52 protein-coding genes, 2 tRNA genes, 1 rRNA gene and 1 other annotated feature are annotated in these 57,671 nt (G+C 45.2%); of the genes, 39 read left to right on the top strand and 16 right to left on the bottom strand.

From position 1 onward, the window contains the following. The first annotated feature begins 395 nt into the window (after positions 1–395). The 13 genes from ABUA31_RS04490 to sstT all read left to right on the top strand — a co-directional run bounded on the left by ABUA31_RS04490 (position 396) and on the right by sstT (position 18,509). Complete coding sequence (locus ABUA31_RS04490; protein WP_349818823.1) at positions 396–1,775, top strand: MATE family efflux transporter; 1,380 nt, start codon at positions 396–398, stop codon at positions 1,773–1,775. A 166-nt stretch (positions 1,776–1,941) separates the two neighbouring features. Further along, positions 1,942–3,432 (top strand): helix-turn-helix domain-containing protein, encoded by a 1,491-nt coding sequence (locus tag ABUA31_RS04485; protein WP_349818822.1) that lies wholly within the window; start codon positions 1,942–1,944, stop codon positions 3,430–3,432. A gap of 225 nt (positions 3,433–3,657) precedes the next feature. Further along, positions 3,658–5,559, top strand: a complete 1,902-nt coding sequence (locus ABUA31_RS04480) for a fibronectin type III domain-containing protein (RefSeq protein WP_349818821.1) — start codon at positions 3,658–3,660, stop codon at positions 5,557–5,559. A 178-nt stretch (positions 5,560–5,737) separates the two neighbouring features. Further along, the gene (locus tag ABUA31_RS04475) at positions 5,738–7,108 is read left to right on the top strand and encodes a glycerate kinase (protein ID WP_349818820.1); all 1,371 of its coding nucleotides are present in this window, start codon (positions 5,738–5,740) and stop codon (positions 7,106–7,108) included. 117 nt (positions 7,109–7,225) lie between these two features. Next, positions 7,226–7,771, top strand: coding sequence for a hypothetical protein (locus ABUA31_RS04470; RefSeq protein ID WP_015533455.1), 546 nt, complete (start codon positions 7,226–7,228; stop codon positions 7,769–7,771). Then, positions 7,768–8,907 (top strand): SLC13 family permease, encoded by a 1,140-nt coding sequence (locus ABUA31_RS04465; RefSeq protein ID WP_349818819.1) that lies wholly within the window; start codon positions 7,768–7,770, stop codon positions 8,905–8,907. Before ABUA31_RS04470 ends, ABUA31_RS04465 begins: the two co-directional genes overlap by 4 nt. A gap of 136 nt (positions 8,908–9,043) precedes the next feature. Next, positions 9,044–9,598, top strand: a complete 555-nt coding sequence (locus ABUA31_RS04460) for a flavin reductase family protein (RefSeq protein WP_015533453.1) — start codon at positions 9,044–9,046, stop codon at positions 9,596–9,598. 185 nt (positions 9,599–9,783) lie between these two features. Continuing rightward, a complete protein-coding gene (locus ABUA31_RS04455; RefSeq protein ID WP_004853734.1) occupies positions 9,784–10,809 on the top strand; it encodes a branched-chain amino acid aminotransferase in 1,026 nt (341 codons plus the stop codon). Positions 10,810–11,077: 268 nt separating this feature from the next. Next, complete coding sequence (locus tag ABUA31_RS04450; protein WP_349818818.1) at positions 11,078–11,284, top strand: ferrous iron transport protein A; 207 nt, start codon at positions 11,078–11,080, stop codon at positions 11,282–11,284. A gap of 439 nt (positions 11,285–11,723) precedes the next feature. Further along, complete coding sequence (locus tag ABUA31_RS04445; RefSeq protein ID WP_349818817.1) at positions 11,724–13,916, top strand: ABC transporter ATP-binding protein; 2,193 nt, start codon at positions 11,724–11,726, stop codon at positions 13,914–13,916. Between the two features lie 3 nt (positions 13,917–13,919). Beyond that, positions 13,920–15,764, top strand: a complete 1,845-nt coding sequence (locus tag ABUA31_RS04440) for an ABC transporter ATP-binding protein (protein WP_349818816.1) — start codon at positions 13,920–13,922, stop codon at positions 15,762–15,764. Between the two features lie 131 nt (positions 15,765–15,895). Continuing rightward, positions 15,896–17,011: a 5-methyltetrahydropteroyltriglutamate--homocysteine S-methyltransferase gene (locus ABUA31_RS04435; RefSeq protein ID WP_349818815.1), complete on the top strand. Its 1,116-nt coding sequence runs from the start codon at positions 15,896–15,898 to the stop codon at positions 17,009–17,011. A 247-nt stretch (positions 17,012–17,258) separates the two neighbouring features. Beyond that, positions 17,259–18,509, top strand: a complete 1,251-nt coding sequence (sstT, locus tag ABUA31_RS04430) for a serine/threonine transporter SstT (protein ID WP_055280086.1) — start codon at positions 17,259–17,261, stop codon at positions 18,507–18,509. Positions 18,510–18,573: 64 nt separating this feature from the next. On the opposite strand, the gene ABUA31_RS04425 is transcribed toward sstT, so the two are convergent. Further along, a complete protein-coding gene (locus tag ABUA31_RS04425) occupies positions 18,574–18,804 on the bottom strand; it encodes a hypothetical protein (protein WP_055224268.1) in 231 nt (76 codons plus the stop codon). A 230-nt stretch (positions 18,805–19,034) separates the two neighbouring features. Here ABUA31_RS04425 and ABUA31_RS04420 point away from each other — a divergent pair, with 230 nt between their 5' ends. The 3 genes from ABUA31_RS04420 (at position 19,035) to ABUA31_RS04410 (ending at position 21,383) form a co-directional block, all read left to right on the top strand. Next, a complete protein-coding gene (locus tag ABUA31_RS04420) occupies positions 19,035–19,976 on the top strand; it encodes a hypothetical protein (protein ID WP_349818853.1) in 942 nt (313 codons plus the stop codon). Between the two features lie 139 nt (positions 19,977–20,115). Beyond that, a complete protein-coding gene (locus ABUA31_RS04415) occupies positions 20,116–20,883 on the top strand; it encodes a hypothetical protein (RefSeq protein WP_349818814.1) in 768 nt (255 codons plus the stop codon). Between the two features lie 71 nt (positions 20,884–20,954). Further along, positions 20,955–21,383, top strand: a complete 429-nt coding sequence (locus ABUA31_RS04410; RefSeq protein WP_004853714.1) for a hypothetical protein — start codon at positions 20,955–20,957, stop codon at positions 21,381–21,383. A 125-nt stretch (positions 21,384–21,508) separates the two neighbouring features. Here the strand turns inward: ABUA31_RS04410 and ABUA31_RS04405 are convergent. Beyond that, positions 21,509–21,582, bottom strand: a tRNA-Arg gene (locus tag ABUA31_RS04405). A gap of 129 nt (positions 21,583–21,711) precedes the next feature. Then, the gene (locus ABUA31_RS04400) at positions 21,712–22,431 is read right to left on the bottom strand and encodes a GTP pyrophosphokinase (RefSeq protein WP_349818813.1); all 720 of its coding nucleotides are present in this window, start codon (positions 22,429–22,431) and stop codon (positions 21,712–21,714) included. A gap of 181 nt (positions 22,432–22,612) precedes the next feature. Between ABUA31_RS04400 and ABUA31_RS04395 the strand changes: the two genes are divergently transcribed. The 7 genes from ABUA31_RS04395 (at position 22,613) to ABUA31_RS04365 (ending at position 30,547) form a co-directional block, all read left to right on the top strand. Continuing rightward, positions 22,613–23,554 carry a hypothetical protein gene (locus tag ABUA31_RS04395; RefSeq protein ID WP_349818812.1) on the top strand — a complete coding sequence of 314 codons (942 nt, stop codon included), beginning with the start codon at positions 22,613–22,615 and terminating at the stop codon, positions 23,552–23,554. Between the two features lie 89 nt (positions 23,555–23,643). Beyond that, entirely contained in the window at positions 23,644–24,162 is a 519-nt protein-coding gene (locus tag ABUA31_RS04390) for an RNA polymerase sigma factor (RefSeq protein ID WP_015533439.1), read from the top strand. Further along, positions 24,159–24,869, top strand: coding sequence for an SH3 domain-containing protein (locus tag ABUA31_RS04385; protein WP_055274038.1), 711 nt, complete (start codon positions 24,159–24,161; stop codon positions 24,867–24,869). The genes ABUA31_RS04390 and ABUA31_RS04385 overlap by 4 nt, the downstream gene beginning before the upstream one ends. A 119-nt stretch (positions 24,870–24,988) precedes the next feature. Then, positions 24,989–26,827, top strand: a complete 1,839-nt coding sequence (locus ABUA31_RS04380) for a vWA domain-containing protein (RefSeq protein WP_349818811.1) — start codon at positions 24,989–24,991, stop codon at positions 26,825–26,827. Between the two features lie 175 nt (positions 26,828–27,002). Beyond that, positions 27,003–28,745 carry an indolepyruvate ferredoxin oxidoreductase subunit alpha gene (gene iorA, locus ABUA31_RS04375; protein WP_055147951.1) on the top strand — a complete coding sequence of 581 codons (1,743 nt, stop codon included), beginning with the start codon at positions 27,003–27,005 and terminating at the stop codon, positions 28,743–28,745. A gap of 2 nt (positions 28,746–28,747) precedes the next feature. After that, on the top strand, positions 28,748–29,320 hold the full coding sequence (locus ABUA31_RS04370) for an indolepyruvate oxidoreductase subunit beta (RefSeq protein ID WP_015533435.1): 573 nt from the start codon (positions 28,748–28,750) through the stop codon (positions 29,318–29,320). 129 nt (positions 29,321–29,449) lie between these two features. Then, positions 29,450–30,547: a GGDEF domain-containing protein gene (locus ABUA31_RS04365; RefSeq protein ID WP_117875354.1), complete on the top strand. Its 1,098-nt coding sequence runs from the start codon at positions 29,450–29,452 to the stop codon at positions 30,545–30,547. A 74-nt stretch (positions 30,548–30,621) separates the two neighbouring features. Here the strand turns inward: ABUA31_RS04365 and ABUA31_RS04360 are convergent, their stop codons facing one another. Continuing rightward, on the bottom strand, positions 30,622–31,362 hold the full coding sequence (locus tag ABUA31_RS04360) for an N-acetylmuramoyl-L-alanine amidase family protein (protein ID WP_349818810.1): 741 nt from the start codon (positions 31,360–31,362) through the stop codon (positions 30,622–30,624). A gap of 143 nt (positions 31,363–31,505) precedes the next feature. Here ABUA31_RS04360 and ABUA31_RS04355 point away from each other — a divergent pair, with 143 nt between their 5' ends. Then, a complete protein-coding gene (locus ABUA31_RS04355) occupies positions 31,506–32,357 on the top strand; it encodes an amidohydrolase family protein (protein ID WP_349818809.1) in 852 nt (283 codons plus the stop codon). 219 nt (positions 32,358–32,576) lie between these two features. On the opposite strand, the gene ABUA31_RS04350 is transcribed toward ABUA31_RS04355, so the two are convergent. Further along, positions 32,577–32,649 (bottom strand) — tRNA-Gln (locus tag ABUA31_RS04350). Positions 32,650–32,795: 146 nt separating this feature from the next. On the opposite strand from ABUA31_RS04350, the gene ABUA31_RS04345 reads away from it, so the two are divergent. Genes ABUA31_RS04345 through ABUA31_RS04330 form a run of 4 tightly spaced genes read left to right on the top strand, consistent with a single transcriptional unit; the run spans position 32,796 to position 35,978 of the window. Next, on the top strand, positions 32,796–33,515 hold the full coding sequence (locus ABUA31_RS04345; protein WP_015533431.1) for an acyl-[acyl-carrier-protein] thioesterase: 720 nt from the start codon (positions 32,796–32,798) through the stop codon (positions 33,513–33,515). A 35-nt stretch (positions 33,516–33,550) separates the two neighbouring features. Next, the gene (locus ABUA31_RS04340) at positions 33,551–34,600 is read left to right on the top strand and encodes a CvfB family protein (RefSeq protein ID WP_308936789.1); all 1,050 of its coding nucleotides are present in this window, start codon (positions 33,551–33,553) and stop codon (positions 34,598–34,600) included. A 42-nt stretch (positions 34,601–34,642) separates the two neighbouring features. Then, positions 34,643–35,023 (top strand): RidA family protein, encoded by a 381-nt coding sequence (locus tag ABUA31_RS04335; protein ID WP_015533429.1) that lies wholly within the window; start codon positions 34,643–34,645, stop codon positions 35,021–35,023. Between the two features lie 4 nt (positions 35,024–35,027). Continuing rightward, positions 35,028–35,978: a CPBP family intramembrane glutamic endopeptidase gene (locus tag ABUA31_RS04330; RefSeq protein ID WP_015533428.1), complete on the top strand. Its 951-nt coding sequence runs from the start codon at positions 35,028–35,030 to the stop codon at positions 35,976–35,978. 55 nt (positions 35,979–36,033) lie between these two features. Here ABUA31_RS04330 and ABUA31_RS04325 read toward each other — a convergent pair whose 3' ends face one another. Next, positions 36,034–36,231, bottom strand: a complete 198-nt coding sequence (locus ABUA31_RS04325; protein WP_015533427.1) for a DUF378 domain-containing protein — start codon at positions 36,229–36,231, stop codon at positions 36,034–36,036. 191 nt (positions 36,232–36,422) lie between these two features. On the opposite strand from ABUA31_RS04325, the gene ABUA31_RS04320 reads away from it, so the two are divergent. Together ABUA31_RS04320 and ABUA31_RS04315 are read left to right on the top strand one after the other, a co-directional pair. Next, entirely contained in the window at positions 36,423–36,743 is a 321-nt protein-coding gene (locus ABUA31_RS04320; protein ID WP_015533426.1) for an ArsR/SmtB family transcription factor, read from the top strand. A 19-nt stretch (positions 36,744–36,762) separates the two neighbouring features. Then, positions 36,763–37,389, top strand: a complete 627-nt coding sequence (locus ABUA31_RS04315) for an HAD family hydrolase (protein ID WP_055224256.1) — start codon at positions 36,763–36,765, stop codon at positions 37,387–37,389. Positions 37,390–37,481: 92 nt separating this feature from the next. On the opposite strand, the gene pyrG is transcribed toward ABUA31_RS04315, so the two are convergent. Beyond that, positions 37,482–39,098, bottom strand: coding sequence for a CTP synthase (gene pyrG / locus ABUA31_RS04310; protein ID WP_015533424.1), 1,617 nt, complete (start codon positions 39,096–39,098; stop codon positions 37,482–37,484). Between the two features lie 353 nt (positions 39,099–39,451). Between pyrG and ABUA31_RS04305 the strand changes: the two genes are divergently transcribed. Continuing rightward, a complete protein-coding gene (locus tag ABUA31_RS04305) occupies positions 39,452–41,290 on the top strand; it encodes a metallophosphoesterase family protein (protein WP_349818808.1) in 1,839 nt (612 codons plus the stop codon). On the opposite strand, the gene ABUA31_RS04300 is transcribed toward ABUA31_RS04305, so the two are convergent. From ABUA31_RS04300 to ABUA31_RS04280, 5 genes are all read right to left on the bottom strand, one after another. Continuing rightward, a complete protein-coding gene (locus tag ABUA31_RS04300; protein WP_349818807.1) occupies positions 41,285–42,232 on the bottom strand; it encodes a DMT family transporter in 948 nt (315 codons plus the stop codon). The genes ABUA31_RS04305 and ABUA31_RS04300 overlap by 6 nt on opposite strands. A 58-nt stretch (positions 42,233–42,290) precedes the next feature. Next, on the bottom strand, positions 42,291–42,914 hold the full coding sequence (locus ABUA31_RS04295) for a manganese catalase family protein (protein ID WP_015533421.1): 624 nt from the start codon (positions 42,912–42,914) through the stop codon (positions 42,291–42,293). Continuing rightward, positions 42,914–43,177, bottom strand: coding sequence for a spore coat protein CotJB (locus tag ABUA31_RS04290; protein WP_022216733.1), 264 nt, complete (start codon positions 43,175–43,177; stop codon positions 42,914–42,916). The genes ABUA31_RS04295 and ABUA31_RS04290 overlap by 1 nt, the downstream gene beginning before the upstream one ends. Before the next feature lie 2 nt (positions 43,178–43,179). After that, positions 43,180–43,449 (bottom strand): spore coat associated protein CotJA, encoded by a 270-nt coding sequence (locus ABUA31_RS04285; protein ID WP_022216734.1) that lies wholly within the window; start codon positions 43,447–43,449, stop codon positions 43,180–43,182. Between the two features lie 79 nt (positions 43,450–43,528). Further along, positions 43,529–45,673: a Tex family protein gene (locus ABUA31_RS04280; RefSeq protein ID WP_238050900.1), complete on the bottom strand. Its 2,145-nt coding sequence runs from the start codon at positions 45,671–45,673 to the stop codon at positions 43,529–43,531. Positions 45,674–45,840: 167 nt separating this feature from the next. On the opposite strand from ABUA31_RS04280, the gene ABUA31_RS04275 reads away from it, so the two are divergent. Next, the gene (locus ABUA31_RS04275; RefSeq protein ID WP_349818806.1) at positions 45,841–46,464 is read left to right on the top strand and encodes an HD domain-containing protein; all 624 of its coding nucleotides are present in this window, start codon (positions 45,841–45,843) and stop codon (positions 46,462–46,464) included. Between the two features lie 54 nt (positions 46,465–46,518). Here the strand turns inward: ABUA31_RS04275 and ABUA31_RS04270 are convergent, their stop codons facing one another. Continuing rightward, positions 46,519–47,127 (bottom strand): histidine phosphatase family protein, encoded by a 609-nt coding sequence (locus ABUA31_RS04270; RefSeq protein WP_349818805.1) that lies wholly within the window; start codon positions 47,125–47,127, stop codon positions 46,519–46,521. Between the two features lie 18 nt (positions 47,128–47,145). Then, a complete protein-coding gene (locus ABUA31_RS04265; protein ID WP_015533416.1) occupies positions 47,146–47,820 on the bottom strand; it encodes a uracil-DNA glycosylase in 675 nt (224 codons plus the stop codon). Positions 47,821–47,995: 175 nt separating this feature from the next. Here ABUA31_RS04265 and ABUA31_RS04260 point away from each other — a divergent pair, with 175 nt between their 5' ends. Together ABUA31_RS04260 and ABUA31_RS04255 are read left to right on the top strand one after the other, a co-directional pair. Next, positions 47,996–48,145 (top strand): hypothetical protein, encoded by a 150-nt coding sequence (locus tag ABUA31_RS04260; protein WP_015533415.1) that lies wholly within the window; start codon positions 47,996–47,998, stop codon positions 48,143–48,145. A gap of 73 nt (positions 48,146–48,218) precedes the next feature. Further along, positions 48,219–48,489 (top strand) — a binding site (T-box leader). A gap of 49 nt (positions 48,490–48,538) precedes the next feature. Beyond that, the gene (locus ABUA31_RS04255; protein ID WP_015533414.1) at positions 48,539–50,203 is read left to right on the top strand and encodes a 2-isopropylmalate synthase; all 1,665 of its coding nucleotides are present in this window, start codon (positions 48,539–48,541) and stop codon (positions 50,201–50,203) included. 84 nt (positions 50,204–50,287) lie between these two features. On the opposite strand, the gene ABUA31_RS04250 is transcribed toward ABUA31_RS04255, so the two are convergent. Further along, entirely contained in the window at positions 50,288–50,701 is a 414-nt protein-coding gene (locus tag ABUA31_RS04250; RefSeq protein ID WP_015533413.1) for a CBS domain-containing protein, read from the bottom strand. A gap of 295 nt (positions 50,702–50,996) precedes the next feature. Between ABUA31_RS04250 and ABUA31_RS04245 the strand changes: the two genes are divergently transcribed. Continuing rightward, positions 50,997–52,109, top strand: coding sequence for a hypothetical protein (locus ABUA31_RS04245; protein ID WP_173796425.1), 1,113 nt, complete (start codon positions 50,997–50,999; stop codon positions 52,107–52,109). Here the strand turns inward: ABUA31_RS04245 and yyaC are convergent, their stop codons facing one another. Then, positions 52,110–52,661, bottom strand: coding sequence for a spore protease YyaC (gene yyaC, locus ABUA31_RS04240; RefSeq protein WP_349818804.1), 552 nt, complete (start codon positions 52,659–52,661; stop codon positions 52,110–52,112). Positions 52,662–52,910: 249 nt separating this feature from the next. On the opposite strand from yyaC, the gene ABUA31_RS04235 reads away from it, so the two are divergent. The 4 genes from ABUA31_RS04235 to ABUA31_RS04220 all read left to right on the top strand — a co-directional run. After that, positions 52,911–54,209: a LysM peptidoglycan-binding domain-containing protein gene (locus ABUA31_RS04235; protein ID WP_349818803.1), complete on the top strand. Its 1,299-nt coding sequence runs from the start codon at positions 52,911–52,913 to the stop codon at positions 54,207–54,209. 57 nt (positions 54,210–54,266) lie between these two features. Continuing rightward, entirely contained in the window at positions 54,267–55,556 is a 1,290-nt protein-coding gene (locus ABUA31_RS04230) for a DUF5711 family protein (protein WP_349818802.1), read from the top strand. An 18-nt stretch (positions 55,557–55,574) separates the two neighbouring features. Then, positions 55,575–56,270: a CvpA family protein gene (locus tag ABUA31_RS04225; protein ID WP_055224240.1), complete on the top strand. Its 696-nt coding sequence runs from the start codon at positions 55,575–55,577 to the stop codon at positions 56,268–56,270. 418 nt (positions 56,271–56,688) lie between these two features. Beyond that, positions 56,689–57,671, top strand: a 16S ribosomal RNA gene (locus ABUA31_RS04220); the annotation flags it as partial.

The following is a 57,671-nucleotide window of genomic DNA, read 5'->3' as shown; positions in this document are numbered from 1 at the left end:
GGTACTTGTGGAATATAAAAGAGAATTGGTGTACGCTTTTTTGGACACTTGACAAGATAAGATAGAGCCATATTAAGGAGCTTGATAGAGGCTTGAAGCTTGGAAGATAAAGTGTACAGGAGGCGTGATCATGATAAAAGGATATTTTGTTTCGGAAGGGTATATGGGATATGTGGACGGAGAGTACCAGCTTTTCGCTGATGAAAGAGATTATGTTGAGTATATAGAAGATTAGCCATTTAGCTTCTTGACCTTAGCATAACTTATGTTATGATGAGGCATATGGGTTAATACACAGGGATTACAATACGGATGGTGCTGCTATGAAAATCTGCAAGGTGATTCATGAGCTTGTATATCATGGATAATCTAAATATATACAAGGAGCAAACATAGTGGAAAAGGTATTGAACAAAAAAGAATATGTTATGGATATGACAGAGGGAAGCAGTATGAAACTGATCATGAAGTTCTCAGTTCCGCTACTTATAGGCAATCTATTTCAGCAGGTATACAGCCTGGTTGATTCGATAGTGGTTGGTCGTCATCTAGGGGCAAATGCGCTTGGCGGTGTGGGATCAGTTGGAATGATCAGTTTCCTGTTTTTTTCTTTGTGCAATGGAATGGCATCTGGAATAGGTGTTGTCATATCAAGATATTTTGGAGCGAAGAAAGAAGAGCAGGTAAAAAAAGCCATAGCAAATGCATTGTTTGTTATATTGGCGGTTGGTGCACTCATGAGTATACTGGGATATTGTTTTGCGGGGCCTATTATAAGGCTCATGAAGACCCCTGCAGAGACATTTGACTACGCATATACATACATGAGGATCACCTGTGGATTTACGATAGCGGTGGCTATTTATAACGGAATTTCTGCTGTGCTAAGGGCACTTGGGGATTCAAAGACCCCACTTATATTTCTCATGATTGCTTCTGCCATAAATGTTGTGCTTGATATAGTGTTTGTCATATACATGGATATGGGCGTTGCCGGTGCCGCATATGCAACGGTTCTCAGTCAGATCCTGTCTAGCGTTGGCTCTATATGTTATGCGGTGAAAACCAATCCCTATTTCAGACTGAAGAGAGGCCATTTCAAGTTTGACAGAGATATAATGAAGGAAGATTTCAGTATCGGTATACCAATGGCGGTTCAGACTTCCATGATATCAATATCCTGCTCAATACTGCAGACCCTTATAAATGGATATGGTTCGGAGGTCATGGCTGCATATACTGCAACAGGAAAGGTTGAGGGAATCATATTCCAGCCGTTTAGTTCTCTGGGACTTGCATTGTCTACATTTGCAGGACAGAACTGTGGCGCACGCAAGTACGAAAGGGTGCGCAGAGCGGTATGGCAGACAGAGCTCATCACGCTGGCTCTTGGTGCAGCATTGTTCTGTCTGGTAGCAGTTTTCAGGGAAAATGTTGTGGGATTTTTCGTGACGGAGGAGAATGTCATAAGGCTTGGCGCAAAGGGACTTGTGATATCCGGAAGTATGTATATTGCACTTGGAACGATATATACCATGAGAGGCGCATTAAATGGAATGGGGGATGTGGTGTTCTCCATGCTGAATGGTGCTCTTGAGGTGGGAGGAAGGATAGTATTTGCACTGATACTGATGTATGTGTTAAAGATGGGATTCTGGGGAGTGTGGTATACGAATATATTTACATGGATTGTGATAGCACTCACCGCATCTGTGAGATTTTCTGTGTATATAAGAAAGTGTCAGAGAGAAGATGACGGTACGGAAAATGCATAGATAATAATTAATATAGCAAGGACGCCTTTTGGGGGGCGTCCTTCTTCGATTCAATCACATTGATACTCCAAGGGGTATAGGTGTTATGAATTAGCATACTTTATATTTTGACAAAAATTCAGCACTATATTATCTTTAATACAGAATAAACAGGAGATGACCATATATGTCAGGGGAAAGATCAGTGGATGTTGAAAAAATAAATAATAATGAAAAAGGCTTTGAACCGGCGCATATCAGAAGTGTGATCTCGCTGGCTCTGTTCAGCTTTGTATTTCTGGGTATGGAATTCTTCTTCGACAGCAGGGCTGCGGAGTTTGTGGATGCCAGAAGTGTTCTGTTGTATCAGAGTGTGATACTGCTGGCCAGTGCGGTGGGACTATTCATATATGCACTGATTGAGAGATATGTCGGCAGCAAAATCAAACAGATAATAATTATTACTTTGAATATAGTGGAGGTTGCCGCGCTCGCAGCGATAATACTGTGTTCCGGCAAATTGATACTGTTATATGGAATTATATTCTTTATTGTGTGTGGTGTTATGGGAGGACGCGTGTATCACGATGTGAGCCGCGATTATACGGATAGAAAGCATCTTACGGTAATTGTGGGAATTTCATATGCACTTGGACTGCTTCTGCAGTATATCAATTATAATCTTATAGACAATGTGATCCTGCGTATGGTTATGTTCTCGCTGGCCATAGTGGCACTTGCAGTGATACTTTTTCTGGCCAGAGATGAATACGCAGAAGCGGAAGTGGACACATACATGGTAGATGAGCGGAACAAAAAGGATTGCAAAGAAAAATGTGACGAAACAACTCCTGATAGCGGATCGGTGGCTGTGGCGCTTGTGATGGTTGTTCTTCTTATGACGTTTATATTTTCCGCACTGGATAATGTTGTGACCGTTGTCCACGCTGAGGGCGGGGCAGATGTGGGGCAATGGCCAAGGTTGTTTCTCGCATTAAGCGGAGTTGCAGCAGGCTTCTTGTTTGATATAAAAGATCAGCGCTTTATGAATCAGATGATGTACTGCGTTACAGTGTTGTCCGTTATAGCCATGCTTATCATAGAGTTTGGAGGGGCATTTATCATAGGTCTGATTGTATTCTATCTTGCAGCCGGATTCTTCGTAGTGTATTTCACGACAGGATTCATAAATGTATCCTATGGAATGCGTTGGTCAGCGCTTTGGTCTGGTGCCGGAAGGGCAGTCAACAACATTGGTGCGGGTATTGTGGGAATAATATCATATATGCTGATAGATTCCCCCGGAATCATGGTTATGAGTGTAGTGGTCATATTGTTGCTCGTACTTATAAGCATTGCGGTATTTGTGCTTGAAAATCTACAGAAGGGACAATATAGACGATATGATGAAGAAAAAGTGACGAAATCGGCGGAGAATTCTAACGCAAGAGTTGAGGTTGATTTTGAATGCTTTGCAGATGCTCATCACCTCACTGGACGTGAGCGGGAGGTGTTGCAGAAGCTGCTTGTATCTGATGGCAGTGTACAGGATATAGCGGATGAGCTGTACATATCAAGGGCATCCCTATATAGGCATATATCTTCCATGAATGAGAAGACTGGAACGAAGACCAGAGTAGGCCTTATTCAGTATTATTATGGATGGCATGAGGAATGATGATTGCGTGAGAGTTGATTGCTATGGAAGTATAAGTGTGCCAGATTGAAAATACACATATGGATTAGATAAAAGTGATGAATAAATGTAAAATTGAATATATAGCACATATTGAGACATATGTAACGTTATGAAAACGACAGCAGATGACTATAATCTATGACATAAAACAACAGGTGAGTTACTTACCTGTAGACGAAGAATATCATAGAAGGGGGAATGACTATGAAGCATTTCAGGAGATTGACATTTCTGCTGTCGTTTATTTTTATTCTGACGGTAGGCGGTGTCGCGGCGATGGCCGCAAACAATGGCCCGTGTGAGGATGAGGAGTGGAGCTTTGCATATGTTGAGTTCTACAATCCGGATAATAACGAAGAGATATATGTGTACAGCTTCAGGACTCCGCAGGCAGGAACAACTACCAGTGCCAAAGGTGCGGTGTATGACAAGAGTACGAACACTTTGACACTCACCAATTGTAATTTGCCGGATTACAGGGTCGTTACCAATATGATGGGCGATGATTTTAAGATCAAGCTCGTGGGAACGAGTCATGTAAGTGCATTGTATGCATGGGGAGATGGATATGGCGGTTCTGTGGAAATCGTTGGTGACGGTAAATTGTATGTCAACGAGAAGCAGAAGTCAACTGACGCAATAGTTTTACAGCCGGAGGGAACAAGATCATACTTCAAGATAAGCGGAAATGCTGAGGTACACGCATTTGCGGGAAAGACGGACGGCAACCTTGTTCTGGCCATGAACACAACGGTTGCAGATTGTTTTGCTGTAAATGGTTTGACCGGTCTTCAGAAGACACAGGCAACCAGAATGAACTATGAGCAGATACAGAGCATAGAGATTGATCTGAGCGGTGAAGGTGACATTTGTCAGGTGTACAAAAAAGCTGATGATAAGAAATTGTATACCGTGACGGAGGGGGTGCGTACCGAGTATAATCCAGATGGAACGATAAAGGCAGAGAATGTGCGTATATATACAGAGTATGAGCTCATGCCTATACCAGGAAACGATGGAAAGTATTATATGCATGAGCTGAAGACTACAGAGGGTACATTCAACGCTGAGGAGTGTGGATACACCGATACACAAGAATCTGTTGCCGGATATTCTTTAAGATCCTCTTCACCTGCATATGTGTACATTGAGGAGAAGACGGGCGATAAGTGTGTATTTTTATATAATTCAATAGATAATAACTACAAAGATTATGCATATTTCAAATATGACATAGCAGGTGTACTTGGCGATGTGACAGACAAGTATGGAAATGTGTCATCATATTGTATGGTGGAGAAGTCAGAAGACAATGTTTCATTTACAAGAGACCAGTATTACAGCAATGAGTATATGCTGTCACATGGTTACAAGGTATCCGGTGAGCTTGAATATATACAGAACACTTACGTGGTGTATAGTAATGCCGCGTCTGGCGTCCTCACAGCAAAGACGACCGTATGTAAGCACGCCACAAAGGTGAACACTGTGACAACAAAAGCAACAATGTCGAAGGCTGGCGTCATCACCACAACGTGTAGGTCATGCGGCAAAAAGCTTTCGACATCCAGAATATCCAAGGTGTCTACAATTAAGCTTAATGTGGCTTCGTATGTATATAATGGAAAGGTCAGAACACCGGCGGTTACAGTAAAAGATGCCGCTGGGAATATTCTGACAAAGAATAAGGATTACAAGGCCACCTACAGTGCGGGGAGAAAAAATGTAGGAAAATATTCGGTCAAGGTCACATTGTGCGGAAATAAATATAAGGATTCGAAGACAATGTATTTCACCATCAATCCGAAGGGAACCACCATTGCTGCGACTGCGTCCGGCAAGGGCAGCATGACAGTCAGATGGAACAAGCAGATGACACAGACAACGGGTTACCAGTTACAGTATTGTGCAAATAAGAATTTCAGAAGAGGCACAAAGGTAAAGACTGTAAGCAAGAACAAGACGATCAGAACAAGTGTCAAGAAGCTTGCGAGTAGAAAGACATATTATGTACGTGTGAGAACCTACAAGACAGTAAAGATAAATGGAAAGTCAGTGACATTTTACTCTGCGTGGAGCAAGGCGAAATCAGTTAAAGTAAAATAGCTTAATAACATCCTTTTGAACAACGGGGCGTATACAGAACATAACAACAGTTTTGTATACGCCCCACTTTTTGTGTGCAAAAATTGCAGATGGTATTATAATATACAAAGGCGATGTGAAGCTTCAGCCATGTACAAAGATGGATGACTGGTGCTTCAGTATACAGACAGGAGTTATTATGAAGAAGATACTTGTGGCGGTTGACTCTTTCAAGGGAAGCATGACGAGTCTTGAAGCGGGGAATGCCATAAAAAAAGGAATAAAGTCAATATTACCGGATACAGAGGTCAGGGTACGTCCTGTGGCTGATGGCGGAGAGGGCACTACTGATGCTCTTATATATGGAAGAGATGGTGTCAGCAGAGAGCGATGTTATGTGACCGGACCGCTTGGTGATAGGATCACTGCGGAATATACAATATATAATGCCGCAGACGGGCGAACTGCTGTCATGGAGATGGCAGCGGCGGCGGGGCTTCCACTTGTTCCGGAGAACCGGAGAGATCCGATGCACACGACTACATATGGTGTCGGTGAGATGATAAATGATGCCGTTTCAAAGGGATGTGAGCGTTTTATCATCGGGATAGGTGGTAGTGCAACGAATGACGGCGGGATAGGAATGCTTCAGGCTCTTGGATTTTCCTGTCTTGATGCGGATGGGAAGGATGTGCCATATGGAGCGGCGGGGCTTGGCGTCCTGGAGCGTATGATCAGACCTGATGGTATGTTTGGTATTGACAATAAATCTGGCCAGAAAGAAGCTGAAGTTTCTCGTGTGACAGGTGATGGCGAAGTGGAATTTGTATCAAAGTTAATGCACTGTTCATTCCGTATCGCCTGTGATGTGACGAATCCACTTGTAGGTGAGCTCGGATGCAGCCGGGTATTTGCACCACAGAAGGGGGCAAATGCGGAGACTGTTGAGCTCATGGAAGAATACATGAAGCATTATGCTGATATTGTAGAAGAATCTGTAGAAGGTTTGAGCAAATCGGCACAGCTTATTGACTGTGGATATGAAAAAACTGACGTAGATACAGAGCCTGTAGGTGAAAATGAAACAGGAAAATTCGACAGGTATACACTAGGCGCCGGCGCTGCGGGCGGACTTGGATATGCGTTTCTCATGTTCCTAGGTGGAAAACTTATGCCGGGAATAGATATAGTTCTGTCAGAGATAGGGCTTGAGGCGGATGTAGAGTGGGCAGATACTGTCATAACCGGTGAGGGCAGGATAGATGCCCAGACCATGATGGGCAAGACCCCATTGGGAGTCGCAAAGCTTGCAAAGAAACACGGCAAATATGTGATCGCCATAGGAGGATGTCTTGGGGATGGTGCGGAGAACTGTGTCAAAGAAGGATTGTTCAATGAGTGTTACGCAGTGAACAATGTGCTTGGTATAGATGACAGTGATTCGGAGCAGGTGAGAACGGCGATGAAGCCTGAAAATGCTGCGGCGAATTTGACGACGTGTGCCGCAAAGATCACAGAACTTAAGGAACAGATGTCGGCACGTGTGTGCAGACCTGCACTGCTTAGATAGATATGGGATTGAATTTGTTTGAAACAGAATCAGAGGCGTGTGAATTTTTTCTGCAAAAAATGAAGAGATATGCAAGGAAATAAATTTACTACTATATAATACGAGGAGAATAAAAAGATGACAAGAGAAGAAGCGTGGGAATTACTCACAGAGTACAACAAGGATGAGTTTCATCTGGAGCATGCACAGATCGTAGAGGGAACCATGAGGTATTTTGCAAGGGAACTTGGTTATGGCGATGAGGAAGAGTTCTGGGGAATAGTCGGACTGCTTCACGATCTGGACTTTGAACAGTATCCTGAGCAGCATTGCATCAAGTCCCAGGAGATCATGAGAGCGCACGGTGTTGACGAGAGGATCATACATGCGACGGCAAGCCATGGCTATGGTATCACGGTTGACATAAAACCAGAACATGAGATGGAGAAGGTTCTCTATGCTGTGGACGAGCTTACAGGACTTATCGGAGCGGTTACACTTATGAGACCATCAAAGAGTGTTCAAGATCTGGAACTCAAGTCAGTTAAGAAGAAATACAAGAGCAAGGGATTTGCTGCGGGATGCTCCAGGGAGGTCATCGAAAGAGGTGCAGATATGCTTGGTTGGTCACTTGATGAATTGATCACCAAGACTATAGAGGCACTCAGGACATTCAGACCATGATCGGGGGTATAAAGAAAATCGGAGAATTTGTCCGCAAAGAGACAGTGCTCACCGTGGCACTTCTGCTGGCGGTGATATCGGCATTTATCGTGCCTCCGGACAGCGCGTATGTGGACTACATAGATTTCAGGACACTTGCGATACTTTTCTGTCTTATGACAGTGGTCGCGGGATTTTCACAGCAGGGGATGTTTGGCATCATAGCGAAAAGTATGATAAATCGTATGGGTTCGCTCCGGGCGGTGACAATTGTCCTGATATTCATGTGTTTCTTTTTCAGCATGTTTATCACAAATGATGTGTCGCTCATAACATTTGTACCGATGACACTCACGGTCCTTGGTATGGCAGGAGAGGAAGTACTCACCAGATGGATGGTGCCGGCGATAACCCTCCAGACCATAGCTGCGAACCTTGGCAGTATGCTGACACCCATAGGCAATCCGCAGAACCTGTATCTGTACGGACTTGCAGGGATCAGCGCAGGCAGGTTTGTATTGCTCATGCTGCCATATACAGTGGCATCGGCAGTGCTTCTTGTGATATGTGTCATAGTATGCATGAAAGGAAAAAACAGGCAGCTTGAGATCAGACTTTCAGGCGGTGATATACAGGTGAACAGGAAGCTGGTGGGTATATATAGCATACTATTTGTGCTGTCGCTGCTCACCGTGGCGCGGATCGTCCCATACTGGGTGACATTTGTGGTAGTGCTTGTGGTAGTCCTTATATGCCAGAGAAGATTGCTGCTGCAGGTAGACTATTCGCTGATATTCACATTTGTGGGATTCTTCGTGTTTATCGGAAACATGGGAAGAATAGAAGGATTTAGGACATTTGTGGAGAGTGTTCTTGGCGGGCATGAGATGATCACATCAGTACTTGCAAGTCAGGTCATAAGTAATGTGCCAGCGGCGGTGTTATTGTCGGGATTTACAGATAAATACACAGATCTGATAGTCGGTACCAATCTCGGAGGACTCGGAACTTTGATTGCGTCCATGGCAAGTCTGATCTCATTCAAATACGTGGCGAGACAGGACAAGGGCGCCAGAGGAAGATATCTGGCATATTTCACATTTGCAAATGTGCTGTTCCTGGCGGTACTAATATGCATTTGGAATATAATAAAATAAACGTGCCTTACGATGAACAATATTCACTGCTGTCGTACATTGTGTAAGACTATTTTAGCCAAAAAAATATTGCCCTTAGATGGCAGTAGTCATAAAATAGAATGGTAAGTTTCTTCAAATTAAGGAGGCAGATAATATGAGTAAGAATCTTGGTGCAAAACCTATGCTGGTGCCACAGCCGGTCATGATGATCGGAACATACGATGCCGATGGCAATGCAAATGTCATGAATGCGGCATGGGGCGGAATAGTCGGAGCAAATGAGATCATATTTGACCTTGGAAGTCATAAGACTACCGAGAATATAAAGCTGAACAAAGCTTTCACAGTTGCCATTGCTGATGCAGAGCATGTGGCAGCCTGTGACTATGTGGGAATCGTGTCGGCAAATGACGAGCCAGACAAGATGAAGAAGGCTGGTTTTACAACCAGAAAGAGCGAGTTTGTAAATGCTCCAGTCATCAACGAGCTTTCACTGACAATGGAGTGCAAGCTCAAGGAGATCATAGACGGGGACAAGTTCCTCGGCGAGATCGTAAATGTTGTTGCAGATGACCGTATCCTGGGCGATGACGGCGAGATCACATATGAAGAGTTCCATCCGATCGTGTTTGACACCATCGGACATGGATATTTTGCACTCGGCGACAGGGTTGGTGATGCTTTCTCAGAGGGTAATAAGTTGAAGTAGACAAGCTTGTAACTTGGGAAAATCATCAAATTGTACATTGTAACATGAAAAAATTAGCCATTTTTGGAAGAAAAACCTTAATTTTTCAAGCAAATGTTCAATATACATATGGAAAAAGGCGAAATAATGTGATATAACAGACACATACAAAAAAGCACAAGCTAAAGTGAAAGGAAGATGTAGATATGGATAAGAAGAATATCGATTGGGCAAACCTTGGATTTGGCTATGTTCAGACAGATAAGAGATTTGTAGCAAATTATAAGGACGGAGCATGGGATGAGGGTACACTCACAGAGGATCCTAACGTAGTATTAAACGAGTGCGCAGGTGTTCTTCAGTACGCTCAGACAGTTTTCGAGGGAATGAAGGCTTACAGAACAGAGGATGGACGTGTTGTATGTTTCCGTCCTGACCTCAACGCAAGCAGAATGGCAGACTCAGCAAGAAGACTTGAGATGCCACCTTTCCCAGAGGATAGATTTGTACAGGCAATAGTAGATACAGTAAAGGCAAATATTGATTATGTACCACCTTACGGATCAGGTGCTACATTATATATCAGACCATATATGTTCGGTTCAAATCCAGTTATAGGTGTTAAGCCGGCAGACGAGTATCAGTTCAGAATCCTCACAACACCAGTTGGTCCTTACTTCAAGGGCGGCGCAAAGCCTATCACAATCAAGGTTTCAGATTTCGATAGAGCAGCACCTCACGGAACAGGACACATCAAGGCTGGTCTTAACTATGCAATGAGCCTTCATGCAATAGTTACAGCACACAAAGAGGGATTCGATGAGAATATGTATCTCGATGCAGCTACAAGAACAAAGGTTGAGGAGACAGGTGGAGCAAACTTCATCTTTGTTACAAAGGACGGCAAGGTAGTTACACCTAAGTCAAACAGTATCCTCCCATCGATCACAAGACGTTCACTGATGGTAGTTGCAAAGGATATCCTTGGACTTGAGGCTGAGGAGAGAGAAGTATACTTCGATGAGGTTAAGGATTTTGCAGAGTGCGGTCTGTGCGGTACAGCAGCAGTTATCTCACCTGTAGGCAAGATCAACGATCACGGCAAGGAGATCTGTTTCCCAAGCGGTATGGAGAAGATGGGACCAGTTATCCAGAAGCTGTATGATACTCTTACAGGAATCCAGATGGGCAGAATCGAAGGCCCAGAGGGATGGCTTAAGGTAATCGAGTAATTCGGTGTGAGATAATAATTATTGAGAACATTATACCCCACAGATGTCTGATGGTAAGTCGGATGTCGGTGGGGTTTTTGTGTATCCAAGTTAGTTCGGTGTAAGAAAGATTAGCCCCATATACTAACAATTAGAATTGACTTGCACCGACACTGAAGAACTATAATTGTGTAGACAATAGAAGAAACGAAAGATAAATTGTATATCGGATAGTGCGTTGAAACACAATAAAATTCATAAAAACAATTATTTTGAAGGGGTGGTTACTATGATGTCATTATCAGATGCAGTAAACGGTTTCTCAGGAGAGGTAGCCTGGAACTGTGCGGACAGATCACTGTTCGGTGCATGCCAGCTTGAGACCGGAGATCAGGTGCAGGTCGTATCGTCTTACTTTGGTAATGTGATAATCAAGGCAAAGGGAAAAAGACTAGCAATAACAAGGGATGCGGCGGAGCGGATAAAGCTGGCTTAGATTGAAAGTCAGAAGAAACGGGGAAAAAACGGCAGTTGCTGGAGAACAGCGGCTGCCGGTTTTTTGTCATAAAAATTATTAAATCTTTATAGATATTTAATTGACTGAGAATATATGCAATGATAAACTTTCAAAGATATTCAAATAAAGTAAGAATACGCTTGGAAATGTAAAGGGGAAAACAACGTCAGCTAAAGCATGGCATTTTCTCCGTCAGAAGAAAGCGTAGATATCAGATGAATGTATCCCTGCATAATGTACATTAACGTGTACAACATAACATCACCTGTACAGGACATTTGAGACCACCGGTCCTTAGTACCGCTGTAGGCCGAAATGAGCGGGAGCGATCCGGTACAGGTGATGTTATGTTGTGCACATAGAAAGACTAGAGGGGGATACATTCATCTGATCAATAATTGTTCAAGGAGGAAATGACATGCAGATATTCAGAAATCTGAAGCCGTATTGGAAGTCGGTCATTATCATAGCCCTGCTTCTCGTTCTGCAGGCATACTGTGATCTGTCACTTCCGGACTACACCTCAAAGCTCATAGATACCGGTATACAGAACTATGGTATAGAGAACTGCAGTCCGAAACAGATCCCGGAGAAAGCTTACAAAGTGATAGACGGATTTATGGATGACGATGAGAAAGCCGTATGGGAGAAATATTATAAAGATGGTTCGGATGGTTATTATTACCTGACAGAAGACGGCGAGGAACACATAGACGAAGTGGATAGTGCCTGTATGAAGGGGCTTATGATGTATTACTATCCATATCAGATGGTGAACTCTGACGAGGACAATGAGATCAAGGCAGGGCTAGACAAGATGGGAATCACCCTTGACGAGATGCCGGAGGAGATGTGGGCGCAGATCGGTGAACAGATGAAACCTACGGTTGACGGCATGCTCGACAGCATGGGGGAGGATTATATGGAATCCACAGCCATCGCATGTACAAGGATATGCTATGACAGCTTTGGCTACGATTATAAGGCAGGACAGATGTCATATCTGAAGTGGGCAGCGGTGAAGATGCTTGGAATGTCACTTCTCATGGCAGCAGCTGCGGTTCTCATAGGACTTGTGGCGTCAAGGGTTGCGGCAAGCGTTGCCTGCGGACTCAGAGAGAAGGTGTTCAACAAGGTTATCGCATTTTCGGATGCTGAGATCAACAAGTTTTCAACTGCATCTCTTATAACGAGATCTACAAATGATGTCCAGCAGATACAGATGGTTACAGTTATGATGCTCAGAATGGTTCTATATGCACCGATACTTTCTATTGGAGGAATCGTCAAGGTTGTTGAGAACGGAGCCGGAATGGGCTGGGTAATATTCATCGGTATAGCAGCAGTTGTGATCCTCATGGGAACGCTTATGGTCATTGCCATGCCAAAGTTTAAAGTTATGCAGACACTGGTGGACAGAGTAAACCTTGTGTCAAGAGAGATACTTACAGGTATCCCGGTTATCAGGGCATTTGGCAGAGAGGAACGCGAGGAAGAGAGATTCGATGAGGCAAATAAAGACCTGACGAAGAACACCTTGTTCGTCAACAGAGTCATGACATTTGCAATGCCTATACTCATGTTCATCATGTATGCCATAAGCATACTAATAGAGTGGGTGGCAGCTCACAAGATTGATGCGGGTGTCCTTCAGGTAGGATCAATGACTGCATTTATTACATACACAATGCTTATCATCATGTCGTTCCTTATGCTCAGCATGATGTCAGTCATGCTCCCTCGTGCCAGCGTGGCAGCAGATAGAATACAGGAGATCATAAACACTGAAGTGACAGTTCAGGACGCAGCCGGGGCAAAGAAGCTTGAAGCACCAAGGGGTGTCGTAAAGTATGACAATGTCGCATTTGCATATCCGGGCGCAGATGAGAATGTACTTGAGAATATCTCATTTGAGGCCAAGCCTGGACAGACTACGGCGATCATAGGAAGTACCGGTTGTGGTAAGAGTACACTGGTTCAGCTCCTCCCGAGATTCTATGATGTTACGGAGGGTTCGATAACGATAGACGGACAGGATATAAGAGACCTCACTATGGAGAGCGTGAGACAGAATATCGGTTTTGTTCCGCAGAAGGGAATTCTGTTCTCGGGAACGATTGCGTCCAATATAAGATTCGGTGCACCGGATGCATCTGATGAAGATGTCAAGCTTGCAGCTGAGATTTCCCAGGCATCCGACTTCATAGAGGAGAAGGAGCATGGTTACGACAGTGCGGTTGCTCAGGGCGGTGGAAATGTGTCCGGTGGTCAGAAACAGCGTCTTGCTATAGCCAGAGCCATAGCAAGAAAGCCGAAGATCCTGATATTTGACGACAGCTTTTCGGCGCTTGATTTCAAGACGGATGTGGCAGTCAGAAAGGCACTTGGCGAGCACATAAATGACAGCACGGTATTTATCGTTGCACAGCGTGTAAGCACAATACTCTCAGCAGATCAGATACTTGTGCTTGACGAGGGTACGATAGTCGGCAAGGGAACTCACAAGGAACTCATGCAGACCTGTGAGGAGTACAGGCAGATAGCCGAGTCACAGCTTTCTCCATCGGATATAGCGGCCAGTCTTGGAACTGACTCAGAAAGGCAGGTGTAGGACATGGCAGAACAGAATCAGACAAATAATCAGAGAAGTTTCAGAGGTCCTAGAAGAGGCCACGGTCCTATGATGGGCGGCGAGAAAGCCAAGGACTTTAAGGGAACGATAGGAAAGTTATTCAGATATATAGGCAAGTACAAGGCCGCGGTTGTTGTCGTTGCTATATTTGCAATTGGAAGTACGGTATTCAACGTAGTATGTCCGAAGGTACTCGGCAAGGCGACAACAGCCCTGTCCGAGGGAATCATGAACAAGGTAACAGGCAACGGCGGAATTGATTTCACGTATATCGGTAAGATATTGCTGTTCTGTCTTGGCCTGTATGTGCTGAGTGTGGCATTTAGCTTTGTACAGGGCTTCATCATGACCGGTATCACACAGAAGGTGTGCTACAGGATGAGACGTGAGGTGTCCGAGAAGATCAACAGGATGCCGATGAGTTACTTTGAGAGCAGAACCTATGGCGAGGTACTTTCAAGGATCACAAATGATATAGACACCATGGGAAATGGTCTGAACCAGAGTATCACACAGCTCATTACATCGGTTAGTACGGTCATCGGTGTAATCGTGATGATGCTCACGATCAGCCCGCTTATGACACTCATTTCGGTGCTGATACTTCCGATAAGTATCATGCTCATGATGTTTGTCATCAAGAAATCCCAGAGATTCTTCAAGCAGCAGCAGGAATACGTGGGACACATAAACGGTCAGGTTGAAGAGGTGTATGGCGGACACAATGTCATAAAAGCGTTCAATAAGGAGAACGACGTTAGAAGAGAGTTCCATGAGACAAATGAGACTCTGTACAAGTCAGCATGGAAGTCACAGTTCTTCTCAGGATTGATGCAGCCTATTATGATGTTTGTCGGTAATCTGGGCTATGTGGCAGTTGCCATATCAGGTGCGGCTCTAGCAATCAGAGGAACTATCCAGATAGGTGATATCCAGGCATTTATACAGTACGTGAAGAACCTCACACAGCCTGTTCAGCAGGTTGCCCAGGTCACAAATATGATGCAGCAGATGGCAGCAGCCGCTGAGCGAGTATTTGAACTTCTTGAAGAGAAAGAAGAGGAGCAGATAGTAGAGAATCCTGTATCCACAGAGGGAATCAAGGGTGAAGTTACATTTGAACATGTAAAGTTTGGCTACAATCCGGATCAGATCATCATCAAGGATTTCTCAGCCCATGTAAAACCGGGACAACAAGTAGCCATAGTCGGACCTACAGGAGCGGGCAAGACCACCATGGTCAAGCTGCTCATGAGATTCTACGACGTGAATGGCGGTGCTATACTTCTGGATGGACACAATATTAAGGACTTCAACAGACGTGAGCTCAGGGATGTATTTGGCATGGTGCTTCAGGACACATGGCTGTTCAAGGGCACTATCATGGAGAATATCAGATACGGAAGACTGGATGCCACGGATGAGGAAGTAATCGCAGCGGCAAAGGCAGCTCATGCACATAGATTTATCTCGGCACTTCCGGGTGGATACAACATGGAGCTCAATGAGGAGATAACAAATATCTCCCAGGGACAGAAACAGCTCTTAACTATCGCAAGAGCAATTCTTGCTGACAATCCGGTCCTGATCCTCGATGAGGCTACATCATCAGTCGATACGAGAACAGAACACAGGATTCAGAGAGCCATGGACAATCTGATGAAGGGCAGGACAAGCTTTGTCATAGCCCACAGACTGTCAACCATCAAGAATGCAGACATCATCCTTGTTATGAAGGACGGTGACATCATAGAGCAGGGTAACCATGATGAGCTTATGGCGCAGAATGGATTCTATGCGGATCTGTATAACTCGCAGTGGAGTTAAAGGATTTATAGATACCCATAGCTTAAAACTATGACGAGTCTCAAAATAATAGTATTTTCCATGGACAGCCTATCCTGCTAGAATATCCTCAAGTTAAGAAAACGAGAAAACACTACGGAGGATAAAGACATATGAGCAAATTACAGACACCTTTCAGATACGATTTTGTAGGAAGCTTTCTGAGACCACAGGCACTCAAGGATGCGAAGGCAGCATACAGGGACGGAAAGATCACCAAGGAGGAGTTCGACAAAGTTGTTAATGAGGAGATTACCAAGGTTGTTGCAAAACAGAAGGAACTTGGATTCCATGCGATCACAGATGGCGAGTTCAGAAGAACATTCTGGCATCTTGACTTCATGTGGGGATTTGAGGGCGTTGCCCATGAGAACACTGGAAATGGTGTAAAATTCGATGCAGAGCTTGCGGTTCTTGACGACACTTATCTTGTAGGCAAGATAAAGGCAAAGACGCACCCATTTGTTGAATATTTCAAGTTCCTAAAGCAGTTCGAGGATGAGAATACAGTTGCAAAGTATACGATACCGGCTCCTGCACAGACATTCCAGCAGATGATAGTACCTGACAATATTGCAAACACAAGGAAGTTCTATCCTACAAATGAGGAGCTTATCCAGGATATCGGAAAGGCTTATCAGGATGTTATTAAGCAGTTCTATGATGCTGGATGCCGAAACCTGCAGCTTGACGATTGTACATGGGGAGCCATAGTGGGGGATGCAGCAAAGCAGAGATATAGGTCGCTTGGAATATCACTTGAGGATGTCAAGAAGGAGCTGCTTGCAGTGAACAATCTTGCCCTTGAAGGAAAGCCGGAGGATATGGTCATCACTTCACATATCTGCAGAGGAAATTACCACTCAACATTCTTCACAAGCGGTCCTTATGACACAGTTGCAGATTATGTATTTGCAAATGAGAATGTAGATGCGCTGTTCCTTGAGTATGACGATGAGAGATCGGGCGGATTTGCACCTCTTGCAAAGGTTTCAGAGAACAAGAAGGTCGTGCTCGGACTTATCACAACAAAATCTCCGGTTCTTGAGGATAAGGAGAAGGTCATTGCAAGGATCTATGAGGCTGCAAAGTATGTACCACTTGACAGATTATGCCTGAGCCCTCAGTGTGGATTTGCATCGTGTGAGATCGGAAACAAGCTGACAGAGGATGAGCAGTGGGCAAAGCTCAAGCTCGTTAAGGAGATAGCAGAGGAAGTCTGGTCATAAAATAGAATGTTATAGAAGTGAAGTGGCGGCGAACAGAAACAAGAATCTGTTCGCCGCTTTTTTGAGTTATGAAATCTGTTATATACAAGCCTGATCGATATATGATACTATTAAGAAACGCGGAATCCTTGCGGGAGTTATATTCCCAGTGCTTTTGCTCGTGAGGATACTTCTTCTGAGAAAGAAGAATGCTAAAGAAAATGTATGTTAAAAAGCAGAAATATAGATATAGTTAGGAGTTAGATTCATGAAAAAGATTGTAGAGATGTGGAATAGGGTGTCGCTGATCGCGAAGATATTGGTTGGAATAGTGATCGGTGCGGTGCTGGGACTTCTGGTGCCGGGGGCAACGGGAATAGGCCTGATCGGAACCATGTTCGTCAGGGCTCTCAAGGCAATTGCGCCGATACTGGTGTTTGCCCTTGTCATCAGCTCAATTGCAAATGCAGGAAAGGGAAATGGCCAGCAGTTCCGTATGGTGACGATCATGTATATGCTCAGCACGCTGTGCGCAGCGATAGTGGCGGTGAGCGCAAGTTTTATTTTCCCTGTAACCATGACACTGGACCTTGAATCATATCAGGCGGATGTCGTCCCATCGGGAATCATGGAGGTCCTCCGGAATCTTTTGCTCAACATCACCGATAATCCCGTAAATGCGATACTCAACGCAAATTATCTCTGCATACTTGCATGGGCACTTTTGTTTGGACTTGCCATGCGACGGACAAGCAAGTCTATAAAATCTGCACTTGTATCCATATCGGATGCGGTATCAACCGTCGTGAGGTGGATCATCGGGTGCGCACCATTTGGAATCATGGGACTTGTGTTCACGACAGTATCGGAGAGTGGATTGTCGATATTCAAGGAATATGGCAGATTGCTGCTTGTGCTTGTGGGCGCCATGCTTACGGTTGCATTGATCGTAGATCCGCTCCTTGCGACTATCGTCTTAAGGAGAAATGCATATCCACTTGCGTGGAGATGCCTCAGAGAGTCAGGTGTGACGGCGTTCTTCACCAGAAGTTCTGCGGCAAATATCCCAGTGAACATGTCACTTTGCAAAAGACTTGGACTTGACCCGGATGTGTATTCGGTATCCATACCGCTTGGCGCGACCATCAATATGGATGGTGCCGCCATCACTATAACTATAATGGCGCTTTCCGTTGCAAATACCATGGGAGTGTCGGTTGACGTTCCGACAGCACTCATGCTCAGTCTTATGGCAACCCTTGGCGCGTGCGGTGCCTCAGGTGTTGCGGGAGGTTCGCTGTTGCTCATTCCTATGGCGTGCTCGCTGTTTGGAATCCCACAGGATATATCCATGCAGGCTGTTGCTGTCGGAATGATCATCGGAGTGGTTCAGGATTCACTTGAGACGGCAATCAACTCATCGGGAGATGTACTCTTTGCCGCTACAGCGGAGTACAGACAGTGGCAAAAGGACGGCAGAGAGTTTAAGATAGGCGCCATCGTGAATCCAGATGAGTAGGATATTTTCATATAAAAAACAACCGGGTATGTTCAGGAAGAAACATACCCGGTTGTTTTTGTCTTTATATTCCCCGTATCCCTGATTCCACAATTCCATTTGAATCTTTAGAGATTCCCTCAAGAATATGCGGAATTACCAACATATCCGTTCCGCATTTAGGACATGCCGCAATTCCCAGAAGTTCGTTGGTGCTTTCCAGACGATATTCAGACTGATATTCTATACCATCTTTCTGCCACATAAAAATGTGTCCGCATTTGAAACATTTAACTTCCCTGAATGTATTCCCCATAATAAATAATAACCTCCGTTGCAGTTTGTTTGTATTGCCTACAGAAACTTGTCCAGCTCCGCATCGACGTTCTTCCTCTTTTTGATCTTTGGGTGGTCGATGACTCTTTCAAATATACAATATCCTAAACATGGTTTGCAACAGATGAAGAACTTTTATATAATTGTAGACAGTATGCGGAAATTAAGATAACATATGAGAACTGAAAGAAAAACGGAAAAATGAACACTATGAAGAATGAGCCATTGTCTGGCAGATCAATGACAGAGAATAACAAAACAGAATACAAGGCACATTACCATCTGCCCGGACTTTTTGAATTCTACGAGCTGTATAAGGCGTTCCTGCCACTATACTGTGAGCACAGGGAATATTTTTACGACTGGTGTGATATCGGTTCAGTGTATGGTGCACCGGGTGACTGCCTCTGGGGCGGTGGCAGAGTGGGATATGGTGACAGCGGTGCCAGAGATGTGCTGGAACTTATGAGAGAGTATGGAATATCGGCGAGGCTGACTTTCAGCAACTCACTACTGGGGCCGGAACACCTTGCTGATAAACGGTGTAATGATTTGTGCAGAGCGTTTGATAATGGTGATATTCAAAACGGTGTCATAGTCCATTCGGAGTTGTTGCTTGACTATCTGCAGGAGAACTATCCGGGACTATATATGGTTTCATCTACAACAAAGGTCATCACGGACTTTGATCAGTTTTCGGCAGAGCTTGACCGGGATGAATTCAGGTATGTTGTGCCGGATTTCCGGCTGAACAAAGCATTTGACAGGCTGGGAGCGCTTTCGCAAAAGCAGAAAGACAAGGTGGAATTCCTGTGCAACGAATGCTGTTGGTTCTCCTGTCAGGACAGGAAAGTCTGCTATGAGGATGTGAGCCGTATGGCTCTCGGAGAGAAGTCCATTCACCGCTGTACATCGCCGAACGCAGCAGGTGGCTATCGTTTCTCAAAAGCGATGGAGAATCCGGGATTTATAGGTATAGATGATATAAAGAACATTTACCTGCCGCTGGGGTTTTCAAATTTCAAGATAGAGGGAAGAAGTCTTGGAAGTGCCATAGTGCTGGAATTTCTACTATACTATATGACAAAGCCAGAGTACCAGCTGAGGGTAAGAGAAGAGATATATCTTGACAATACGCTGGATTTGTTCTAGGCGTGCGCGGGCAGTAGTCAGGGGCTGCGGATAGCATGGGAGGATAATATAGGCAGTCGATATGTATTTGAAATCTGCAGAGTATGTTTCGCAGCTCGTGGAGATAACAGAAAATTCCTGATCGAAGGGGGAAATGTATATGGAGAGAATAAAGAATTTATCCAGGACGCAAAAGGTTCTGATGAGCATTATAGTGGCAATGATCATAGCATTTTCCATAATTTATCCGATTATAATGTCCATAAAGGGAATAGAATTCAGGGGTGACTTTCTGACCCGAAAAGAAGAACAGGGAAATGTGACATATACAGATGGACATACAAGTATCATAGTATATGATGACCAGAGCATAGAATTTAAGTGTTATCATCGATTTACAGGAGATGGGTATAGAGACGTAACATATGGACCATATAGCTGGATGGAGGATCATTCTGCCATACCGGCAGGGACGGAGAACGGCATGTTATCATCTGATGATTATATCGGAGTAAAGATCATGGCGGGTGATAAGGTGTTTTTTAGAGGCGCTGTCTCAAAAGATGGATACATGGTATACAATGCGGACGGCACGATGACCAACGAGTTTGATGTGGTTTTAGGAGATTATTATGCAAATCCGCCGGATATTTATGAAATAGTGAAGTTTATTAATGGTCCGCAGACAACAAACAGAGGAAATATAGTATTATATATATTCGGAATCATTATATGCATCATTGCGGTCGTAAGTATGCTGTTTCCAGATGAACTTTTCAGATTGGCCATGTGGCCCAGGGTGAGAAACCTGTATGATGTTGAGCCGTCTGACTGGGAACTTACAGTCCGTGTTATCGAGTGGTATGTGCTTACGATTGGTGCATTTGTGGTATTTGTGATCGGACTTACGATGGGCAGTGTGACGTGACGACTCCGGACGAGTGATAGACAAAAGCGCTTAGCATATAGACAAATAGATGAAAGGATAACTTGAACAATATGGCATACACACCTAATGATATATATGATTATATAATTGAGAATGACAGGGAATCAGAATTCCTGCAGGCGATAACACTCCATAAACAGAACTTTTCCATAGGAGAGATTACAGACAGGCGTTTTCTCGTAAAAGAAGACAAGACGGTAAAGTTTATATCAAAGATGTATAAGATAAATATACAGATCACGGATGACGACATCATAACAGCGGTCATGAATGGACTCTATGTGAGTGCATTTATCTCAAGACAGGGCGATGCCTACAATGTGCATTTTCTCGTACATGCGTATCCGGAAAATATGAAGTCGCAGTTTGACGAAGAGATATTAAAGGAAGTCCTGCGATACATGATCATGATGACTATTGTACGGCTGAGACTGGATACGCCGGAGAAGGTGGAAGAATATCTGGGGAGCAGGGAGTAGCACTTTATGTAAATAAAGCTTATAGTCGCACCCCCTGGCTTTTTTATGAATAATATTTGGCTGTTATAAAGTTAGTTTTGATGAAACAAAAAAGCTGTCTGAAATAATTCAGACAGCTTCTGTCACGTGCGCAAGAGGATTCGAACCCCCGACACCTTGGTCCGTAGCCAAGTGCTCTATCCAGCTGAGCTATGCACACATGTTGATTAACAACATCAGTTATAATACAACAGGTTTGAGCAAATGTCAAATAAAAAGTTGCAAATATTTCAATTTTTTCATTCTCCCTGTGGTTGAAAAAATATCAGTAGGAGAAAAATAACTGTAATTATTCTTTAGGTGATTCTCTCTTAAGTTCAGGAATATATCGCTGACCATAAATGCTGTTCTTGATGGACTGCATCTCAAGGTCTGTTGCGGATATCACATCTGCGCATTTCTTAAGTCTTGCGGATATCATGTCCACGTTCGGGATATCCTTCTTATATCTGAGCTGGTGATCCAGGCTCGCCCAGAAGTCCATCGCGATTGTTCTGATCTGTACCTCCACACGCATATTCCTTGTGTGGTCTGCGAAGAACACAGGAATCTCGACTATGACATGCAGACTGCGGTAGCCATTTGGCTTTGGATGCGATATGTAGTCTTTTGCCTCGATCAGGGTGATGTCGTCCTGACTTATGAGCTTTTCTGCCACCATATATATGTCGTCGATGAATGGGCAGATGACCCTTATTCCGGCGACATCATCCAGATTGTTCAGTATACTTGCACATGTAACCGGACAGCCCTTGCTTGCAAGCTTTTTGGCAATGCTGACAGGCTTTTTGATCCTTGACTGTATGAATTCTATAGGATTTCTCTTATATCTTACGCTGAAATCATCGTTCAGCACTTCAAATTTTGTCTTCACCTCTCTGATGGCACATGAATACATCATCATGATCTCCTCAAAACTATGCATCTCCTGCATGAAAGGATTTTCCTCCGGGCGCAGGAGTGAATTGATGTATTTGCTGTTCAGAGCGTTTGTCTGTATTGATTCCATAACTCCTCCAAAATGTAAAAAAACTGGAATGGTGTGTCCTGTTGCACAACTATGTGTATTATACTACATTCCACTTGTGCTTAAAAATAAAATTTTATAAAATACCTGTGAATGATCAATAAATACTGACAGGCATAACCATTTTGCTTTATTTGTCAGTTCACAGAGTCAGGAGAAGACAATGAGCTATTTTGATGAGATGATCGCCACGGAGCGTATACCGGATTCCTATGTGGGATGGGAACAGTACAGACGTGAGGTGACGGAATATATAGAAAATAACTGCCGGGTAAAAAAAGAATCCGGGCAGGATGCAGATGCAGCGAATTCAAAGCCTGTGCTTGCACTGTGGGGAATAGGGCCGGCCGGCGATATAGATATAGGAAGATTGGCAGATAATTACAGGCTGGTGCTCATAGACAGAGACAGGGAAGCTGTGCTTTCGGCAGTCAGGGAATATGGGCTGAAGGAACAGGATTATATAATAGCGGATATTCCATTCTGGCTTGTAGACGATGACCAGTACCGCTTGTATGAGGCGATGCTTGAGGACTGTGAGGACACCGAGCATATACTTGAGTTCCTGACAGGCATAGCGACTGCCAATTCCGGTAAATATATTGGCAGAACGGAATCTGGGGATATAGTAAATGACACCGACAGGTATCTTGATATATTTGATTACAGTGTGGCGGTCGGGCTTCACAGCCAGCTCAATTCCAGATTTGCGGCATTGCTTTACCACTACAGGGACAATTATCATGACGAGGATCTTAGACTCATAAGCAGTGCCATCTCGGGGCTGAACGAGGCGGCGGTGGAGAGACTCAATGACTACATGTACCATATGACAAAGGATGTCCTCATATATGGATATGAGGTCGCTGCATGTGAGGATCAGACATGCGCAGAGAAGCTTGCAAATGCATTTGACAGGCGGGATGTGGAGACGATGAAGTCGGTGGAGCACATAGAAGGTGTGGCACAGCTCATGAAGGATATGTCGCTTCATATGAACTACGACGTGGAGCTGGTTGACAGCCGCCATATGGTATGGCCATTTGACACGGCCGGTGGCAGGAAAAATTACGTGATGGGATTTGCCGCCATGCGGAAGATATGATGTTGTAAATAGGCGGAAAAGATTAAAAAGTTAAATGACATTCCATAAAAATCAGTTGATATAACGTATATTATCATGAGGAGGGAGCTATGACAGACAGAGAATTTGAACAGTGCATGTCTGCGATGGCGGCGGGCGACAGGGATAGCCTGCGGCACATATATGATGCGTATCTGAAGCTCATATATGCTGTGGTGTACGACACCATAGGACAGCGCGAGGAGGCTGAGGATGTGACATCGGAATTCTTCATCAAGCTGTATAGCATTGCGGGAAGCTATAAGCCGGGAAATGGACATAAGAAATGGTTGGTCACGATCGCCCGGAATATGGCGGTGGACAGGATCAGGAAGATAGACCGTGAGGCTCTGGTGGATGAGATACCGGAGACCGGGCAGAGTGGCAGCATGGAGGAACAGGTTGTGAACAGCGTGTCACTGAAGGTGGCCATGGAGTCGCTTAAGCCTGATGAGCGGGAGATAGTTGATATGAAGGTGGCTGGAGGATTTACCTTCAGAGAGATATCAGAGATAGTTGGCAAGCCGATGGGAACAGTCACGTGGCTTTACAACAGTGCGATCAAGAGACTTAGGAGGTGCAGACTATGAACAGACATGAAGATGAACTGGAAAAGGAAATAGCTGACAAATATATAGAGAATATGGATGCACCTGATCTCTGGGGAAAAATAGAGGCAGGACTTGATGCGGTGGATGCGCATCGGGTGCAGGATAAGAAATCTGGAGATAAGAAGTTTGGAGTCAAGAAAGACCGTAAAGACAGGAACAGAAGAACCATCCAGATCGTTTCCGGTCTTGTGGCAGCGGCAGTGGTGTGTGTGCTGATCGTAGCCGGACCGTTAAGGAACAGCCGTAAGAGGGCAAGCGATAAGACAGCGCAGGACAACAGTGTGAAGGTGACTTCGGATGAAAGTTATTATGCACAAGAAAGTGACGCGGCTGCGGCAGACGATATTCAAAGCGATGCTGCTGAAATGGCAGAAAACGCCACGGCGAGTTATGATGTACAGAGAAATACTGATGCTCAGAATTCTGTGAATAGTGCTGACTATATCCCCATGATCATGTTGGATGGTGTGCTCTACAGGGACACATACGACATGGTCGATGCTGACAGCGTGGATGAGAGCAAAGCGGCCTACGCTGAGAGCTACACCGATGGCGTGCCGGCAAATGACGGCGAGGTCAACTTTGACATGAACCCATCCAGAAACTCAGCCTACATTGTGTGTGATGATGGCAGCCTTGTAGTGAAGGTTGAGGGCAACTGGTACAGATTTGAGAGGGCAGAATAGCACAAACAAATCAAAAATTAAAAAAATACAGAAATTACCATAAAAAATAGTAATCCCTTCGTATATAGAATATAAAGCTTGACCGGTAGCTTGAAATTCATATTACGGAGGGATTTTTTATGATGAAATATAATTCAAAAATATTTGCAAGATCCATATGCGCAGTTATGGCAGGGATTATGATGGTAGGAGGTCTTACGGGCTGCGGTAACGATGATGCAGTAGATGGCAGGGGAATGCGCCTTGAAAAACAAAATGGGGATAAGACAGAGATAACAGGGATCGCAGAAAAGTACAGGGAAAAAGAAAGTAAGCAAAAAAAGAAGTCGCTGCAGGACAATGGCTTGAGTGGAATATTCAACAGTACGTCGAATGATGTTATGTATGCGGAGGAAGCTTGTGATGTGGCAACAGTCGCTGGAGATACAGCGATGGTGACAGATGCTTCAAATTCTATGTATACAGAGATCGCCTACGATACGAGAGAGTATGACAGCGTGGCGGAGAATGGATTTGTATCCACAGCGGACAGACCTCTCTCCACATTTGCGGCGGACAGGGATACGGCATCATACAGCAACGTCAGGTCGTATATAGAGTCAGGCTGTCTCCCACCGGACGGAGCGGTGAGAATAGAAGAGATGCTGAACTATTTTACCTATGACTACAGAAGGAAGCCTGAGGATGGAGAGAAGTTCTCCATATACACAGAATATTCGGACTGCCCGTGGAATAAGGCCACAAAGCTCATGATGGTTGGGATCAACACGGATGAAATAGATTTTGGAGACAAGAAGCCTTCAAATCTGGTGTTCCTGATCGACACCTCGGGATCCATGTATGAAGATAACAAACTCCCACTCGTGCAGCAGTCATTTGCCATGCTGGCGGAGAATCTGGATGAGAACGACAAGGTGAGCATAGTCACATATGCGGGTGAGGATACGGTGGTGCTCTCGGGCACATCCGGCTCAGAGCAGTACACGATAAATGAGGCGCTTTCGAGTATGACAGCCGAGGGCTGTACCAACGGCGGAGATGCCATCATCACAGCTTACGAGCTGGCGGAGAAGAACTTTATAGAGGGAGGCAACAACCGTGTCATACTTGCAACGGACGGGGATCTGAACGTGGGGCTTACCAGTGAGAGCGACCTTGTGGATCTGATAACCGAGGAGAAGAAGGAAAACAACATTTTTCTCAGCGTGCTTGGGTTTGGAACGGACAATTTGAAGGACAACAAGCTTGAGGCTCTTGCTGATAATGGTGATGGAAGCTATGCGTTTATAGATTCTGCGTATGAGGCAAAGAAGGTGCTGGTGGACGAGATGGGCGGAACTCTGAACACCGTTGCCAAGGATGTGAAGTTTCAGATAGAGTTCAATCCGGCAAATGTCAAGGGTTACAGGCAGATAGGTTATGAGAACCGCGCCCTTGCGGATGCGGACTTTGCAAATGACGCTGTGGACGGCGGCGAGATAGGCGCAGGACATATGGTGACGGTGCTCTATGAGATAGTGCCTGCGGGATCAGACTTCGATGTGCCTGCAGCCGAGCACAAATACGGACAGGATTCCAATCAGGCAAATACATCGGAGACTGCATCACAAGACGTTAAGGATAAGTCTGATAGCGCAGAGGACTATACCGGTGAGCTTGCGACAGTGAACGTAAGATACAAGGAGCCGGATGGGGATAAGAGCAGTCTTGTGAGCCGTGTGGTGAAGACTGACAGCTACAGCAGCGAAATGTCCGTTGACATGAGTGCGGCAAGTGCCGTGGCGGCCTATGGTATGATCCTCAAAAACAGTGAATATGTGGGTTCTGCAGATTTTGATATGGTTATGGCTCTTGTTGGCGGTAAGGTGGACAGTTCAGCCGGCAGTGGCGATATTATCGATATGCAGTGGCAGGGCTTTGCAGACATGGTACGTCAGACGCAGAATATAACTGACTAGGGAAAATGTCGATAAGAGGAGCTGTTCGATATGGCTTTGTAATCACACTTTGTAATCACATTGTATAAAACTCTTTTATTTTATTGATAATTCTTGTATAATAACAAATTAGAGTGTCAATTAAGACGAAAAAATAAAAACAAGAATATCAATATAGACAGGAAGGGTAAGATTCATGGGCGAAAAAAAGATTATGCTTGGTAACGCAGCCATCGCCAGAGGCTGTTATGAAGCGGGTGTCAAGGTATCAGCGGCATATCCTGGAACACCAAGTACAGAGATCAGTGAGAACATGGTGCAGTACAAAGGAGATATCTACTCAGAGTGGTCACCAAATGAGAAGGTAGCCACAGAGGTAGCGATCGGTGCATCATTTGCGGGAGTGAGATCAATAGTGTCGATGAAGCATGTAGGTGTGAACGTGGCATCAGATCCGCTGTTCACCGCAGCATACACAGGTGTGAATGGAGGTATGGTACTTGTTGCAGCAGATGATCCTGGAATGTACTCATCACAGAATGAGCAGGATTCAAGACTTGTAGCAAGAACAGCCATGATCCCAGTTGTTGAGCCATCAGACAGCCAGGAGGCAAAGGATTTCACAAAGTATGCATTTGAGCTGAGTGAGAAGTATGATACTCCTGTAATGCTCCGTACAACCACAAGACTCTCACACTCACAGGGCGTTGTAGAGCTCTGTGACAGACAGGAGATTCCTGACAAGCCATATGAGAGAAATATAAAGAAATATGTCATGATGCCTGGTAACGCTATACCACGTCATGTATTTGTAGAGCAGAGACTCAAGGACATGGCAGCAGACGGAGCTGACATGCCGATCAACAGAGTTGAGATGAGAGACAAGAGTGTGGGTGTCATCACCAGCGGTATCCCTTACCAGTATGTCAGAGAGGCTATGCCAAACGCATCGGTCTTAAAGCTTGGCATGGTAAATCCACTCCCAAGAAAGATGATCGAGGACTTCTGTGCACAGGTAGACAAGGTGTATGTCATCGAGGAGCTTGAGCCACATATCGAGACTCAGGTCAGATCATGGGGAATAGATGCAGTCGGCAAGGAGCTGCTTACAGTTCAGGGTGAGTACAGCGCAAATATGCTCAGAGAGAAGCTTCTCGGCGAGAAGGTAGAGACAGTCGAGGCTGCTCAGGTTCCAGCTAGACCACCTATCCTCTGTCCAGGATGTCCACACAGAAGCGTATTCTCAGTCCTCTCAGAGCTGAAGATCCACGCTGCAGGAGATATCGGATGTTACACACTCGGAGCTGTCGCACCGCTCAGTGTTATTGACACAACAGTCTGCATGGGTTCATCCATCTCTACCCTTCATGGAATGGAGAAGGCAAAGGGCAAGGATTATATCAAGAACTGGGTAGCGGTCATAGGTGATTCAACATTCCTTCACACAGGTGTGAACTCACTCATGAACATGGTATACAACCAGAGCACAGGAACAGTCATCATACTTGACAACTCGACAACAGGTATGACAGGACATCAGGATCACGCCGCAACAGGTAAGACACTGATGGGAGATCCTACATATGCCATTGATATTTACAATCTCTGCAAGGCACTGGGAATCCAGAGCGTCCATGAGATAAATGCATTTGATATAGAAGGTCTTAAGAAGCTCATCAAGGAGGAGACAGCAAAGGATGAGGTATCAGTCATCATCACAAAGTCACCTTGTGTACTCTTGAAGACGACTAAGATAACAGGAAGATGCAAGGCAATACCTGAGAAGTGCAAGAAGTGCGGTATGTGCTTAAAGCCTGGATGCCCTGCAGTTATCAGGCAGGAGGATGGAACCATCCGTATAGATGACACACTCTGTACAGGCTGTGGACTGTGCATGAAGCGTTGTAAGTTCGATGCTATAGAAAGGGAGGAGTTCTAATCATGGAGACAAAGAATATTATGATCGTCGGCGTAGGCGGACAGGGAACACTTCTCACAAGCCGTATACTCGGTGGAATCACCACGGCAGCAGGTTATGATGTAAAGCTCTCAGAGGTTCACGGAATGAGCCAGAGAGGTGGAAGTGTTGTTACATATGTAAGATATGGTGAGAAGGTAAATGAGCCTATCGTGGAAGAGGGATGTGCAGATGTCCTCATAGCATTTGAGAGACTTGAGGCGCTCAGATATGCACACTTCCTGAAGAAGGATGGAGTTATCATCGTAAATGACCAGAGAATAGATCCTATCACTGTAGTTACAGGCGCAGCACAGTATCCTGATGGAATCATCGAGGAGCTCAGCGGCAAGTACAAGGTTATCTCAGTTGATGCCATGGACGAGGCAAAGAAGCTTGGCAACAACAAGGTATTTAACACAGTCATCATAGGAATCGCGGCACAGCACATGGATTTCTCACATGATGCATGGGTTGAGGTTATCAAGAACACAGTTCCACCTAAGACAGTGGAGAAGAATCTTGAGGCATTTGAGGTTGGCTACAACCTTAAGTAATTTGACGATTTTTAGTACAAAAGACGGATTTTGGCATAAAAAAAGTCCGTCTTTTGTTGATTAATGGTGGAAAAAAGGACCCTCATATGGTAAAATCAACACATATGATGGTTTGCGGGGTGCGTACACATGAATGATATTAACAAGGATGAGATTGACGCAAGATGGCATATGCTGGTATGGCGTATGATGATAGTTATATGCAGTATTTCTTTTGTTATTTCATGGATATTATTTGGAGTATACAGAGTAGATAAGAGCATAGGAGCAGGCGCATATATAGTAAAGTATATCGTGCTGCCGATGATAGTACAGGCTATAGCAATCACAATTTGCTATTTTTATATGAAGCACGATGAGGCGGACATAAAGCACAAGAATTATGTCGTGACAGGTATGATATATGTATGTGTCGGTGTTATAGCATTTACATATTGCACCATATACCCGCTTATACTTATTCCGTGTGTCACCATAATTGCCACGGCGTTATTTGCAGATCAGGAGCTGACGGTATGGTCGGGAGTTGCGGTGCTTGCACTCATGGTCATCAATGTTGTGAGATTACATTTGAATGTCGGTGAGCTTGCCACACAGATGAACTGGGTTGGAGCACTGCTCATATACATACTGGTAGTATCTGTTATGTGTGCGATGGTTATGGTCGTCAACAAGCACACGAAGGCACTTATGGAATCGATTGCCGGAAGCTACAACAGACAGGTAACACTGATGAGTGAGCTTATGGTTGATCCGATGACAGGCCTGTACAACAGAAGATCATTTGAGGAGAGCCTTGATAAGGAGATCGAGAATGTGGAGCAGACTGGGGCGAAGTCCTATGTCACCATATTTGATATAGATCATTTCAAGGAAGTCAACGATACATATGGCCACAGCAATGGAGATATAGTTATCAAGGCGCTGTGTAAGATGATGAAGGAGAAGTCGAAGGATATGGGACTTGCCTTCAGATACGGCGGTGAGGAGTTCGTGATACTGTTCCATGATGTGGAACTGTCCAAGGTCATGAATGTTGTTGAGGACATAAGAACAGAGTTCAGATGCTACTATTTCCACTTTATGAACAAGGATGGAATAACCTGTAGCTGTGGTGTCGCTGAGTACACCAAGGGAGAGAGTTCCAAGGCATGGTTCAACAGAGCGGATTCAGCACTCTATAAGGCGAAGGAATCAGGAAGAAACAGAACAGTTATAAGTGAATAAAAAATAACACATTGGGCTGTGCTCAATGTGTTATTTTTTTATGGAATTATTCAAATGTTATGATATGTCCGGCGTTACTGGACATAATCGTTCAGCCACTGAACCACACCGTTGGATATTGCCTTGGCGTAGTTCTCAAGATTTTCATTGAAATAGTCCAGATCGTCCTGGTTGGTCATGAAGCCCATCTCAACGATCATGCTTGTCATATCGGTGTCTCTGATGACTGCATAGTCATCATCGCTGTCTCCCTGGGTTCCGATTCGCACCCCTCGGTTGGAGGTTATACCAACTTCCTCGAGATTGCTCAGAATGTCATCTGCGGCCGCATAACTGCGCTCAGATCCTGAGCTGTGTATCCATATCTCAATGCCCTTTGTGGTGTTTGGGTTGGCTGTTGAATTGCGGTGTAGCGAAACGAAGATATCAGCCTTGGCCTTGTTTGCTATCTTTGAACGGGAGTCGAGCTGTGTGTCGCTGTCGTCGGATCTGGTCATTATGACGTTGACGCCGCTCTTTTTCAGGGCTTTGGCAACCTCCTGCGCAAGACGGAGATTGTCGTCCTTCTCGTAGCTTCCGTCAAGTCCCACAGCGCCTACATCGCTTCCTCCATGACCAGCATCCACACACACCGTGTATGTGTCGTTGGCCTTCTGGAGCATGACAGTCTGTCCTTTCCCCTTGGTGATCTGTGCCTTTGCCAGAAAAAATCCCATGACAAGTATGCACAATAATAGTATGATGTTTATGGCGACCAAAAAGACGACGAGGGAACGCATCTGTTTCAGCGTCATTTTCTTTTTTCGTTTGCTCATGTTTTCTCCTTTGTGGAAATATCTTTGATAAAGATACCTCAAAATCCGATGTTTTTCAACTGGGGATATGGAGAACGTGAACAGCATGGCCGCAGCAGAGGTGTTCTGCGCTTACGCAGTATAAATGTACAGGAGGAATATTTATGATAATAGATTTTCACACACACACGTATCCCGACAGGATAGCAGCCAAGACGGTAGGGCTTCTGGAGAGCAGATCCGGTACAAGGGCACATTCGGATGGCACACTTGACGGACTGGAGAATGACATGAGGAGCAGACATGTGGATGTGTCTGTGGTACTTCCGGTGGCAACGTCTCCGAAACAATATAAGCATATAAATGAATTCGCAGTTGATGAGAATGAGCGCTTTTCAGAGACACATGTGTGGTCGTTTGGAGGGATACATCCCGACAATGACAATTACAAAGAGATACTCAGGGATATATGCGACAAAGGTCTGAAGGGGATAAAGATCCATCCTGACTACCAGGGGGCTTTTTTCAACGATATAAGATATAAAAGGATAATCAGCTATGCCACAGAGCTTGGGCTTATCGTGGTGACACATGCGGGAACAGACATAGGACTTCCTGATGTGACTCACTGCACTCCTGCAATGGCGGAGGAGGTGCTGGATGAGGTTGGGCCTGACAAGCTTGTGCTTGCCCATATGGGTGGATGGCAGATGTGGGATGACGTGCTGAACAGACTTTGCGGAAGAGATGTGTATTTTGACACGGCATTTTCCTATGGACAGATAGACTGGCGGGAGGGGGCATCGCACAGATGGCAGCTTCTTGATGGTGACATGTTTAAGAAGATAGTGGCAGCTCACGGGTCTGACAAGATCCTGTTCGGAACGGACAGCCCATGGTCTGATCAGGAACAGTCATGTGCGGACATAGAGGCCCTTGATCTGGAAGATGTGGACAAAAACAATATATTTGAGAATAATGCGCGAAAATTGCTTGGATTGAAATTGAATTTTTAGAAAAAATACGCGAAAACCTATTGATAATGTTTTAAAAATGTGTTACATTTTTGTTACGCCAATGAAATTTTTCACAGATAGTAATACACGAAAGACATGTCGGAGCCTAACGACATGTCTTTTTTATGTGCTGTGGAGCGGACTGCCCACTGTAAGTATCATTATATGAAGCGGTTTATAAAATAAAAAAGACTTGAGATAAATCTCAAGTCTTAGTAGCTGGGCTACAAGGATTCGAACCTTGAAAATGCTGGAGTCAGAGTCCAGTGCCTTACCATTTGGCGATAGCCCATTGCCTCAACAAATGGTAGTATATACTAAAGCTCAGAATAATGCAAGCACTTTTTTAAAAAAATTTCAAAAAAATTTTTCACCTTGCGATAGCCCTCTAAATAGGGTATAAAATTATAGTAAAATGAGCATCATGGAGGTGGCGTAATGTATTCATATGAAGCGATAGTCAGGTATAGTGAGACTGGTGGAAATAAGATATCCAACATGGCGACCATAGCGAACTATTTCCAGGACTGTGCTATACTGCAGTCGGAGGAGGTCGGCATAGGGCTGGATTATCTGGCAGAACACCACAGAGCATGGTTCCTGGTTTCCTGGCAGATAGAGGTGGTCAGATATCCTGCGATGGGAGAGAAGATCAAGGTCAGGACGTGGGCATATGATTTCAAGGCATCTCTGGGATTCAGAAATATAGATATACTGGACGAGAATGGAGAACGCATAGTTAAGGCGGCATCCATTTGGAGCTATATGGACACCGAGAGGCTGAGACCTGTCAAGATAGACAAAGAGGTGTCAGACGCATATCCGATGGAGCCTGCCATAGACATGGAGTATGCGCCGCGCAAGGTAAAACTGCTGGGCGATGCGGAGACTATAGATACCAGAAAGGTCATGTCTTATCAGATAGACTCCAACAATCATATGAATAATGAAGCGTATATTGCTCTTGCCCAGGAATACGTGGATGATGTTGCGGATATTATTGCAGTCAGAGCGGAATATAAGATGCAATATGTGAAAGATGATGTTATAGTAGTAAAGAGGTTTATTGACGACAGATATGTTCAGATAATCCTGGCAGATGAAGAGGACAGGACAAGGTGTGTTGTCCAGTTTGAACGGAGCAGTAAGGATATATGATATACTGTGTCGACAGAAAAAATTAAGAGGACGGTATGACGATGATAAAGATAGGCGAATGGAATGATCTTATAGTAAAGAGAGAAAAGGAATTTGGTGTGTATCTTGGATGTGCGGATTCTGACAGTGAGGTGCTTCTTCCGAGAAAGCAGGTTCCGAATGGCATAAAGACAGGCGAGCACATCAACGTGTTCATATACAGGGATTCTGACGACAGACTCATTGCAACTGTGAATGTTCCATATATAACTATGGGTAAGATGGCTGTTCTCAGGTGTGTGGGAACTACCAAGATCGGTGCATTCATGGACTGGGGACTTGAAAAGGATATTCTGCTTCCGTTTAAGGAGCAGGTTGGCCCAGTGAGAGAGAACCATGAATATCTGGTCAGAATGTACACTGACAAATCGGACAGACTGTGTGTGTCCATGAAGGTTTATGAGTATCTGAGCAGCAATTCCCCATATAAGCAGGGAGATGCTATATCGGGAATAGTTATAGAGTACAGCTCCGAGTATGGTGCATTTGTCGCTGTGGACAACAAATATTCAGCACTTATCCCGAAGAAGGAGATACACAGTGCCATATATGCCGGCGACCACGTTGAGGGCAGGGTTGCGTCAGTCAGGGAAGACGGCAAGCTGAACCTCACCATGCAGAAGCCGATAAAGATGCAGATTAGGGAGAATGCAGAGATGATATTGAATATCATCGATTCATATAATGGAGTGCTCCCGTTCAATGACAAGGCAGATTCAAAGGTGATAGAGAAGGAATTTGGAATAAGCAAGAGAGCATTTAAGACGGCGGTTGGCAAGCTCCTCAAGGACGGTAAGATAAGGATCACAGAGAAGAACATTGAGATACTGTCCGAGGAAGAGCGGGCAGAGCTTGCGAAAAAAGGAACAACCAAAGCCGATGTTGTAAAGCGTGCAAAGCCTGAGACGAAGAAGCCGGTATCCAGACGGTCACCGGAGCCCGTGCCAGACAGAAAAGGCACTGTGAAATTCACCAGAAGCAATGGCGGAAGGCGCAACAACAGAAAGGCTCTCATGGCGGAGCTGAGCGAGATGGATGAGGAGTAATAGTTCATCATATATAATAGTAAAAAACAGGAGGAACAAAACATGAAGACAATAATAAGTACACCAAAGGCACCAGCGGCAATAGGACCATATTCACAGGCGGTTCTCGTGAATGGAATGCTTTTTACATCAGGAGTTATACCTATCGATCCTGAGACAAATACACTGGTTGAGGGAGATGTCACTGTACAGGCAAGACAGGCGATCGGCAATCTCAAGAATCTCATAGAGGCATCAGGCTCATCTATGGATAAGGTAGTGAAGACAACAGTATTTATCAAGGATATGAATGATTTTGGCAAGATAAATGATATTTACAAGGACTTCTTCACAAGCGATTTCCCTGCACGTTCATGCGTGGAGGTTGCAAGACTCCCTAAGGATGTGCTTATAGAGATAGAAGCCATCGCTACAGTAGAGTAAGCGTATGAGACAGGACAATGTTCAGAGAAAGGTACACGGAGCGTCATGGTTTTTCCTGTCGCTGATATGTGTGTATCTGTGTGTTGTTATGATCCTGTGGAAGACGAATATCGGCTCACATATAACCATGGTTCAGAATCTGATCCTGAGCCAGAGCATGATATTCGTGCCGACGATCATATATATTCTTATAAGCAAATGTGATCTGCGCGAAACGCTCAGACTGAAAAAGACGCACTGGCTGGCGATAATCATCGTTCCGGCATTCGTCGTGGCTCTTGAGCCTCTTATGACACTCATAAATGCCATAAGTCTTCTGTGGGTGGAGAGTGCCACTACCGAGCTTGCAACAGGTCTTGTGTCGAATCATAAGCTGTGGGTGTCAACACTTCTCATGGCGGTCACTCCGGGAATCGTGGAGGAGCTTGCCTACAGAGGCGTCATAATGGGAAGCTACAGATATGGCAGCAGACTGGCGGCTATAATCATAGGAGGAATAATGTTCGGAGCCATGCACATGAATTTCAATCAGATGGCATATGCGATGGTTCTGGGAATGATGTTGGGATTTCTTGCCGAGGCGACAGGAAGTATATTTACGACCATGTATGCCCATTTCTGCTTTAATGAGATATCCGTCATCATCAGCTATATAGCATCACATGTCAGCGTGCTAAAGCAGATGGTGGAGAAACAGGCTTCTGAGGGAATAGCAGCAGATCAGCTCAAGCAGACGATATTGATATATATTCCATTTGCATTTATGGGATTGTGTGCGGCTGCGGCGATGATAGTGTTGTTGGCGTACCTGAATGGAAGGCATATGGATATGCTGGCGATGTTCAGAAGAAACAGGAACGCTGAGGTCAAGAGACCGAGGATCATATCTGTGCCGCTTGTTCTGGCACTGTGCGTATGCATAGGATTTATGATAATAACAGAATTTGTTTTATGATATGTAATACAATGCCTGCACTTTTATAGGTGCGGGCATTTGCATATTAATGCCGTTAATCCCTGTTGAGTAACCAGTAGAAGGAGATGGCATACAGTCCGGCAACACCCACCAGAGTATAGATTATTCTGGAAAATGCAGTTCCGGCACCGAAGATGCCGTCCACTATGTTGTAGCTGAACAGTCCTATAATGCCCCATACGATAGCACCGATTATGGTCAGTGTGAGACATATGCAATTTAATGTTTTCATTTTTGACCTCCAATATGATCGCGCCAAATGCGGCGTTTCAGTATGATGTAATTGTGTGCAGTTATCATTTGAAATATTCATGAGATTCAGGTGACTTGACACAAAAAAGTAAGTGTAGTAAATTTACATATGAATACTTGTTCAAATGGAACACGTGAGTTGCTTGTTTGGGAGCAGAAAGGACCATAGATATGGCAGAAGATAAAAATATTTTTTTTGACAGTTATGAACTGGAACAGGCGGATCTCGCAGATCTGGCAGACCTGTTCAAGGTGTTTGGCGATGCGACACGTATATCCATCATGTTCGCCCTGCTTAAGCAGGAACTGAGTGTCGGAGACATCGCAGAGCGTCTGGAGATGAATGCATCGGCTATTTCACACCAGCTCAGGGTGCTGAAGCAGGCCAAATTGATAAAAAGCAGAAGAGAGGGCAAGAATATAATATATTCCCTGGCCGATGAGCACGTTGTGACCATCATCAAACAGGGTGTTGACCATATACTTGAATAGAATATACGAGAGGTAGAATATGAAGGTAGAATCACTTATATTTGACATGGATGGAACTCTGTGGGACAGCGCGGCAAATGTTGCTGCGTCCTGGAGTGAAGTCCTCGAAAGACAGGCTGATGTGGACATGAAGGTGACAGAGGCCGATATCAAATCTGTTATGGGTATGCCTATGGATGCCATTGCCGACAAGCTGTTCGGAGCGTATTCGGAGGACAGAATGACTCAGCTTATGGATGCCTGCGGAGACTATGAGAACGAGTATCTCCGTGAACATGGCGGCGTTCTGTACGATGGTGTAGAGGATACCATTGCGAAGCTTTCGGGATCACACAGGCTGTTTATAGTCAGCAACTGCCAGAGTGGATATATAGAGGCATTTCTTGATTATTACGGGTTTGGAAAGTATTTTAAGGATATACTCTGCTGGGGAGATACAAAGGTATCAAAGGGCGAGAGTATAAAGATACTCATGGAGAAGAATGGAATAGAGGATGCTGCATATGTCGGCGACATCCAGGGAGACTGCGACAGTGCCAGATTTGCCGGGATAAAGTTTATTCACGCGGCATACGGGTTTGGCAGTGTGAAGGATAAGGATGCGGAGATCCATACATTTGCGGAACTTCTTGACGTGGTGGAGTGATCCGGAAGGTCATTTACAGACCTGCTATAAAACATAATAAACAGAAAAACAGGGAGTATATCATCAGTTGATATACTCCCTGTCTCTATATATTATTTATCCATATGCTCAAGTGCAGCTGCTACAAATCCTTTGAAAAGAGGATGTGGCTTGTTTGGTCTTGATTTGAATTCCGGATGTGCCTGTGTTCCGATGAACCAAGGATGCTCAGGAATCTCGATCATCTCGACGATATGTCCGTCAGGTGACAGTCCGACAAGCTCCATTCCGTTGTCAGTCAGAGCCTGACGATAGTCATTGTTGACCTCGTATCTGTGTCTGTGACGCTCGTGGATATATTCTGTACCGTATAACTGGTATGACTTTGAATCCTTTGCAAGCACACAAGGATATGAACCAAGTCTGAGGGTACCGCCAAGATCGGTTACATCGTGCTGGTTTGGCATGATGTGGATTACCTGGTGGAATGAGTTTGGATTGAACTCAGAGCTGTGGGCGTCTGAATATCCAAGTACATTTCTTGCAAATTCAACTATCGTGAGCTGCATTCCGAGACACAGTCCAAGGTAAGGAACCTTGTGTGTTCTGGCGTAATTGATAGAAGTGATCATTCCCTCTATACCTCTGTCGCCAAAGCCGCCCGGAACAAGGATTCCGTCTATATCGCCGAGGATCTCAGCGACATTCTCCTCTGTTACAAGCTCGGAGTCAACCCACTTGATCTCAACCTCTGCCTTGTTGGCAACGCCGGCATGCTTCAATGCCTCAACTACTGAGATATAGGCATCGTGAAGTGATACGTACTTTCCGACCAGAGCAACTCTTACATTCTTCTCAGGATGCTTCCATGCATCTATCATGCTTGTCCACTCGAGCCATGCCTGTTCTGCAGGTGGAGGACATTCCATATCCAGGCACTCACATACTACATCGGCAAGGTGCTCCTTCTCCATGGCAAGTGGAACCTCATACAGAACATCCACGTCAAGATTCTGTATAACGTTTCTGCTCGGCACGTTACAGAACAGTGCGATCTTATCCTTGATGCCCTGATCAAGAGGAAGATCGGAACGACATACGAGGATATCGGGCTGAATACCCATTCCCTGAAGATTCTTAACGCTCGCCTGGGTAGGCTTGGTCTTGATCTCACCTGAAGCCTTCAGATAAGGGATAAGAGTTACATGGATCATGATGCAGTTCTTAGGACCGACCTCATGCTGGAACTGTCTGATAGCCTCAAGGAATGGCTGGCTTTCGATATCTCCAACGGTTCCGCCGATCTCGATTATCGCTACCTCAGTATCCTTTGCATCGGGATTTCTGTAGAATCTGTCTTTTATCTCATTGGTGATATGTGGCACTACCTGTACTGTGTGTCCTCCGAAATCACCATGGCGCTCCTTCTGAAGGATGCTCCAGTATACCTTTCCGGTTGTTACATTAGAATTCTTGTTGAGACTTTCGTCTATAAAACGCTCATAGTGACCGAGATCCAGATCTGTTTCGGCGCCGTCGTCAGTGACAAAAACTTCGCCGTGCTGGATAGGGTTCATTGTTCCCGGATCAATATTGATATAAGGGTCGAACTTCTGGCTTGTGACTTTATATCCTCTCATCTTGAGAAGACGTCCAAGAGAAGCAGCAGTAATACCCTTACCGAGTCCAGATACAACACCACCAGTGACAAACACATACTTGACTGCCATAATTATATCCTCCATTAATACTTCAAAAAACTACATTAACATATTATAAGCAAGCCATATCTAAAAGTCAATTGAGAAAAACAAGCTAAAAACAAATTAAACTTGGCAAAATAATGCTCTGGCTGTTGAAATGAACGTTTTAGGGTCAGATGACATGAAATAATGAAGCACACTGATGCGTGAAGGCTGTCGCACCTGTGCACGACATACATTATGTCGTTGCACTTGCGTGTATCGACATATACTAATATAATTATAAAAGAGTATGTAAATGTGGGGCGTGCGTCATGCTCACACATAACAAATACGGATTATAATGCATTTTCATGCTTGGGATTGGAATATACAGATTGATGAAAAAGATAACGTTTATACATATATCCGATGTGCTGCTCGGCGCGCTGCCTGACAGGGAGTGTGTATGGAGCGGCGAGAGGAAAAACGAAATATACATGACATTTGAGGCTGTGGTGGCACGTGCCGGGGAGCTTGACGTGGATTTTCTTCTGGTTGCAGGCAATCTGTTTGACCATCAGCCATCTGAGGAAGAGCTTGTATGGCTTGATGAGATATTTGGAAGCTTAAAGCATACAGTGGTCATATATGCTGCTGGATTTCAGGATAATCTGGGAAGTGATGCGCCGCTTCTTGACTATGGTTTCAAATCCCGTGTGTGTGTGATCGGAAGCCCTGGAATAAGACAGATTGGAGACAAACAGACTGGAGATATGGGGTACACAGCGGTCAGGGATGAGCAGGCGACCATGGCACTGGATCATATTCATTTTCCGGACAAGGACGTTGATATATACGGCGTGAGCTATTTTGACAGGAAGATGGATGCCAGGGTGGTGGATGATGCAGAACCGCAGGATGAAGCGGTATGTAATGTGCTGATCGCATGTGGGGGTGACCGGAGACGGATGCCGGTTGACTGGAACAGGCTGCGTGCCAGTGGATTTAATTACATTGCGTTTGGCGGCCGCCAGAAGTATCAGATGAAGATTCCGGGCAAGGCTTATTATTCTGGAAGTCCGGAGGCTGTGTCGAGAGAGTCAACAGGCGCACATGGATATATCTATGGGGAAATGTCTGACGGAGTGGTTTCGACTAAGTTTGTGCCTGCTGCGGTCAGAGAATATAAAAGAATTGATTATCCGGTGGATAACGATACAAGGGACGGTGCTCTGACGGAGGCCATTCTGGGTATCCTGGAGCTTGAGGGACGTGACAATATATATTCCATATGCCTGAACCGTATGGCGGGCTGTGAGAAGAACTTCGATATATCATCCATGCTGAAGGATTACAGAATCCTGGCGGTGGAAGGTGAGAGATTTGAACGATCCGACTACAGTGAATACGCCAGAGCCAACAAAAATACAGAATTTGGCCGATTGCTCGATAAACTGAATGTTGCCGATCTTGAAAGCAGAGACGGAATAAAACTTGCGGTCGACATGATGATAGAGGTGTCGGGGCTGTATGCAAGATCGGGCAGAAAAATGGGCAGGGAGCTTTATCACGATACACTGAGACAGGTCAGACAGATACTCAGGATGAAATGTCAGACATACGAGGCGGACGCTGCGGTCAGGGAATATATGAGCCTGCAAAATGACTACGAGGTCAGCTCTGATGTTCTGGGTGAGCTTAACTCGGTATGGGCACAGGAGAGGAAAAGCGAACTTGAGATCACGACGCTCAGACGTCATCTGGAGGAGCTTCCTAAGGAGTACAGACGAAGCTGGATAAGGACTGGAGTAAGAACAGCACTTGTACCGCTCATGGTACTTGGAATATTGTCGATAGTTATAATGTATGCATTGGTCGCATGGGGGGATAATATTCTCCCGGACGGACGACTTGTGTATGCGATGCTCTTTGCTGTCGGAGCTGCGGGACTTGCATACTATATTGGATATGCGTTGTCAAAATACTGGGGACTCAGGAAGAAGAGTGGAAGAAAGAGATTGACAGCGGAGCTTGAGGAAAGCAGGGCGGAACTTGATAAGCTCTGTGCACAGCGGGATGAGATACACAGCCGCAGAACCGGGCTGCAAAGCCTTGACGGACGAAGAAGAGATATATACGAAAAACTCACACACCGGGAGAAGCTTCTTGATGAAAAGCTTCAGGAGATCCGGGTTATGAGATGTGCGATAGATGAACTGGATGGACTTTCATCATGACAGATGGGTCTGTTCAGCTTTTACTATGTGTTTTTCATTGTGAAATGTCATTATGGCAACAACCTGTATGGATCCAAGAATCAGGAGAAAACCGATCAGATCCATACGGGTGAACTGGGTTCCCAGAAAGATCCACGTCAGCAGGGCACTTGACACGGGCTCGACTGTGACAAAAAGACTCGCCTTCACGCTTCCGAGGATGCTGATGCCGAGACTGTATATTGTAAATGGGATGAGGGAGCCCACAATGGCTACCGCAAGTGAGGCTGCAATTATCCTTCCATCCATGTGAGGCAGTGAGAATGTTTTCGTGACCAGCGCAAGGAAAATGGAGGCTATGAGTGATGACCAGCCTATGATATTTACCAGACCATATTCATTGTAGAGCTTCTGAGGATAAAGGCAGTATATAGTGAAACATACCGCTGAGGTGAGTCCCCATATGAGCGCCGGCCTGGATATGGCAAGGGAATTCAGGCTGCCGTGTGTGGCGATCAGAAAGATACCTGCAAATGCACATACGACTGAGGCGGCTTCATATATATGAGGTCTCTTGTGCATGAATATTGTTGTGTACAACAGCAGCATGATTATGTATGTGAACTGGATCACTGTGCCGGTTGCGGCGTTGGAATGTTCGATGGAAGCGAAGTATGTGAACTGCACGCCCATGACACCTGAGAGTGCAAAGAACAGCATAGATATGACACTTTTAGGCTTTGACCATATGGTCAAAGCCCTTTTATCTCCCTTTACGGCGGCGATGACAAGCAGTACGACACCGGATATAAACTGTCTGATTATGGAAAGCTGTGTGGCATTTACATCTGACGACTGGAACACGTATTGTCCAAGGACTCCGCTTATGCCCCACATGATTCCGCATGACAGAACCAGTATGATTCCGAATCTCTGTGAGTGGTTGATCTGTTTTTCTGACATAACACCGCCTCTTCTCTTGTTAAAAGTGACATCATTTTACCACCGATATTTCTAATTTTCAATTATTCTTTAAACAAGGTGCCTTGGTGTCAAATGAAGGGTTGAATGCATAGAAATTCTTGTGATCGAGGGTATCTTTTACAGCCTCAAGGCATTCGCCAAATCTCTGGAAGTGCACGACCTCCCTCTCGCGCAGGAATTTGATAGGCTCATATACGTCCGGGTGATCCTTGCACAGTCTGAGAATGTTGTCGTAGGTCGACCTGGCTTTCTGCTCAGCGGCCATATCCTCAAAAAGATCTGTTATCGCGTCGCCCTTGCACTGGAATTCGCAGGCGTTAAATGGAATTCCTCCTGCCGCCTGGGGCCAGATGCCGATGGTGTGGTCGATATAATATTTGTCAAAGCCCGATGCCTTGATCTCCTCGATGCTCAGATCCCTTGTGAGCTGGTAAATGATGGTCGCAACCATCTCGAGATGGGCAAGTTCCTCGGTTCCGATGTCGGTCAGAGCCGCCTTGACCTTCTTGTCAGGCATGGAATATCTCTGCGACAGGTATCTCATCGAGGCACTCATTTCACCGTCCGGACCGCCGTATTGACTGATTATGTCCTGAGCCAGCTTTGCGTTGGTTTCCTTTATATTTATAGGAAATTGTAATCTTTTCTCATAAACCCACATTAGCAGTTACACTCTCCTTCCCATGGCCAAGGGTCATTGACCCAGTTGAAATAGTTGTTGTCAGTGACCTGATATTTGTTCAGCGGCCCATACATGTTCACGTAATCATTTATAGCCTGGGTGCGCATGCTCTGATAGTTGTCATAGCTCGAAAGTGCCTTGGTGCAGTCGGGATGAAGGTCGAGATAGAGCGCAATATCGTCAAGTGCAAAAGAGACCTCTGTGATAAAGCGCAGAAGCTGTTTTTTGTTCATTTTATTCATGGCTATTTCCCCCTTACCCCGCAGAATATCAGATTGAGATCCTTGAACATGGTGCCCTCCATCAGTCCGCATTTTGCATCGTACAGATTTTCAAAGAGCTGTTCAGGGATATAAGCCATTCCGAGCGGCCTGTCGGTTCTCACTGAAGTGGCAGTGCCGGAGTCACAGGAGCGTGGCTTGGAGCCGGATGAGGCGGTGTATTTAACAGAGGTTCCCTGGTTATAGTAGCATCGATTCTGGCCGTTACGGCAGCAGTTTCTGTTTTGTTCCACTATAAAAGCCTCCATACATAAGTTTTCTCTGTATAAACTATGCTGGAGGCTTAAATATGTTACTGTATTTTGTCGTGTGTTAAATACCCTTCATGGAGAGCTGTATGCGTTTCTTGGCGAGGTCTATGCCGATGACCTTTACCTGGACAATGTCGCCGACGCTCACCACGTCAAGAGGGTGCTTTATGAATTTGTCGGACATCTCTGAGATGTGGACAAGTCCGTCCTGATGAACACCTATATCCACAAATGCACCGAAGTCGATCACGTTTCTGACGGTTCCCTTGAGTATCATTCCCTCTGTCAGATCCTTCATCTCAAGGACATCTCCTCTGAGGATCGGCTTTGGCATCTCGTCACGGGGATCACGGGCAGGCTTTTCAAGCTCCTTTATGATGTCGTTGAGAGTTATCGTTCCTGTTCCCAGCTCCTCAGCTAGCTTTTTGATGTTGCCGGCGGCTTTTGAAAGATCCTTGAGCCTGCCGGATGCAATGTCATCGGTTGTGTAGCCGATGTGGCTCAGCAGGGCAGTGGCTATATCGTAACTCTCAGGATGTACAGATGTGGCATCCAGAGGATTTGAGCCGCCGCTTATCCTCATGAAACCTGCGCACTGTTCAAATGCCTTAGGTCCGAGCTTGGCAACCTTGAGGAGTTCCTTTCTGGTTTTGAAGCGTCCATTTGCCTCTCTGTAATCCACGATATTCTTGGCCAGCGTCTTGTTTATTCCGGAAATGTGCTCCATAAGTGGGGCAGAAGCGGTATTGAGGTCGACGCCGACTTTATTTACAGAATCCTCAACAACTGCGTCCAGGGCTTCTGTCAGCTTCTTCTGGTTCATATCGTGCTGATACTGACCGACTCCGATAGCCTTTGGATCGATCTTGACCAGCTCTGCCAGAGGATCCTGTACTCTCCTGGCGATGGAAGCCGCACTTCTCTGACCAACATCAAAATGAGGGAATTCCTCGGTTGCAAGCTTGCTGGCGGAGTAGACAGAAGCTCCTGCCTCGTTGGTTATCACGTACTGTACAGGTGTGTCAAGTTCACTGATGAGCTCGGCGATCACCATCTCTGACTCTCTGGATGCCGTACCATTTCCCACGGATATGAGAGTTATGCCGTACTTCTTTATAAGAGCATTCACAGTATTTTTAGCCTCTGCAACCTTCTTCTGAGGTGCCGTTGGGAATATGACAACGGTGTCGAGAACCTTTCCGGTCGGATCCACAACTGCGAGCTTACAGCCGGTTCTGAACGCCGGATCCCAGCCGAGCACGGTCTGTCCTGCGATAGGAGGCTGCATGAGGAGCTGCTGCAGATTCGATGCAAATACCTTGATGGCACCGTCCTCAGCGGTCTCTGTGAGGGCGTTTCTGATCTCCCTCTCGATGGCAGGGGCTATGAGCCTGTCGTAGCTGTCTGCGATCGCGTCTGAAAGTATCTGTTCGGTCTCAGGATTGTCTCTGACGATGATCTGTTTTTTCAGATATGATATTATGTCGTTGACCGGTGCCTCGATCTTTACTGTGATGAACTTTTCCTTTTCACCGCGGTTAACGGCGAGGGTTCTGTATCCGGTCATCTTGGATACAGGGGTGGAGAAGTCGTAGTACATCTCGTATACGGATTCAGCCTCCGGGTCCTTTGCTGTTGTTCTCAGCACACCGTGTCTGGTGGTGAGGTCTCTTATGTGAGTCCTGTAATCGGCGGTGTCAGATATATTTTCAGCGATTATGTCCATTGCGCCTGCGATGGCTTCGCTGGTGTCTGCAACGCCCTTCTCCTCAGACACATAAGCTTCAGCTTCCTTGACTATCGGAGTTCTGGTCATCTGCAGCATGATGATGTTTGCAAGCCCCTCCAGCCCTTTGTCCTTGGCGATGGTTGCCCTTGTCTTTCGCTTAGGCCTGTATGGTCTGTAGAGATCGTCGACCAGAACCATGGTCTCGGCCTTCTCAATGTCCGTCCTGAGCTGATCTGTAAGTTTTCCCTGCTCCTCTATACTTGCGATGACCTGAGCCTTTTTGTCCTCGAGATTTCTAAGGTATACAAGTCTTTCGTGAAGAAGACGAAGCTGTTCGTCGTTGAGGGAGCCGGTGGCTTCCTTTCTATATCTGGCAATGAATGGAATTGTGTTGCCCTCGTCGATGAGTTTTACCGCTGCTTCAACCTGGCTGTCACGACAGCCTATCTCCTGAGCAATTTTCTTGATTATGTCCATGTATATACTCCTTTTGTAAAGTGTGATGTGCAAAGTAAAAAATATTTCATTGTAAATGTAAAATTTAATAGAAGCACATTTGTTAAGTATATAAAAAATGGATAGATTATTCAAGGCTGCTATGTTATACTTTGTGTAGTTTGGGATGTACTGAAAGGGATAAGAAGATGGCTGACATGACACTGGGAAAAGGCGTTGATGATATGGTTGGACCGGATGTACAGGTTTCAGAACGCATACAGCAGGCTATGGATATGGCAAAAGCATTTCATGAAGGGCAGATGCGCCGGGGAAATGGCGGTATGAAGCCTTATTATGATGAGCATATACTTGGCGTATACAATATCCTGAGAGAAGAGTGCGGGATAACCGACGAGGATATCCTCATAACTGCACTCCTTCACGACACGGTTGAAGATACAGAATGTACACTTGACGATATAGAGAGTGCATTTGGCGCGGACATACGCGAACAGGTGAGACTTCTGACCAGGATACAGGGGGAACCGTTTTCCGTATATGCCAGGAGGTTATTTTCCCAGGGTTCGTACCAGACGGTGATCGTGAAGCTTGCGGACAGGCTTCACAATCTCAGAACGATAGTTTACATGCTTGATGTGAGGTGGATACAGAAGAAGATAAAGCAGTCGTATACAGACATTCTCAATCCCCTTCCCGAGGCTATGCGGAGAATAGACGGAAGATATAATGAACAGATATATATGCTCGCAGATAAGATAGAAGAGCAGATACTGGAAGTGCAGAGAGCACTGAACCTGAAACATTCATGATAGGTTGTATCATGGATGAAGCCGGGACAGTGCTCTTTGTTTTTATTATACTGTCTAATAGAAAATTTTTGTCTCGTCGATGATCGTATATACGTTGCCTGAGTAGTCAAGCATTATCACGTTGCAGTTCTGCTGCAGCCCGCCTGACCAGAACTCCTCGAGCGGATGCTTTTTTACATGCATCATCATTGCTTTGTTTATCGCTCCGTGGGCAACGATCATGATCCTTGAATATTTTGAGGAGAGTGGCTCCACATACTCAGTCATGAATCTGGCCGCCCGCTGGCAGAGTTCCTCAAATGATTCACCGTTTCCAACCGGGTGATAGAGCTCAGGATGCTTGAAGAAATACTGAAAATCCTGATCTCCGTCTGCCAGAAGTTCTGACATATTCTGCCCTTCCCAGTCACCAAAGCACATTTCCTTTATGAGGTCATTCTTCACAATTGGAATGTCCCTGCCGCCGACAATGAGGCTGGCTGTTTCGTAAGCCCTCTTAAGCGGACTGGAAAACACCATATCAAAGTGTGTGTCTCTCAGATTTTCTCCTGTGATCCTGGCGAGCTCTCGTCCTTTGTCGCTGAGCTCAATGTCAGTCCGGCCCTGAAGCAGCTTCTTTTTATTCCATACGGTCTCACCGTGTCTTACAATATAAATCTCCATGTGTATAGTCCTCCAAAATCAAATGTCCTCGATCTGCCAGTCGATAGGCTCGACTCCGTTTGCAACCAGGAAATCGTTGGTCTTGCTGAACGGCTTGCTTCCCCAGAAGCCCCTGTATACAGACAGTGGACTTGGGTGTGCGGACTTCAGGATCAGGTGGTGTGGGTTGTTCAGGAATGCGGCCTTCTTCTGGGCGTATGCACCCCACAGGATGAACACGATAGGTCTGTCCTGCTCGTTCAAGATCCTGATCGCTGCATCGGTAAAATGTTCCCAGCCCTTTCCCTGATGGGAACCGGCTCTGTGAGCCTGAACGGTCAGCACGGCATTGAGCATGAGGACTCCCTGGTCGGCCCACTTCTCAAGATAGCCGTTATTGGGGATCTTACATCCCAGATCATCGTGAAGCTCCTGATATATGTTGACGAGCGATGGTGGTATGGTGACACCTGGTTTCACACTGAAACTCAGACCGTGTGCCTGCCCCGGCTCATGATATGGATCCTGACCGATTATCACACATTTTACATGGGATAACGGCGTTGTGTGAAATGCGTTGAATATATCATCGGCTGGTGGGTAGACAGTTTCCGTTGCGTATGCCTGTCCCACAAAATCAAACAGCTTTTTATAGTAAGGTTTCTTATATTCAGGCTTAAGATATTCAGCCCAGTCATTTGTTATTGCTGGCATATTGATACTCCTTTTTGTATACAAATATAATGATCCGAAACACAGTTATTTTATCACGGGCGGGGGGCAAAGTAAAATAAACTAATTCAAGTTTTAAGTTGTAAGAAGCAATATCACATGATATACTTACCATATCTGAGAATTGATAAAGGCTTATAGAAAGGAGCATATGAGTATGGAGAAAGCATATAAGACTATGAAGCAGGTTGGAGCACTCAACATAGCACTTGGGGTTATAACGATAGTTACTGGTCTTGTAGTGGGTATACTGATGCTTACAGCAGGCGGAAGATCTCTCAAGAACAAGAGATTTATTGTCTGGTAGAACTGTTAATATATATAGGATTATAGCGAAAAGGGGTTGACATCTGACACTTGTATGTGTTAGAGTCAGCCTAGATAATGCGATGAAGAGGAGCAGTAGAATTCTGGAGATGTTCAGAGAACCGCCGGTTGGTGTGAGGCGGTGATCGATAGGGTTTGAACTCGCCTTGGAGCAGCCCGCTGAATGGCACGTCAGATGATCGTGTGAAGTAGGAAGGGACGGAGCCTGACCGTTACAGCAGGAGGGTATAAGACGGCGGTAAGTATATCGTTCATCTGTATCTGCGATGAGAGCATACATTATTGTATGAAATAGAGTGGTACCGCGTAACTTACGTCTCTATAGTGATTAGGAGATGTGAGTTTTTTTTTGCTTAAGTAGGAGGTTATATCAATGAAGAATTATCAGAATTACAAGCGTGGCTATTACATGCCGCCGGTACAGTGCACAGACTGGGTAAACAAGGAGTATATTGACAAAGCACCTATCTGGTGCAGCGTGGATCTGAGAGACGGTAATCAGGCCCTGATCGTACCTATGAGCCTTGATGAGAAGCTGGAATTTTTCAAGGAGCTTGTCAGGATCGGTTTCAAGGAGATAGAGATCGGATTCCCTGCAGCGTCCGAGACTGAGTACGAGTTCTGCCGAACACTTATAGAGCAGGATCTCATACCTGATGATGTCACGATACAGGTACTTACACAGGCAAGACCACATATCATAGAGAAGACATTTAAGGCTATAGAGGGTGCAAAGAACGTGATCGTACATCTGTACAATTCAACATCATTTGCCCAGAGACAGCAGGTGTTCAGAAAGTCAAAGGAAGAGATACTTAAGATAGCAGTGGATGGAGCAGAGCTGCTCAACAAGATGGCTGATGAGTACGGCGTTCCATATCGTTTTGAGTATTCACCGGAGAGCTTCACCGGAACAGAGGTTGACTATGCACTTGAGGTCTGCAACGCAGTTATCGATGTATGGAAGCCGACACCGGACAGAAAGGTTATAATCAACCTCCCTGCAACAGTCGAGATGTCACTTCCACATGTTTACGCAAGCCAGATAGAGTATATGAGCAAGAACCTCCACGACAGGGAGAATATTATCCTGTCACTTCATCCTCACAATGACAGAGGCTGTGGAGTGGCAGATGCAGAGCTTGGTATCCTTGCCGGCGCAGACAGAATAGAGGGAACATTATTTGGAAATGGTGAGAGAACAGGAAATGTGGACGTGATCACACTCTGCATGAACATGTTTACCCATGGAGTTGACCCTGAGATAGATCTCAGCGATATACCATCGCTCACAGAGATGTATGAGAGAGTTACAGGAATGAAGGTTTACGAGCGTTCACCATATACAGGAAAGCTTGTATTTGCCGCATTCTCAGGCTCACATCAGGATGCCATTGCCAAGGGAATGAAGTTCAGAAAAGAGCAAGGTGACGGAATGTGGACCTGTCCATATCTGCCGCTTAACCCTGAGGATATCGGAAGAAAGTATGATGGCGATGTTATTAGAATAAACAGCCAGTCAGGAAAGGGTGGAATTGGATTCATCCTCCAGACAAAGTACGGCTTTGACCTTCCTGCAAAGTTCAGAGAGGATCTGGGCTACACAGTAAAGGATGTGTCAGATAAGGAGCACAAGGAGCTCAGTCCAAAGGAAGTATTGGATATATTCCAGAATACATATGTCAATATAGATGGCCCTATCAAGATGCTTGAGAATCACTTCGTACAGGGAGATGGAATATCCACAGAGATAACCATTCTGAAGAACGGTGTGAAGAAGGTTTACCACGGAAAGGGAAATGGACGTCTGGATGCCGTGAGCAACGCTATAAAGAAGCACTTTGACATACAGTTCAAGGTCGTATGCTACGAGGAGCATTCACTCCAGACTGGCTCAAACTCACAGGCAGTTGCCTATGTCGGAGTCGAGACTGTCGATGGTAAGGTTACATGGGGCGCAGGAATAAAGAACGATATCATAGACGCATCTGTACATGCACTCGTGAGCGCCGTCAACAGAACGGGAGATCTCAATTAGATATTAAATTAGGGATTAAGATATATTGAATTACATTAAAATACCCGGATGTGCAGGCGAAATGCTTACATATCCGGGTGTTTTTTATGATTCGCTGGTCTTAAGTTTCTTATAGCAGTAACCGATGATATCCTTTCGTGTAACTATGCCGATGAACTTGTTCTGATCGTCAACCACCGGAACAAAATTCTGGACCATGGCTCTGGCTATGAGATCCTCCATGTTGGAACTGATGGATACGGAGGCGTACTCGAATTTCTTTGGAATATCATTGAGGAAGATGCTCTCTGCGGTTTTGAGCGCGTTCATCGAATTGCGCTTGCAGTACCAGAGAATGTCGCCCTCCGTTATGGTGCCGACATATTCACCGGTGTTGGATAGTATCGGTATTGCAGAATATCTGTGTATCTCCATCTTCTCAAGTATCTGTCTGAGTGAAAAACTGTCCTCAATATATGCTACATCGCTCTTAGGTGTAAGAAAAAATAAAATGTTCATGCCGCTTCTCCTTGTCATATATAATTTATAATTTTACAGCCCCATTCTGTAAATGATAAATACCATAAATATTGCTTATCGCCCATATATAATAATTATAAAATATAATCAGTATGAGTTCAATTAAATTACTGTGAAATAATAGTGACCGGGTGCATGATAAGAAAGTATTTTCAGAATATAATCCGAAATGTGTCAGATATGTCAGAAATTGCAAAATTATGTTGTTAATTAGTAGGCGATTTGATATTATAAAATTGATATGCACTATTATAAGAGACATAAGGAGGACTGTATGGGATCGGAGAATGTTTTCCAGGAGAATCAGGAATATCTTATAAAGGCAAGGGAGCTGGTGGTGGCTATCGATGATGTGCAGGACAACCTTGAACAGGCGAGAACGGCACAGAGAAAGACCAGCAGGAGTATCTCACAGGAGGAAAAGGGCCTTTCTGATGAGATCAGTTCAACCTTGAAAAACAGAAAGAATGAGATAGAGGATGGATACGACCAGCAGCTTTCGGCGAACGGAGCCAAGATAAGGCAGCTTCAGTCAAAAAAAGATAAGAAGAAGACGGAGCGTATGGGCAACCGAATAGAGAGCGAGACGGCCTCCCTCAACGAGAGCAACAGACAGCTCAGACTCAAGGCAAAGGAGCTGTTTAAGCAGAACAATGTATCGGGCTTCTGCAATACGGGCTTTTTCTATTGTATGTTCGCTCCGTGCGGAGCAGGCGACGTGTTTAAGCTTATACTGCTTATACTCCTGTTCTGCGGATGTATACCGGCGATTGTATGCGTGGCGCTTTCATACACCATATACCAGACCGGAGTTCACACTTTGACGTATGTGGTGATCAGTCAGGCAATCGTCATAGCAGAATTTATCATATATTTCATAGTGTTCAATCTTGCCAAGGTAAAGAATCTTGAGATCGTCAATGAGGGCAGGCGGATAAGAAACAAGGTCCGCGCCAACAACAAGCAGATAAGGATCATCAGAAACTCGATAACAAGAGACAAGGATGAGAGTGTATATAATCTTGGCAAATATGATGAAAAGCTCAGCGAGCTTGAGGCGGAGCGCGAGGATATAAGCAATCGCAAGCTTGAGGCGATAAAAGTATTTGAGAATGATACAAAACAGGTTATAACTGATGAGATAACAGGAAGACGGCAGCCGAAGATCGACGCACTTAAGGCGGATCTGAAGCAGCTCGAGGAAAAGATCAATGCCATGGAGTCACAGCTTGCTGATATGCAGAGCCATCTGACTGACAGCTATGTCACATTCCTTGGCAAAGATCTGCTCACAGAAGAGAAACTCTCTGATCTTATATCGATCATGGAGGAGGGCACGGCAAGCACAGTGTCAGGCGCCATAGAGGTTTATAAGGGAGAGAGCTAGTCAGTGTGTCGATGATGACAGTATGGCGTCAGAGATGAAGCGTGCCATATTGCTGACGGTATACAGCCTGGTGCTCTGAAGAAGACTCATACCTGGCTTTCCAGACAGATTTACAATCCCGGTGATGGAGATATCTCCTATCGCCGGGAGTTTTTTATTTACACCGATTCCGGGGTACAGGGGGGCGTTAGATAGCGTGATCATACCTACATCTGAAGGACGTCCAAGGGATGCGTCGACGGCGATGATGGCGGGGGAGACAAAATGGTCGTATATATGGTGTATGGTATCGCGCAGATTGAGGGCGTGGATCGGAGCCTTTAACGTTCCGTACACTTTGAAAGGACAGTTGTGCTCTGTCAGAAAGCTGCCTGTCAGAGGGCCGAGAGCATCACCGGTAGCGCGGTCGGTTCCTATGCATAAAACCACGGTGCTGTCAGAAGGCTGCCCGCTGTCTGCCAGAAAATCCGATATTCTGGTTGAAAGCGCACGGCAGGCAAGAATGTCATTTGGATTAAAATATTCTGTTTGTCGCTGCTTCTTTTTTATCATATCAATACCCTGCCTGTGTTTTATAGTATAGAGTATTTCCAAGATTATCAAAGTTTACACAATAGATTCATAAAGCGCTCATTTACGTGATCCTGTAGATATAGGTCGTAATAGGCTGGAATATAGGGCGCAGTTACACACATCAAATGACATGATTTCCTAAAAAAGCGTCTTGTCAACATGGTATTATTCATGCATCGTTGGCGGAGCTGTAAGGGCTGATGCTTAAGAGTATAGGAGGTCGGGTGAATGATAGAGATAGTATATGATGAAGCAAATGAGATGATGAGGTCAAGCGACAGGGTGAAATATGAGCTGCCCAAGAATATACGACAGGTGGGAAATGCCCCGGGAAATTACAAGATATATGTAGAAGACTATGTCATGACATATCTGAGGAGAATTGCATCGCCGGGCAATATGAACTGCCGTGGAGCCATACTTCTCGGAAAAGTATATGATGAAAATGGCACAAAGGTGATATTTGTCAGCGGTGCAGTGGATGCACAGAATCTTGAATTTGACATATCCATGATAAAATTTGGTGACAGCGAGTGGAGCGGGATATATGCGGAGATAAACAAATACTTCGATGACCTGTCGATCGTGGGATGGTTCCTGTCCAGAATGGGTTTCTCTGCAGAGATAAACGATCAGATGAAAAGGCTGCACCGCGATAATTTCCCGGGTGAGGGAAAGATCCTGTTCCTTATGGATGCACTGGAGTGTGAGGAGGCATTTTATTATTACGATCACGGGACCTTTATGAGGGAAAAGGGATACTATATATATTATGTGAGAAATGAGAAAATGCAGAACTACATAATCAGCAGAAAGCGTGAGACTGCGGAATCTGCGACAGACAGTGTGGTAATAAAGGATAAGACGGTTGTTGAAAACTTCAGAGAGAGGGGGAAACAGACGGAGAACCGGAAGAAGAGGAGCTGGGGTACAACCGCGGCGTGCTTTGTTGCGGTATGTGCGGTGTCATTTGGTGCATTGTGGTACATATCCCCGGATACAGTGGGGCAGATAACGGACAGGCTGACAAAGGCAAAACACTCCGGTGAGGTTCAGGTGTTCATGAACAGTGCAGACACCATGGCCGGTGCTGAGGAAACAGTGGGAGGAGCTGCATCCGGAGATGCCTATACACAAAAAAATACGCCGGGATCACAGAACACGGAGGCAACTCAGAATGCGGAAGGGGTGCAGGATACAGAGATGGCACAGAAAGCAAATGGATCGCAGGATATATCAGCGGCGCAAGGCGCGGAGAATACAAGTGCTTCGGTGGAGGGAACTTCGTATGGCTCGGAATACACTTCGGACAGTGTTTCAGATGAAGCTGTAACATCAGAGATACCTTCTGTGCCGGAGGATACGGAGAGCATCTATGTGGTTGAACCGGGGGACACTCTTGTGAGTATATCGATAAAGATGTACGGAACGCAGGATGGCGCAGAGAGTATAGCGGCGGTAAATGGCCTGAAGATAGATGAACCTATATATGAGGGCCAGAAATTGGTTATTCCCTATACAGATTAAAAATGCTATAATTACCATGTTTTTTTATAGTGAATAAAGAACAGAAGGAATACGGATATGAAATTTTTAACAAAAAATAAAAAAACTGCGGATAAGGAAATTGCTGCGGGCAGAGACGATGAAAAACAGGAAGTTCAGAATCAGACAGAAGATGATATGGACGAGGAAAGCCTTGAAAATGGCAGGGATAATGTCATTGAAGTAAAACGTACCATGGGCAAAAAAGGCAAAATGCTCCTCGCTATCGCAGCAATTGTGGTTGTGCTAGGACTTGTCACTGCACTTTTGAGATATAATGCGATAAAGACATACACTCAGTATGATGTGGTGTCAGCGACGGAAACATCAGGTGACAATATAGCAGATTACACGGTATTTGCGGGAAATGTGCTGAAGGTGACCAAGGACGGTGCATCTTACATAGATGAAAAAGGCGTGACAAAGTGGGATGTGAGCTATGCGATGAAGATGCCACACGCAGAGGTGTGCGGAAACTACGCGATAGTTGCGGATATGAACGGTAAAGATGTGTATGTGTTTAATGTTGACGGCGAAGTCAGCCGTCAGACTCTCGCTTACGACATCTCAAATGTTGATATTGCAGAGCAGGGAGTGTACACCCTTGTACTTGTGGGAGAAGACTGCAATTATATCAATGGATACGATAAGGACAGCAACACGATCTATGAGCTTAAGACCACGATAGATAAAAGTGGATACCCTATGGATATAGACATATCGAACGATGGACAGAAGCTGGTCACAAGTTATATGAAGATACAGGGCACAAAGGTACAGTCTGTGATAGCCATGTACAATTTTAGCTCGGTTGGACAGAATGAGAATGCTGATCGTATGATGGGAAGCTATACAGTGGATGATGCACTGTATCCTATCGTGAAATTTACAGATAATGACAATATTGCATGCTTTGGTAATAACGATATAAGAACATACACTATGACGGAGAAACCGGAGGAGAGAGCTGTTATAGATCTCAGATCCAGGGAGATGCAGGGCGTATTCTATAATTCTTCCTGCGTGGGTTATATTGCTGTCTCGGATTCTGCCTCAAAGGCGAAATACAAAATATATATATATGACAACAAGGGTGCGCTGAAGGCTGAAGTGGACTACGACAATGCATTTGACAAAATATATGCAACTGAAGAGGAGATAATAGTCACGGGAGATATGGACTGCAGTATAATCAGGTTTAATGGAAGTATGAAATTTAATTATTCATTCACCAAGAATCTTGTAAATGTTGTGCCGGACTCAAACGAGGAGGAGTATGTGGTCATATTTGAAAATGAGACGCAGACTATTGCCCTCAAGGGCATGTAAGAGAAAGGAGAAGCGCATATGAATCTGATGTTGCTTGCGTCTGTGGCGGTTATTCTTCTGTGCGCCCTTATCGGATACAGGAGAGGTCTCATCAAAAGTGCGGTAAGTGCAGTGGGCATAGTAGGAGCGGTGATCCTGACAAATGTGCTGAATCCGTATGTAAACCAGTTCCTCTGTCAGCATACACCACTCAGAGACACCGTGAGGCAGAAGGTAGAGCAGAGCATAGGAGTGGAAGATATCAGTGAAAGTGTATCTGTCTATGAGAAAGAAGATTATCTAGAACATACAGAACTGCCGGAGATCGTGAAGAACTACATACGCAGTAACGGCGGAGACAAGATAAATGGAAAGGCGATCGGAGACTATGTGGCATATGTTGTGGATTATCTCACAGATATGGTCATGAACGGACTGTCTTATCTGTTAACCATATTTGTGGTGCTACTGCTCGTGCTGATAGCTCTTGCGTTATCGCATGTTCTGTCGGGGATCCCCGTGGTCGGTGGACTGGACAAAGCAGGAGGACTTGCTTTTGGCGTTGCACAGGCTGTGTTGTGTATATGGATCGCAATGGTTCTCATAACGTTTTTGTCGGCATTCTCAGTGGCTTCGCAGATGCTGGAAATGGTACACGACAGCAAGGCTCTCACATATCTGTACGATAAAAACATTTTTTTGAAAATAGTTATTGACATATTGGGAGATATTTAGTATAGTTTCACTTGCTGGTTGTGACCGGCACAAGTTAACATCGATTTTCTTCTTCTGTCACTGGGATATGATGACAAAGAAAATGAAAAAAGTTGTTGACATACACACTCCGGTGTGGTAATATTTAGAAGTTGTCGCCGAAGAGGTCAGACATCAGCAACCGAAAAGGTCTTGAAAAAAGATAAAAAAGTTGTTGACAAAGAACTTCAGATGTGATAACATATAGAAGTTGTCGCTGAGAGGCGAAAACATAAAGAACCTTGAAAAATTAACAACATGACAACCCTGAAATTCCAAACAAAGAATTTCAAGAACGTCGGATCAGAGATGATATCAAAGATCTAACAAACCAATAACAGTAAAGATGGTTAGGAAAAATACAAGCTAGTATGATTTCTGACATAGGATTTGCAAACTTTTTAATGAGAGTTTGATCCTGGCTCAGGATGAACGCTGGCGGCGTGCTTAACACATGCAAGTCGAACGATTGAAGCTGGAGCTTGCTCCGGCCGATTTAGTGGCGGACGGGTGAGTAACGCGTGGGTAACCTGCCTCATACAGGGGGATAGCAGTTGGAAACGACTGGTAAAACCGCATAAGCGCACGGTGTCGCATGACACAGTGTGAAAACACTCCGGTGGTATGAGATGGACCCGCGTCTGATTAGCTAGTTGGTGAGGTAACGGCCCACCAAGGCGACGATCAGTAGCCGGCCTGAGAGGGTGAACGGCCACATTGGGACTGAGACACGGCCCAAACTCCTACGGGAGGCAGCAGTGGGGAATATTGCACAATGGGGGAAACCCTGATGCAGCGACGCCGCGTGAGTGATGAAGTATTTCGGTATGTAAAGCTCTATCAGCAGGGAAGATAATGACGGTACCTGACTAAGAAGCACCGGCTAAATACGTGCCAGCAGCCGCGGTAATACGTATGGTGCAAGCGTTATCCGGATTTACTGGGTGTAAAGGGTGCGTAGGTGGCAAGGCAAGTCTGAAGTGAAAATCCGGGGCTCAACCCCGGAACTGCTTTGGAAACTGTTTAGCTGGAGTACAGGAGAGGTAAGTGGAATTCCTAGTGTAGCGGTGAAATGCGTAGATATTAGGAGGAACACCAGTGGCGAAGGCGACTTACTGGACTGCTACTGACACTGAGGCACGAAAGCGTGGGGAGCAAACAGGATTAGATACCCTGGTAGTCCACGCCGTAAACGATGAATACTAGGTGTTGGGTTCCAAAGGAACTCGGTGCCGTCGCAAACGCATTAAGTATTCCACCTGGGGAGTACGTTCGCAAGAATGAAACTCAAAGGAATTGACGGGGACCCGCACAAGCGGTGGAGCATGTGGTTTAATTCGAAGCAACGCGAAAAACCTTACCAAGTCTTGACATCCTGATGAC

Source organism: Coprococcus sp. RTP31081st1_H1_RTP31081_211007 (assembly GCF_040227275.1).
Taxonomy (GTDB): Bacteria; Bacillota; Clostridia; order Lachnospirales; family Lachnospiraceae; genus Coprococcus; species Coprococcus aceti.
The sequence above is the reverse complement of the archived record's forward strand: the minus strand, read 5'-3'. Positions and strand labels throughout refer to the sequence as shown.

Coding starts and splice junctions, on each gene's coding strand:
- ABUA31_RS04485 (WP_349818822.1), top strand. CDS start 1,942: ATGTCAGGGGAAAGATCAGTGGATGTTGAAAAAATAAATAATAATGAA.
- ABUA31_RS04480 (WP_349818821.1), top strand. CDS start 3,658: ATGAAGCATTTCAGGAGATTGACATTTCTGCTGTCGTTTATTTTTATT.
- ABUA31_RS04475 (WP_349818820.1), top strand. CDS start 5,738: ATGAAGAAGATACTTGTGGCGGTTGACTCTTTCAAGGGAAGCATGACG.
- ABUA31_RS04470 (WP_015533455.1), top strand. CDS start 7,226: ATGACAAGAGAAGAAGCGTGGGAATTACTCACAGAGTACAACAAGGAT.
- ABUA31_RS04465 (WP_349818819.1), top strand. CDS start 7,768: ATGATCGGGGGTATAAAGAAAATCGGAGAATTTGTCCGCAAAGAGACA.
- ABUA31_RS04460 (WP_015533453.1), top strand. CDS start 9,044: ATGAGTAAGAATCTTGGTGCAAAACCTATGCTGGTGCCACAGCCGGTC.
- ABUA31_RS04455 (WP_004853734.1), top strand. CDS start 9,784: ATGGATAAGAAGAATATCGATTGGGCAAACCTTGGATTTGGCTATGTT.
- ABUA31_RS04450 (WP_349818818.1), top strand. CDS start 11,078: ATGATGTCATTATCAGATGCAGTAAACGGTTTCTCAGGAGAGGTAGCC.
- ABUA31_RS04445 (WP_349818817.1), top strand. CDS start 11,724: ATGCAGATATTCAGAAATCTGAAGCCGTATTGGAAGTCGGTCATTATC.
- ABUA31_RS04440 (WP_349818816.1), top strand. CDS start 13,920: ATGGCAGAACAGAATCAGACAAATAATCAGAGAAGTTTCAGAGGTCCT.
- ABUA31_RS04435 (WP_349818815.1), top strand. CDS start 15,896: ATGAGCAAATTACAGACACCTTTCAGATACGATTTTGTAGGAAGCTTT.
- sstT (WP_055280086.1), top strand. CDS start 17,259: ATGAAAAAGATTGTAGAGATGTGGAATAGGGTGTCGCTGATCGCGAAG.
- ABUA31_RS04425 (WP_055224268.1), bottom strand. CDS start 18,804: ATGGGGAATACATTCAGGGAAGTTAAATGTTTCAAATGCGGACACATT.
- ABUA31_RS04420 (WP_349818853.1), top strand. CDS start 19,035: ATGAAGAATGAGCCATTGTCTGGCAGATCAATGACAGAGAATAACAAA.
- ABUA31_RS04415 (WP_349818814.1), top strand. CDS start 20,116: ATGGAGAGAATAAAGAATTTATCCAGGACGCAAAAGGTTCTGATGAGC.
- ABUA31_RS04410 (WP_004853714.1), top strand. CDS start 20,955: ATGGCATACACACCTAATGATATATATGATTATATAATTGAGAATGAC.
- ABUA31_RS04400 (WP_349818813.1), bottom strand. CDS start 22,431: ATGGAATCAATACAGACAAACGCTCTGAACAGCAAATACATCAATTCA.
- ABUA31_RS04395 (WP_349818812.1), top strand. CDS start 22,613: ATGAGCTATTTTGATGAGATGATCGCCACGGAGCGTATACCGGATTCC.
- ABUA31_RS04390 (WP_015533439.1), top strand. CDS start 23,644: ATGACAGACAGAGAATTTGAACAGTGCATGTCTGCGATGGCGGCGGGC.
- ABUA31_RS04385 (WP_055274038.1), top strand. CDS start 24,159: ATGAACAGACATGAAGATGAACTGGAAAAGGAAATAGCTGACAAATAT.
- ABUA31_RS04380 (WP_349818811.1), top strand. CDS start 24,989: ATGATGAAATATAATTCAAAAATATTTGCAAGATCCATATGCGCAGTT.
- iorA (WP_055147951.1), top strand. CDS start 27,003: ATGGGCGAAAAAAAGATTATGCTTGGTAACGCAGCCATCGCCAGAGGC.
- ABUA31_RS04370 (WP_015533435.1), top strand. CDS start 28,748: ATGGAGACAAAGAATATTATGATCGTCGGCGTAGGCGGACAGGGAACA.
- ABUA31_RS04365 (WP_117875354.1), top strand. CDS start 29,450: ATGAATGATATTAACAAGGATGAGATTGACGCAAGATGGCATATGCTG.
- ABUA31_RS04360 (WP_349818810.1), bottom strand. CDS start 31,362: ATGAGCAAACGAAAAAAGAAAATGACGCTGAAACAGATGCGTTCCCTC.
- ABUA31_RS04355 (WP_349818809.1), top strand. CDS start 31,506: ATGATAATAGATTTTCACACACACACGTATCCCGACAGGATAGCAGCC.
- ABUA31_RS04345 (WP_015533431.1), top strand. CDS start 32,796: ATGTATTCATATGAAGCGATAGTCAGGTATAGTGAGACTGGTGGAAAT.
- ABUA31_RS04340 (WP_308936789.1), top strand. CDS start 33,551: ATGACGATGATAAAGATAGGCGAATGGAATGATCTTATAGTAAAGAGA.
- ABUA31_RS04335 (WP_015533429.1), top strand. CDS start 34,643: ATGAAGACAATAATAAGTACACCAAAGGCACCAGCGGCAATAGGACCA.
- ABUA31_RS04330 (WP_015533428.1), top strand. CDS start 35,028: ATGAGACAGGACAATGTTCAGAGAAAGGTACACGGAGCGTCATGGTTT.
- ABUA31_RS04325 (WP_015533427.1), bottom strand. CDS start 36,231: ATGAAAACATTAAATTGCATATGTCTCACACTGACCATAATCGGTGCT.
- ABUA31_RS04320 (WP_015533426.1), top strand. CDS start 36,423: ATGGCAGAAGATAAAAATATTTTTTTTGACAGTTATGAACTGGAACAG.
- ABUA31_RS04315 (WP_055224256.1), top strand. CDS start 36,763: ATGAAGGTAGAATCACTTATATTTGACATGGATGGAACTCTGTGGGAC.
- pyrG (WP_015533424.1), bottom strand. CDS start 39,098: ATGGCAGTCAAGTATGTGTTTGTCACTGGTGGTGTTGTATCTGGACTC.
- ABUA31_RS04305 (WP_349818808.1), top strand. CDS start 39,452: ATGAAAAAGATAACGTTTATACATATATCCGATGTGCTGCTCGGCGCG.
- ABUA31_RS04300 (WP_349818807.1), bottom strand. CDS start 42,232: ATGTCAGAAAAACAGATCAACCACTCACAGAGATTCGGAATCATACTG.
- ABUA31_RS04295 (WP_015533421.1), bottom strand. CDS start 42,914: ATGTGGGTTTATGAGAAAAGATTACAATTTCCTATAAATATAAAGGAA.
- ABUA31_RS04290 (WP_022216733.1), bottom strand. CDS start 43,177: ATGAATAAAATGAACAAAAAACAGCTTCTGCGCTTTATCACAGAGGTC.
- ABUA31_RS04280 (WP_238050900.1), bottom strand. CDS start 45,673: ATGGACATAATCAAGAAAATTGCTCAGGAGATAGGCTGTCGTGACAGC.
- ABUA31_RS04275 (WP_349818806.1), top strand. CDS start 45,841: ATGGCTGACATGACACTGGGAAAAGGCGTTGATGATATGGTTGGACCG.
- ABUA31_RS04270 (WP_349818805.1), bottom strand. CDS start 47,127: ATGGAGATTTATATTGTAAGACACGGTGAGACCGTATGGAATAAAAAG.
- ABUA31_RS04265 (WP_015533416.1), bottom strand. CDS start 47,820: ATGCCAGCAATAACAAATGACTGGGCTGAATATCTTAAGCCTGAATAT.
- ABUA31_RS04260 (WP_015533415.1), top strand. CDS start 47,996: ATGGAGAAAGCATATAAGACTATGAAGCAGGTTGGAGCACTCAACATA.
- ABUA31_RS04255 (WP_015533414.1), top strand. CDS start 48,539: ATGAAGAATTATCAGAATTACAAGCGTGGCTATTACATGCCGCCGGTA.
- ABUA31_RS04250 (WP_015533413.1), bottom strand. CDS start 50,701: ATGAACATTTTATTTTTTCTTACACCTAAGAGCGATGTAGCATATATT.
- ABUA31_RS04245 (WP_173796425.1), top strand. CDS start 50,997: ATGGGATCGGAGAATGTTTTCCAGGAGAATCAGGAATATCTTATAAAG.
- yyaC (WP_349818804.1), bottom strand. CDS start 52,661: ATGATAAAAAAGAAGCAGCGACAAACAGAATATTTTAATCCAAATGAC.
- ABUA31_RS04235 (WP_349818803.1), top strand. CDS start 52,911: ATGATAGAGATAGTATATGATGAAGCAAATGAGATGATGAGGTCAAGC.
- ABUA31_RS04230 (WP_349818802.1), top strand. CDS start 54,267: ATGAAATTTTTAACAAAAAATAAAAAAACTGCGGATAAGGAAATTGCT.
- ABUA31_RS04225 (WP_055224240.1), top strand. CDS start 55,575: ATGAATCTGATGTTGCTTGCGTCTGTGGCGGTTATTCTTCTGTGCGCC.